The 55,910-nt window shown below is 62.2% G+C and carries 58 protein-coding genes, 1 tRNA gene and 1 pseudogene (2 of these 60 cut by a window edge); 36 read left to right on the top strand and 24 right to left on the bottom strand.

Features of this window, described 5'->3' with window-relative positions; all coding sequences use genetic code 11:
- The 8 genes in view from LZ518_RS06070 to LZ518_RS06035 are tightly spaced (at most 13 nt apart) and all read left to right on the top strand, a layout consistent with a single transcriptional unit that may run on beyond the window.
- Positions 1-2,128: the 3' portion of a nitrate/nitrite transporter gene (locus tag LZ518_RS06070; RefSeq protein WP_249915118.1), read on the top strand. The gene continues 608 nt to the left of window position 1, outside the view; 2,128 of the gene's 2,736 nt are visible here — the last part of the coding sequence; its start codon lies beyond the left edge, outside the window; it ends in the stop codon at positions 2,126-2,128.
- Positions 2,129-2,141: 13 nt separating this feature from the next.
- Positions 2,142-5,939, top strand: coding sequence for a nitrate reductase subunit alpha (locus LZ518_RS06065; protein ID WP_283938163.1), 3,798 nt, complete (start codon positions 2,142-2,144; stop codon positions 5,937-5,939).
- The gene (gene narH, locus LZ518_RS06060; RefSeq protein ID WP_249915117.1) at positions 5,939-7,465 is read left to right on the top strand and encodes a nitrate reductase subunit beta; all 1,527 of its coding nucleotides are present in this window, start codon (positions 5,939-5,941) and stop codon (positions 7,463-7,465) included. Before LZ518_RS06065 ends, narH begins: the two co-directional genes overlap by 1 nt.
- Positions 7,462-8,160 (top strand): nitrate reductase molybdenum cofactor assembly chaperone, encoded by a 699-nt coding sequence (narJ, locus tag LZ518_RS06055; protein WP_249915116.1) that lies wholly within the window; start codon positions 7,462-7,464, stop codon positions 8,158-8,160. The genes narH and narJ overlap by 4 nt, the downstream gene beginning before the upstream one ends.
- Positions 8,157-8,948, top strand: coding sequence for a respiratory nitrate reductase subunit gamma (gene narI / locus LZ518_RS06050; RefSeq protein ID WP_249915115.1), 792 nt, complete (start codon positions 8,157-8,159; stop codon positions 8,946-8,948). The genes narJ and narI overlap by 4 nt, the downstream gene beginning before the upstream one ends.
- Complete coding sequence (locus LZ518_RS06045; protein ID WP_249915114.1) at positions 8,945-9,856, top strand: peptidyl-prolyl cis-trans isomerase; 912 nt, start codon at positions 8,945-8,947, stop codon at positions 9,854-9,856. Before narI ends, LZ518_RS06045 begins: the two co-directional genes overlap by 4 nt.
- Positions 9,856-10,203 (top strand): hypothetical protein, encoded by a 348-nt coding sequence (locus LZ518_RS06040; protein ID WP_249915113.1) that lies wholly within the window; start codon positions 9,856-9,858, stop codon positions 10,201-10,203. The genes LZ518_RS06045 and LZ518_RS06040 overlap by 1 nt, the downstream gene beginning before the upstream one ends.
- Positions 10,184-10,393, top strand: a complete 210-nt coding sequence (locus LZ518_RS06035; protein WP_249915112.1) for a hypothetical protein — start codon at positions 10,184-10,186, stop codon at positions 10,391-10,393. Before LZ518_RS06040 ends, LZ518_RS06035 begins: the two co-directional genes overlap by 20 nt.
- Here LZ518_RS06035 and LZ518_RS06030 read toward each other — a convergent pair.
- Positions 10,378-10,848: a hypothetical protein gene (locus LZ518_RS06030; RefSeq protein WP_249915111.1), complete on the bottom strand. Its 471-nt coding sequence runs from the start codon at positions 10,846-10,848 to the stop codon at positions 10,378-10,380. The genes LZ518_RS06035 and LZ518_RS06030 overlap by 16 nt on opposite strands.
- 132 nt (positions 10,849-10,980) lie before the next feature.
- On the opposite strand from LZ518_RS06030, the gene LZ518_RS06025 reads away from it, so the two are divergent.
- Entirely contained in the window at positions 10,981-11,694 is a 714-nt protein-coding gene (locus tag LZ518_RS06025) for a Crp/Fnr family transcriptional regulator (RefSeq protein WP_249915110.1), read from the top strand.
- 14 nt (positions 11,695-11,708) lie between these two features.
- Here the strand turns inward: LZ518_RS06025 and LZ518_RS06020 are convergent, their stop codons facing one another.
- Positions 11,709-12,938, bottom strand: coding sequence for an alginate export family protein (locus LZ518_RS06020; protein ID WP_249915109.1), 1,230 nt, complete (start codon positions 12,936-12,938; stop codon positions 11,709-11,711).
- Positions 12,939-13,077: 139 nt separating this feature from the next.
- Here LZ518_RS06020 and LZ518_RS06015 point away from each other — a divergent pair, with 139 nt between their 5' ends.
- A complete protein-coding gene (locus LZ518_RS06015) occupies positions 13,078-13,818 on the top strand; it encodes a sulfite exporter TauE/SafE family protein (RefSeq protein ID WP_249915108.1) in 741 nt (246 codons plus the stop codon).
- Entirely contained in the window at positions 13,815-14,408 is a 594-nt protein-coding gene (gene mobA / locus LZ518_RS06010; RefSeq protein ID WP_249915107.1) for a molybdenum cofactor guanylyltransferase, read from the top strand. The genes LZ518_RS06015 and mobA overlap by 4 nt, the downstream gene beginning before the upstream one ends.
- Here the strand turns inward: mobA and LZ518_RS06005 are convergent.
- From LZ518_RS06005 to LZ518_RS05985, 5 genes are read right to left on the bottom strand one after another with little or no spacing between them, the layout of a single operon-like run.
- A complete protein-coding gene (locus LZ518_RS06005; RefSeq protein ID WP_249915106.1) occupies positions 14,405-15,592 on the bottom strand; it encodes a molybdopterin molybdotransferase MoeA in 1,188 nt (395 codons plus the stop codon). The two genes, mobA and LZ518_RS06005, sit on opposite strands and share 4 nt — an antisense overlap.
- Positions 15,589-16,065 (bottom strand): cyclic pyranopterin monophosphate synthase MoaC, encoded by a 477-nt coding sequence (gene moaC / locus LZ518_RS06000; protein WP_249915105.1) that lies wholly within the window; start codon positions 16,063-16,065, stop codon positions 15,589-15,591. The genes LZ518_RS06005 and moaC overlap by 4 nt, the downstream gene beginning before the upstream one ends.
- Entirely contained in the window at positions 16,062-16,598 is a 537-nt protein-coding gene (moaB, locus tag LZ518_RS05995; protein ID WP_249915104.1) for a molybdenum cofactor biosynthesis protein B, read from the bottom strand. The genes moaC and moaB overlap by 4 nt, the downstream gene beginning before the upstream one ends.
- The gene (locus LZ518_RS05990; RefSeq protein ID WP_249915103.1) at positions 16,599-17,060 is read right to left on the bottom strand and encodes a molybdenum cofactor biosynthesis protein MoaE; all 462 of its coding nucleotides are present in this window, start codon (positions 17,058-17,060) and stop codon (positions 16,599-16,601) included. It lies immediately after the preceding gene.
- Position 17,061: 1 nt separating this feature from the next.
- Positions 17,062-17,304 (bottom strand): MoaD/ThiS family protein, encoded by a 243-nt coding sequence (locus LZ518_RS05985; protein ID WP_249915102.1) that lies wholly within the window; start codon positions 17,302-17,304, stop codon positions 17,062-17,064.
- Between the two features lie 96 nt (positions 17,305-17,400).
- Here LZ518_RS05985 and hemN point away from each other — a divergent pair, with 96 nt between their 5' ends.
- A complete protein-coding gene (hemN, locus tag LZ518_RS05980; protein ID WP_249915101.1) occupies positions 17,401-18,726 on the top strand; it encodes an oxygen-independent coproporphyrinogen III oxidase in 1,326 nt (441 codons plus the stop codon).
- A gap of 160 nt (positions 18,727-18,886) precedes the next feature.
- Here hemN and LZ518_RS05975 read toward each other — a convergent pair whose 3' ends face one another.
- Positions 18,887-19,402, bottom strand: a complete 516-nt coding sequence (locus tag LZ518_RS05975) for a DUF1993 domain-containing protein (protein ID WP_249915100.1) — start codon at positions 19,400-19,402, stop codon at positions 18,887-18,889.
- A 474-nt stretch (positions 19,403-19,876) separates the two neighbouring features.
- On the bottom strand, positions 19,877-21,667 hold the full coding sequence (locus LZ518_RS05970) for a M3 family metallopeptidase (RefSeq protein ID WP_249915099.1): 1,791 nt from the start codon (positions 21,665-21,667) through the stop codon (positions 19,877-19,879).
- A 610-nt stretch (positions 21,668-22,277) separates the two neighbouring features.
- On the opposite strand from LZ518_RS05970, the gene LZ518_RS05965 reads away from it, so the two are divergent.
- Positions 22,278-22,667, top strand: coding sequence for a hypothetical protein (locus LZ518_RS05965; protein WP_249915098.1), 390 nt, complete (start codon positions 22,278-22,280; stop codon positions 22,665-22,667).
- 145 nt (positions 22,668-22,812) lie between these two features.
- Here the strand turns inward: LZ518_RS05965 and LZ518_RS05960 are convergent, their stop codons facing one another.
- Complete coding sequence (locus LZ518_RS05960; RefSeq protein WP_249915097.1) at positions 22,813-24,828, bottom strand: M28 family peptidase; 2,016 nt, start codon at positions 24,826-24,828, stop codon at positions 22,813-22,815.
- A gap of 192 nt (positions 24,829-25,020) precedes the next feature.
- On the opposite strand from LZ518_RS05960, the gene LZ518_RS05955 reads away from it, so the two are divergent.
- From LZ518_RS05955 to LZ518_RS05940, 4 genes are all read left to right on the top strand, one after another.
- Entirely contained in the window at positions 25,021-25,227 is a 207-nt protein-coding gene (locus LZ518_RS05955; protein ID WP_249915096.1) for a hypothetical protein, read from the top strand.
- 55 nt (positions 25,228-25,282) lie between these two features.
- Positions 25,283-25,735: a hypothetical protein gene (locus LZ518_RS05950; RefSeq protein ID WP_249915095.1), complete on the top strand. Its 453-nt coding sequence runs from the start codon at positions 25,283-25,285 to the stop codon at positions 25,733-25,735.
- Between the two features lie 51 nt (positions 25,736-25,786).
- Positions 25,787-25,996: a hypothetical protein gene (locus tag LZ518_RS05945; protein WP_249915094.1), complete on the top strand. Its 210-nt coding sequence runs from the start codon at positions 25,787-25,789 to the stop codon at positions 25,994-25,996.
- A gap of 107 nt (positions 25,997-26,103) precedes the next feature.
- Positions 26,104-26,688 (top strand): hypothetical protein, encoded by a 585-nt coding sequence (locus tag LZ518_RS05940; RefSeq protein ID WP_249915093.1) that lies wholly within the window; start codon positions 26,104-26,106, stop codon positions 26,686-26,688.
- Between the two features lie 329 nt (positions 26,689-27,017).
- On the opposite strand, the gene LZ518_RS05935 is transcribed toward LZ518_RS05940, so the two are convergent.
- Positions 27,018-27,707 (bottom strand): hypothetical protein, encoded by a 690-nt coding sequence (locus LZ518_RS05935; RefSeq protein WP_249915092.1) that lies wholly within the window; start codon positions 27,705-27,707, stop codon positions 27,018-27,020.
- A gap of 458 nt (positions 27,708-28,165) precedes the next feature.
- Between LZ518_RS05935 and LZ518_RS05930 the strand changes: the two genes are divergently transcribed.
- Positions 28,166-28,621 (top strand): hypothetical protein, encoded by a 456-nt coding sequence (locus LZ518_RS05930; protein ID WP_249915091.1) that lies wholly within the window; start codon positions 28,166-28,168, stop codon positions 28,619-28,621.
- A gap of 33 nt (positions 28,622-28,654) precedes the next feature.
- Here LZ518_RS05930 and LZ518_RS05925 read toward each other — a convergent pair whose 3' ends face one another.
- A complete protein-coding gene (locus LZ518_RS05925) occupies positions 28,655-29,236 on the bottom strand; it encodes a hypothetical protein (protein ID WP_249915090.1) in 582 nt (193 codons plus the stop codon).
- 503 nt (positions 29,237-29,739) lie between these two features.
- Here LZ518_RS05925 and LZ518_RS13600 point away from each other — a divergent pair.
- Positions 29,740-30,867, top strand: a pseudogene (locus LZ518_RS13600) (recombinase family protein); the annotation flags it as partial.
- Between the two features lie 519 nt (positions 30,868-31,386).
- Here LZ518_RS13600 and LZ518_RS05910 read toward each other — a convergent pair.
- Positions 31,387-31,463 (bottom strand) — tRNA-Arg (locus tag LZ518_RS05910).
- Positions 31,464-31,593: 130 nt separating this feature from the next.
- Between LZ518_RS05910 and phaR the strand changes: the two genes are divergently transcribed.
- The 6 genes from phaR to LZ518_RS05880 all read left to right on the top strand — a co-directional run bounded on the left by phaR (position 31,594) and on the right by LZ518_RS05880 (position 37,400).
- On the top strand, positions 31,594-32,139 hold the full coding sequence (phaR, locus tag LZ518_RS05905; protein WP_249915088.1) for a polyhydroxyalkanoate synthesis repressor PhaR: 546 nt from the start codon (positions 31,594-31,596) through the stop codon (positions 32,137-32,139).
- The gene (locus LZ518_RS05900; RefSeq protein ID WP_249915087.1) at positions 32,136-32,549 is read left to right on the top strand and encodes a hypothetical protein; all 414 of its coding nucleotides are present in this window, start codon (positions 32,136-32,138) and stop codon (positions 32,547-32,549) included. The genes phaR and LZ518_RS05900 overlap by 4 nt, the downstream gene beginning before the upstream one ends.
- Positions 32,550-32,852: 303 nt before the next feature.
- Positions 32,853-33,410 (top strand): hypothetical protein, encoded by a 558-nt coding sequence (locus LZ518_RS05895; RefSeq protein WP_249915086.1) that lies wholly within the window; start codon positions 32,853-32,855, stop codon positions 33,408-33,410.
- An 87-nt stretch (positions 33,411-33,497) separates the two neighbouring features.
- Positions 33,498-34,853 (top strand): bifunctional UDP-N-acetylglucosamine diphosphorylase/glucosamine-1-phosphate N-acetyltransferase GlmU, encoded by a 1,356-nt coding sequence (gene glmU / locus LZ518_RS05890; RefSeq protein ID WP_249915085.1) that lies wholly within the window; start codon positions 33,498-33,500, stop codon positions 34,851-34,853.
- A 1-nt stretch (position 34,854) separates the two neighbouring features.
- Positions 34,855-36,678, top strand: a complete 1,824-nt coding sequence (gene glmS / locus LZ518_RS05885; RefSeq protein WP_249915084.1) for a glutamine--fructose-6-phosphate transaminase (isomerizing) — start codon at positions 34,855-34,857, stop codon at positions 36,676-36,678.
- Entirely contained in the window at positions 36,675-37,400 is a 726-nt protein-coding gene (locus LZ518_RS05880; RefSeq protein WP_249915083.1) for an aspartate/glutamate racemase family protein, read from the top strand. Before glmS ends, LZ518_RS05880 begins: the two co-directional genes overlap by 4 nt.
- On the opposite strand, the gene LZ518_RS05875 is transcribed toward LZ518_RS05880, so the two are convergent.
- A complete protein-coding gene (locus LZ518_RS05875) occupies positions 37,397-38,320 on the bottom strand; it encodes a LysR family transcriptional regulator (protein WP_249915082.1) in 924 nt (307 codons plus the stop codon). The genes LZ518_RS05880 and LZ518_RS05875 overlap by 4 nt on opposite strands.
- 138 nt (positions 38,321-38,458) lie before the next feature.
- Between LZ518_RS05875 and LZ518_RS05870 the strand changes: the two genes are divergently transcribed.
- From LZ518_RS05870 to alr, 4 genes are all read left to right on the top strand, one after another.
- Complete coding sequence (locus LZ518_RS05870; protein WP_249915081.1) at positions 38,459-38,770, top strand: UrcA family protein; 312 nt, start codon at positions 38,459-38,461, stop codon at positions 38,768-38,770.
- 61 nt (positions 38,771-38,831) lie between these two features.
- Positions 38,832-39,173, top strand: coding sequence for a tRNA-binding protein (locus LZ518_RS05865; RefSeq protein WP_249915080.1), 342 nt, complete (start codon positions 38,832-38,834; stop codon positions 39,171-39,173).
- 51 nt (positions 39,174-39,224) lie between these two features.
- Positions 39,225-39,938 carry a haloacid dehalogenase type II gene (locus LZ518_RS05860; protein WP_249915079.1) on the top strand — a complete coding sequence of 238 codons (714 nt, stop codon included), beginning with the start codon at positions 39,225-39,227 and terminating at the stop codon, positions 39,936-39,938.
- A 9-nt stretch (positions 39,939-39,947) separates the two neighbouring features.
- Positions 39,948-40,976, top strand: a complete 1,029-nt coding sequence (alr, locus tag LZ518_RS05855) for an alanine racemase (RefSeq protein WP_431358213.1) — start codon at positions 39,948-39,950, stop codon at positions 40,974-40,976.
- Here alr and nth read toward each other — a convergent pair.
- From nth to LZ518_RS05820, 7 genes are all read right to left on the bottom strand, one after another.
- Positions 40,945-41,616, bottom strand: coding sequence for an endonuclease III (gene nth / locus LZ518_RS05850; RefSeq protein ID WP_249915078.1), 672 nt, complete (start codon positions 41,614-41,616; stop codon positions 40,945-40,947). The two genes, alr and nth, sit on opposite strands and share 32 nt — an antisense overlap.
- On the bottom strand, positions 41,613-42,698 hold the full coding sequence (locus tag LZ518_RS05845; protein ID WP_249915077.1) for a pyridoxal phosphate-dependent aminotransferase: 1,086 nt from the start codon (positions 42,696-42,698) through the stop codon (positions 41,613-41,615). Before LZ518_RS05845 ends, nth begins: the two co-directional genes overlap by 4 nt.
- On the bottom strand, positions 42,695-44,023 hold the full coding sequence (locus tag LZ518_RS05840) for an APC family permease (RefSeq protein ID WP_249915076.1): 1,329 nt from the start codon (positions 44,021-44,023) through the stop codon (positions 42,695-42,697). The genes LZ518_RS05845 and LZ518_RS05840 overlap by 4 nt, the downstream gene beginning before the upstream one ends.
- A complete protein-coding gene (gene dapB / locus LZ518_RS05835) occupies positions 44,020-44,733 on the bottom strand; it encodes a 4-hydroxy-tetrahydrodipicolinate reductase (RefSeq protein ID WP_249915075.1) in 714 nt (237 codons plus the stop codon). The genes LZ518_RS05840 and dapB overlap by 4 nt, the downstream gene beginning before the upstream one ends.
- A gap of 21 nt (positions 44,734-44,754) precedes the next feature.
- Complete coding sequence (locus LZ518_RS05830) at positions 44,755-45,504, bottom strand: DUF72 domain-containing protein (RefSeq protein ID WP_249915074.1); 750 nt, start codon at positions 45,502-45,504, stop codon at positions 44,755-44,757.
- 32 nt (positions 45,505-45,536) lie between these two features.
- Positions 45,537-46,031, bottom strand: a complete 495-nt coding sequence (locus LZ518_RS05825) for a YybH family protein (protein ID WP_249915073.1) — start codon at positions 46,029-46,031, stop codon at positions 45,537-45,539.
- Positions 46,032-46,107: 76 nt separating this feature from the next.
- Positions 46,108-46,506: an acyl-CoA thioesterase gene (locus LZ518_RS05820; protein ID WP_249915072.1), complete on the bottom strand. Its 399-nt coding sequence runs from the start codon at positions 46,504-46,506 to the stop codon at positions 46,108-46,110.
- 100 nt (positions 46,507-46,606) lie between these two features.
- Here LZ518_RS05820 and LZ518_RS05815 point away from each other — a divergent pair, with 100 nt between their 5' ends.
- Both LZ518_RS05815 and LZ518_RS05810 read left to right on the top strand, forming a co-directional pair.
- The gene (locus tag LZ518_RS05815) at positions 46,607-46,852 is read left to right on the top strand and encodes a hypothetical protein (RefSeq protein ID WP_249915071.1); all 246 of its coding nucleotides are present in this window, start codon (positions 46,607-46,609) and stop codon (positions 46,850-46,852) included.
- Positions 46,849-47,547 carry an NAD-dependent deacylase gene (locus LZ518_RS05810; RefSeq protein WP_249915070.1) on the top strand — a complete coding sequence of 233 codons (699 nt, stop codon included), beginning with the start codon at positions 46,849-46,851 and terminating at the stop codon, positions 47,545-47,547. The genes LZ518_RS05815 and LZ518_RS05810 overlap by 4 nt, the downstream gene beginning before the upstream one ends.
- Here the strand turns inward: LZ518_RS05810 and era are convergent.
- The 3 genes from era to lepB are packed head-to-tail and all read right to left on the bottom strand — an operon-like array spanning position 47,544 to position 49,941.
- Positions 47,544-48,437, bottom strand: coding sequence for a GTPase Era (gene era, locus LZ518_RS05805; protein ID WP_249915069.1), 894 nt, complete (start codon positions 48,435-48,437; stop codon positions 47,544-47,546). The genes LZ518_RS05810 and era overlap by 4 nt on opposite strands.
- Positions 48,434-49,096, bottom strand: coding sequence for a ribonuclease III (gene rnc / locus LZ518_RS05800; protein ID WP_249915068.1), 663 nt, complete (start codon positions 49,094-49,096; stop codon positions 48,434-48,436). Before rnc ends, era begins: the two co-directional genes overlap by 4 nt.
- Complete coding sequence (lepB, locus tag LZ518_RS05795; protein WP_249915067.1) at positions 49,093-49,941, bottom strand: signal peptidase I; 849 nt, start codon at positions 49,939-49,941, stop codon at positions 49,093-49,095. The genes rnc and lepB overlap by 4 nt, the downstream gene beginning before the upstream one ends.
- A gap of 193 nt (positions 49,942-50,134) precedes the next feature.
- Here lepB and pgi point away from each other — a divergent pair, with 193 nt between their 5' ends.
- From pgi to LZ518_RS05770, 5 genes are all read left to right on the top strand, one after another.
- The gene (pgi, locus tag LZ518_RS05790) at positions 50,135-51,646 is read left to right on the top strand and encodes a glucose-6-phosphate isomerase (RefSeq protein WP_249915066.1); all 1,512 of its coding nucleotides are present in this window, start codon (positions 50,135-50,137) and stop codon (positions 51,644-51,646) included.
- Positions 51,643-52,473, top strand: a complete 831-nt coding sequence (locus LZ518_RS05785; protein WP_249915065.1) for a retropepsin-like aspartic protease — start codon at positions 51,643-51,645, stop codon at positions 52,471-52,473. The genes pgi and LZ518_RS05785 overlap by 4 nt, the downstream gene beginning before the upstream one ends.
- On the top strand, positions 52,470-53,810 hold the full coding sequence (gene gorA, locus LZ518_RS05780) for a glutathione-disulfide reductase (protein ID WP_249915064.1): 1,341 nt from the start codon (positions 52,470-52,472) through the stop codon (positions 53,808-53,810). Before LZ518_RS05785 ends, gorA begins: the two co-directional genes overlap by 4 nt.
- A gap of 99 nt (positions 53,811-53,909) precedes the next feature.
- Complete coding sequence (locus tag LZ518_RS05775) at positions 53,910-55,505, top strand: phytoene desaturase family protein (protein ID WP_249915063.1); 1,596 nt, start codon at positions 53,910-53,912, stop codon at positions 55,503-55,505.
- Positions 55,502-55,910, top strand: the start of a protein-coding gene (locus LZ518_RS05770) for a CaiB/BaiF CoA transferase family protein (protein ID WP_249915062.1). 800 nt of this gene lie beyond the right edge of the window; only the first 409 of its 1,209 coding nucleotides appear in the window; it begins with the start codon at positions 55,502-55,504; its stop codon lies beyond the right edge, outside the window. Before LZ518_RS05775 ends, LZ518_RS05770 begins: the two co-directional genes overlap by 4 nt.

Here is a 55,910-nt window from a genome sequence, read left to right as displayed (position 1 = left end):
ATCCGTGCCGATGGCGAGCCAGCTGTCAGTGCTCAAGAACATCCAGGTGTGGCGCTTCGCGCTCTATTATTTCTTCGTGTTCGGCGCCTTCGTCGCGCTGGCGCTCTGGCTGCCGCGCTACCTCATGGGCGTCTATCACCTCGACGTGAAGACCGCGGGCATGCTCGCCGCCTTCTATTCGGTGCCCGCCAGCCTGTTCCGGATTTACGGCGGGACGCTGTCGGATCGCTACGGCGCCCGGGCGGTAATGTATGTCACCTTCGCCGTGTCGGTGCTGTGTACCTTCATGCTGTCCTATCCGCCGACCACCTACATCATCGAGGGAGTGACGGGACCCATCACCTTCCGCACCGAAATGGGGCTGATCCCCTTCCTGGCGGTCATTTTCGTCCTCGGCTTCTTCATGAGCCTCGGCAAGGCTGCAGTGTTCAAGCATATCCCCGTCTACTACCCCAACCATGTCGGCGCCGTCGGCGGGCTGGTCGGCATGGTTGGCGGATTGGGCGGCTTCATCCTGCCGCTGGCATTCGGTGCGCTCAATGACCTGACCGGCGTCTGGACCAGCTGCTTTGTCCTGCTGTTCGTGCTGGTCTCGGTCGCGCTCGCCTGGATGCATTTCGCCGTCCGCCACATGGAGGCGACCGCGAGCCGCAAGGGCGTCGGCGAGATGATGCCGGAGCTGCCCGAAATGCAGGGGTTTGGCGAGCCGGGAGTCGTCGTGCCACCGCGCCGGGCAGGACCGATCGCCGACTGGCGTCCCGAAGACCCGGAATTCTGGCGCGGGGGCGGGCGGGCTTTCGCGCGCCGCAACCTGTGGGTTTCGACCTATTGCCTGCTGCTGTCCTTCGCGGTGTGGATGGTGTGGTCGGTCGTGGTCGCTCGGCTGCCTGCGATCGGCTTTGAGTTTACGACTGGTCAGCTCTTCTGGCTGGCTGCGCTGCCCGGTCTGTCGGGCGCGACCTTGCGCATCTTCTACGCCTTCCTTGTGCCTATCTTCGGCGGGCGTCTATGGACCACCCTGTCCACTGCCTCGCTGCTGATCCCGGCATTCGGCATCGGCTATGCGGTACAGAGCCCGGAAACGCCTTACCTCATCTTCCTCGTGTTGGCATTGCTGTGCGGGTTCGGCGGCGGCAATTTCGCCTCGTCGATGGCCAATATCAGCTATTTCTTCCCCAAGGCGGAGAAGGGAAATGCGCTGGCCATCAACGCCGGTCTCGGCAACCTCGGCGTCAGCGTCATGCAGTTTCTGGTGCCGGTGGTGGTGACCATGAGCCTGTTTGGCGCGCTTGGCGGCCAGGCACAGATCGCCAGCGATGGCACCCAATACTGGATGCAGAATGCGGGCTTCGTCTGGGTTCCGCTGATCTTGGTCGGCAGCGTCGCGGCCTGGTTCGGGATGAACGACATCCTTTCGGCCAAGGCTTCATTCGCGGAGCAGGCGGCGATCTTCGGCCGGATCCATACCTGGCTGATGTGCTGGCTCTACACCGGCACCTTTGGGACTTTCATCGGCATGTCGGCAGGTTTCCCGCTGCTCGCCAAGCTCGTGTTCCCCGACATCAATGCGCTGAAGTATGCCTTCATCGGGCCATTGCTGGGCGCCTTGTCGCGGGCCGGCACCGGCTGGGTCTCCGACCGTTTCGGCGGGGCGCGGGTCAGCCTTCTCGTCTTCCTGGTCCAGATCGTTGCTATACTAGGTATGATCTTCTTCCTCGACGCCAGGAGCTTCTGGGGCTTCTTCTCGATGGTGCTGCTACTGTTTGTGGCTAGCGGCGTCGGCAATGCCTCGACGTTTCAGATGGTGCCAGGCATCATGCGGCAGGAAGTGGACCGGGCCGAACCAGGCCTGCCGGACGAGGCGCGCCGCCAACAGGCGGAACGGGAGTCGGCGGCTGTCATCGGGTTCATCTCGGCGATCGCAGCCTATGGCGCCTTCTACATTCCCAAGGCCTATGGCTCGTCGATCGAGCTGACCGGCACGGCAAATGCGGCGCTGTGGGGCTTCCTGATTTTCTACGTCAGCTGCGCTGCGCTGACCTGGCTCGTCTACAGCGGGCCGCGCGGAATTTTGTACGATGTCGAGCGTCGGCTGGCGCCCGCCAAAGCAGCGGCACTACCGGCCTAGAAGGACCAAGCGGATGAGTCATTTCCTCGATCGCCTCAACTATTTCCGCAGGACTCGCGAGAAGTTCTCGGATGGGCACGGGATCACTACCGATGAGGCACGCGATTGGGAGGATGCTTATCGGAAGCGCTGGGCGGCGGACAAGATCGTCCGCTCGACCCACGGCGTGAACTGCACCGGTTCCTGCTCGTGGAAAATCTATGTGAAGGGCGGGATCGTCACCTGGGAAACGCAGCAGACCGATTACCCGCGCACGAGGCCGGACCTGCCTAACCATGAGCCACGCGGCTGCCCGCGCGGGGCCAGCTACAGCTGGTATCTCTATTCGGGCACCCGCATCAAATATCCGCTGGTCAGGTCGCGCCTGATCAAGCACTGGCGTGAGGCGCGCAAGACCATGCGCCCGGTCGCTGCCTGGAAAGCGATCGTCCAGGACGGTGACATGCGGCGCGACTGGGTTGCCAAGCGCGGCCGCGGCGGCTTCGTCCGCGTCGGCTGGGATGAGGTGACCGAGCTGATCGCGGCGGCCAACGCTTACACCATCAAGGAATATGGCCCGGACCGGATCGCCGGCTTTTCGCCGATCCCGGCCATGTCGATGATCTCCTATGCCGCCGGGAGCCGCTACCTGTCGCTCATCGGCGGCAATCTGCTTAGCTTCTACGACTGGTATTGCGACCTGCCGCCATCGTCGCCGCAGACCTGGGGCGAGCAGACCGACGTTCCGGAAAGCGCCGACTGGTACAATGCCGGGTTCCTGCTGGTGTGGGGGTCGAACATCCCGATGACCCGCGCGCCCGACGCGCATTTCTACTCCGAGGTTCGCTATCGCGGCGCCAAGAGCGTGGTCATCGCGCCCGACTTCAACGAGGCCGCCAAATTCTCGGACATGTGGCTACACCCCAAGCAGGGGACCGACGCTGCGTTGGCGATGGCGCTGGGCCACGTCGTGCTGCGAGAATTCTATGTCGATCGGCAGGTGGATTATTTTGCCGACTATACGCGCAAATATTCGGACTTCCCGCTGCTCGTGAAGCTGGTCGAACGGGACGGCAAGCTGATCCCCGACCGCCTGTTGCGCGCCGCCGATATCAAGGGGGCGCTGGGCGAGAAGAGCAACATCGATTGGAAGGCCGTCGCATTTGACGAGCTGAGCGGCAAGCTGGTCGGGCCCGCCGGTTCGGCGGGGCATCGATGGGACACACAAGGCAAGTGGAACCTCGAAGAAAAGGACGGGCGCGGCAAGGCCGTCAAGTTGCGCTCCACCCTGGCCGACGAGCATGACTCGATCGAGCCGGTCGCCTTCCCCTATTTCGGGTCCGAGGCGCCGCACGACTTCGTCGCCACCGATCACGATGAGGTGCTGCTGCGCAATGTCCCGGTGAAGCAGGTCAAGCTGGCCGACGGCAACAGCTGCCCGGTGGCGACCGTGTTCGACCTGTTCTGCGCCAACTATGGCGTCGATCGCGGGTTCGGCGGCAGCAACGTCGCCAAGAGCTATGACGACGACTTGCCCTTTACCCCGGCCTGGGGCGAGAAGGTAACTGGCGTGCCGCGTCAGGCGATCATCCAGGTGGCGCGGGAATTCGCCGCCAACGCCGAAATCACCGAGGGCCGGTCGATGGTCATCCTCGGGGCGGGGCTCAATCACTGGTACCACATGGACATGAGCTACCGCGGCATCATCGCACTGCTCGTGATGTGCGGTTGCATCGGCAAGTCGGGGGGCGGATGGTCGCATTATGTCGGTCAGGAAAAGCTGCGCCCCCAGACCGGCTGGCTGCCGCTGGCGTTTGCGCTCGACTGGACCCGCCCGCCGAGGCAGATGAACGGCACCAGCTTCTTTTACGCCCATACCGACCAATGGCGCTATGAATCGCTGAGGATGTCGGAAATCCTGTCGCCCCTCGCCCCCGACGGCGACTGGTCGGGCAGCATGATCGATTACAATGTCCGGGCGGAGCGAATGGGCTGGCTGCCATCGGCTCCGCAGCTGCAGACCAATCCGATCGAACTCGGCCGCAAGATTCATGAATCCGACGGCGACGCGACGGCGACAGTGGTCGAAGGACTGAAATCGGGCGAACTGAAGCCGGCGTGCCATGACCCCGACAATCCCATCAACTGGCCGCGCAACATGTTCTTCTGGCGGTCGAACGTGCTCGGCGCGAGCGGCAAGGGCCACGAATATTTCCTGAAGCACCTGGTCGGCTCGCTCCACGGCGTAATCGGGACCGACGAGGAAGCCGCCGGGCTCGACCGGCCGAAGGATGTGGTCTGGCACGACGAGGCACCGGTCGGAAAACTCGACCTGATGGTCAACATCGACTTCCGCATGTCGACCACCAGCATCTATTCCGACATCGTCCTGCCAACCGCGACCTGGTACGAAAAGCACGACCTCAACACGTCGGACATGCATCCCTTTATCCACCCGTTGTCGGCTGCGGTGGACCCGGCGTGGGAGACCAAGAGCGACTGGAACATCTTCCGCGCGATCGCCAAGAAATTCTCGGATGTCGCGCCGGAGGTGCTGGGCATCGAGCATGACGTCGTCATGACGCCGATCCAGCACGATACGCCGGCCGAGCTTGCCCAGCCCTATGAGCCGAAGGACTGGATGAAGGGCGAATGCGAGCCCATCCCCGGCAAGACCATGTCCACCATCTCGCTGGTCGAGCGAAACTACCCCGAAACCTATGCCCGCTTTACCTCGCTCGGGCCCTTGCTCGAGAAGCTCGGCAACGGCGGCAAGGGGATCGGCTGGGATACCAAGCACGAGGTCGAGCTGCTCGGGGATCTCAACGGCCGCGTGCTCGACGGGCCGACCGCCGGCCGGCCCAAGGTCGATAGCGATATCGACGCCTGCGAGACGATCCTGATGCTCGCGCCGGAGACCAACGGCGAAGTGGCGGTCAAGGCATGGGACGCATTGGCCAAGATTACCGGGCGCGACCACGGCCACCTTGCGCATGGCAAGGAAGAGGAGAAGATCCGCTTCCGCGACGTGGCTGCGCAGCCACGCAAGATCATCTCCTCACCGACCTGGTCGGGGCTGGAAAGTGAGCATGTGTGCTACAACGCCGGCTATACCAACGTCCATGAACTGATCCCGTGGCGGACGTTGACCGGGCGCCAGCAGCTTTACCAGGACCATCACTGGATGCGGGCCTTCGGCGAGGGTTTCGTCACCTGGCGGCCGCCGATCGACACCAAGACGGTGCGGCAGGTGCTCGGCAAGCTGCCCAACGGCAATCAGGAGATACTGCTCAACATCCTCACCCCCCACCAGAAGTGGGGCATCCATTCGACCTATACCGAGAACCTCATTATGCTTAGCCTCAATCGGGGCGGGCCGACGGTATGGATCAGCGAGGATGACGCGCGCGCCGCGGGCATCGTCGACAATGACTGGATCGAGGTGTTCAACATCAACGGCGCGCTGACCGCACGCGCCATTGTGTCGCAGCGCATCATGCCGGGTTCGGCGATCATGTACCACGCCCAGGAAAAACTGGTGAATACGGTCGGGTCGGAAATCACCGGCCAGCGCGGCGGCATCCATAACAGCGTCACCCGGATCAACATGAAGCCGACCCACATGATCGGCGGCTATGCGCAGCTCGCCTATGGCTTCAACTATTACGGGACGGTCGGCGCCAATCGCGACGAGTTCGTCATTGTCCGCAAGATGAGTGAGGTGAACTGGTTCGACAAGGCGGCCGACGACGCCGCCAATGTGGCGGGCGGCACTGCCGATTGGGGGACCGGGGTCAAAGACACTAAGGCCACCGGAAAGGAGGTGGCGTGATGAAAGTCCGCGCACAGATTGCGATGGTCCTGAACCTCGACAAGTGCATCGGCTGTCACACCTGTTCGATCACCTGCAAGAACGTCTGGACCAATCGCGAAGGCGTCGAATACGCCTGGTTCAACAACGTCGAGACCAAGCCCGGCATTGGCTATCCCAAGGACTGGGAAAACCAGGAGCGGTGGAAGGGCGGCTGGATACGCAAGAAGAACGGCAAAATCCAGCCGAGGCAGGGTGCAAAGTGGCGCATCCTGTCGAAGATCTTCGCCAATCCGCACCTCCCCGAGATCGACGATTTCTACGAGCCCTACACATTTGATTACGAATGGCTGCAGGCCGCTCCGGAATTGCAGGCGCAGCCAACCGCCAGGCCGCGCTCGCTCGTCACCGGCGAAGCGATGAACAAGATCGAATGGAGCGGCAACTGGGAGGACATGCTCGGCGGCGAGTTCGAGAAGCGCAGCCATGATCGGAATTTCGAGGGCGTTGAGAAGGAAATCTACGGCCAGTTCGAAAAGACGTTTATGATGTATCTGCCGAGGCTGTGCGAGCACTGCCTCAACCCGACCTGCCTCGCATCTTGCCCTTCGGGCGCCATCTACAAGCGGGCCGAAGACGGCATTGTCCTGATCGACCAGGAGAAATGCCGCGGCTGGCGGATGTGCGTGTCCGGCTGTCCCTACAAGAAGATCTATTACAACTGGTCCACCGGCAAATCTGAGAAATGCATTTTCTGCTACCCGCGGATCGAAGTCGGCCAGCCGACGGTCTGCTCGGAGACCTGTGTCGGCCGCATCCGCTACCTCGGTGTCGTCCTTTACGATGCCGACAGGATCGAGGAAGCAGCATCGGTCGAGGACCCCAAGGATCTCTATCCGGCCCAGCTCGGCGTTTTCCTCGATCCTAATGACGTCGCCGTGCAGGAGGCCGCGCGGGCCGAGGGCATCACCGACCAGTGGCTCGAGGCGGCGACCCGCTCGCCGGTCTACAAGATGGCGATGGAATGGAAGATCGCCTTTCCGCTTCACCCCGAATATCGCACGCTGCCGATGGTTTGGTATGTGCCGCCGCTGTCGCCGATCCAGTCGGCGGCCGAGGCCGGAAAGATTTCGGCCGTCGACGGCATGCCCGACGTTCGCAGCCTGCGCATCCCGTTGCGCTATCTCGCCAACCTGCTGACCGCGGGCGACGAGGAGCCGATCGCCGCTGCGCTGGAGCGGATGTTGGCGATGCGCTCCTACATGCGGGCGAAGAGCGTCGAGGGGCGTATCGACGAGAGCATTCCGGAACGGGTCGGACTGACCCAGGCCCGCATCGAGGAAATGTACAAGATCATGGCGCTGGCGGCCTATGAGGACCGCTACGTCATCCCCACCGCCCGCCGCGAGTTCGAGGAGGACGCCTATGTCCTTCGCGGCTCGTCGGGGTTCGGCTTCGGCGAGCCGACCCAGGGGTCGAACAAGGTCAATCTGTTCGGCGGCGCCAAACGCAGCCCAGGCAGACCGCAAATGAAGGTACCGACATGAAGATGACGCTGAGAACGCTGGCCGCCCTGCTTGGCTATCCGTCCGCGGAGCTTCAAGCCCATGCGGGAGAATTGCGCGAGACACTTCGCAGCGAAGGAATGCTGGCGGCCGCCAACCGGGATCGCCTGGAACCGTTGCTTCGGTCCCTTGAGTCCGACGACTTGCTCGACCTTCAGGCGGCTTACAGCGAACTGTTCGACCGCTCGCGGTCGCTGTCGCTTCACCTGTTCGAGCATGTTCATGGTGACAATCGCGAGCGCGGCCAGGCGATGATCGACCTTGGCCAACAATATCTGGCGAACGGTTTCTTTCTCGAGGCCAATGAGCTGCCGGACTTCGTGCCCGTCTTCCTCGAATATGCGTCGTGCCTGGCGCCATCCGAGGCGCGCGAAACGCTGGGCCAGCCTGCCCATGTATTCGCCGCGCTGGCGGAGCGCCTCGACAAGAGGCAGTCACGCTATGCCGCCATCTTCCATTGCCTGGTGGCGTTGACCGGAGTTCGCCCCGAGGCCGAGGCGCTGGCGGAAATTGACCAGAATACGCCGGCCGTGGATCCGGCGGAAATCGACGAGGAATGGGAGGAGGCGCCCGTCACCTTCAACAATAGCGGGGCTCACGAAATGGGCGGCCCGACTGGGGTCGTCGCCAAGATCAGGGCGTCCAATCGAAGCGTAAGCAGGGAGGCTGGGGCATGAACGAATTTATCAACCAGCTTGCATTCGGCTGGTACCCATATCTGGCCGTGACCGTGCTGGTCGTCGGCAGCATATTCCGTTTCGACGCCAACCAGTTCGGCTGGCGGTCGCAGTCCAGCCAGTTCCTGCGCAAGCGCCAGATGGTGATTGGCTCCAACCTGTTCCACATGGGAATATTGGTGTTGCTGATGGGCCATTTTGTCGGCCTGCTGACACCAATCAACGTGTTCGATGCTCTCGGCGTCAGCCATTCGTTCAAGCAGACGACGGCCCTGGTCGTCGGCGGCATCGCCGGCGTCGCGGCTTACGTCGGCTGCACGCTGTTGCTGCACCGCCGGCTATTCGACGGCCGCATCCGCAAAAGCTCGTCATTGGGCGACATATTGGTCCTCGTCTTGCTGTGGTTGCAGCTGACGCTCGGCATCCTCACCACATTCTGGACCATCAAGCACCTCGACGGCAGTGAGATGGTCAAGTTCATGAGCTGGGCGAACGGCATCCTCACGCTCGATCCGGCGGCCCCACAGCGGCTTTCCGAGGTGGCACTGGTTTACAAACTCCACATCATCCTCGGGCTGACGCTCTTCCTGATAACGCCCTTCACCCGGCTTGTGCACATCTGGAGCGCCCCGCTCGGCTTCCTGATCAGGCCAGGCTATCAGATCGTGCGCTCGCGGAGAGCCGGCCGGGAGGACCGCTCTCCGACGCATGGACCCGCCGGCGTGGCTCCGAGCTATGGCGGTGACACGGTAATGCGTACGGCATTGGACGAGGGCCGCGCCACATGAGCCGCCGCCTCGATGTACTCAATCTGGGAGATCCCACCCAGCGGCCGGTGCCGAAAATGATGAGCTCATGCGAGACGGGCGGCTGCAGCGGCGGCCCCGAACCGCTGATCCCGCCACCCCCGACTTTTGGCGATGTGCGCGTCAATGGCGTGGAAATTACGCCGGAAGCGATCGCCCAGGAAATCCAGCACCATCCGGCGCCCGACGCCGAGACCGCCTGGACAGAGGCTGCAAGGGCGCTCGCCATCAGAGAGCTACTCCTTCAGGAAGCTCGCAGGCAGGGCCTGGAGCCGGAGCCGGAATGCGATGAGGCTGGACGCCGTGAGGCGGAGGATGATGCACTGGTCCGCTCGCTGCTCGAACATGCGGTATCGGCGGCCGAGCCGGACGAGGAAGAGTGTCGTCGTTTCTACGACGCCTATCAGGACCGGTTTCGAACGCCCGACCTGTTCGAAGCCGCGCATATCTTGATCGAACCGGAATCGGACGACGAGGCGGGATGGGCCGCAGCCGAGCGACGGGCTCGCGCGATCGCGGATAAAGTCGGGGACGACATGAAGGCATTTGCGTCCGCTGCCCGCGCCCATTCCGGTTGCGCATCGGCCCAACAGCACGGCTCGCTCGGTCAGATCCGCCGCGGCGAGCTGGTAGAGTCGATCCAGCGGGGCCTCGAAGCCTTGGGCGACGGCGAAACGGGCCGCGAACCGGTCCGGTCGCGCTTCGGTTGGCATGTCCTGCGACTGCAACGGCGCATTCCCGGACGGACGATCCCCTTTGAAAATGCCCGCGACAAGATTGTGGACACGCTTGAGGCTCGAAGCTGGTCAGTACAATCGGCGCGCTATGTTGCCGGCCTTGCCGATCGCGGATCAGTTGAGGGTATCCTGCTTGAAGGACTAGGCGGCTGATGCCGATGCTCGGCGATCTCCTTGCAGCGGCAAGGGATGGGGCAGGAAACTTCCAGCCCTGGCTGAAGGTTGCCAATCCAGAGCTCGCGGCAGCGGTCGAAGCAGCGGCTGGCGTTGCGGCGATGACGCCGACTTCCTACGTGCGGGCGGCGGTCGCCGACTTCGCGCGCTTTGCCAGCGAGGAGAATTGGGCGACGCTCACCTCGACGCTCAAGCGCAGCGAGGATCCCGGCACAGCCTGCCTTGTCGCGATGGTCGACTGGCGCTTGACTGCCAAGGCCTGCACCCAGCATTCCCATCATCATCTTTCCGAAGGAGGAGCGGCCGATGAACGATCCGACGCGTGATCGGCCTGAAGAGGCCCCGCTCAACCCTGCACTGAAGAGCACCACCGAGAAGGTGTACGACACCAGCCATCCTTCGCCGCCGCCGATCGACACGGCATCGGCCCATGAAGGCGAAGGAGAGGGTTGGCCGATCGTCTGGCTGATCGTGACGGTGCTCGGAGTCGCCTTTGCGCTCTACCTGATGTCCTGATCCTCGACTTCGCCGTCGAGGTGGCGGACAAATTCGATCGTTTCCGCGGTCAGCCCGAGCGATTCCCAGCCAAGCCGGCGGCGTGAGCGCGGGCTGGACATGCCCTTGGCATCGAGGCTGACCATCAGCACCTCGCATCCCTTTTCCCGCGCCAGCTCGTTGAGCGCCCCCGACAGGACGTTACGGACCAGCGAAACATGGCTCAGTTCGAATGCAGCGATCGCCTCGACGCGAAGCGCGCTGCCGTGGCGCAGGCTGGCGACCGGCAGATAGGCGGCGACGCCATGCACGCGCCGGTCCTCCGCCAGCACCGCCAGCACGCCGCCCCCTTGCTTCGCCAGTTGGCGGCAGAAGGCCTCCCACCGCTCGGGCCCGACCCGTGCCGTGCGGCGGATGAGCGGATAGGCTTCCGACACGCGCTCAAGTTCCAGGTTACTGACCAAAAGTCTGGGCATGAGCCGCCGTTTGTCGGATAGCAGGAGTTTGAAGCCTATTTCCAAGCGGCTATGGCGCGTTGAGCCAGATCATTCTTGCCGCGTGGATTCGCGACCGGGGAACGTTGATTGCCGTACCAAGCCAAGGGGCCATTGACCGAATTGCCAAAGGGTCATCCGTGCGAGGATTGCCCCGTTCGGCCCATCACCATTTGCCGCCGGCTGGATGCAGTGACTCTCGCCAATTTGCGGGCCCTGGGAACCATGCAGCGGCTGGAACCGGGGCAGCCGATCTTCCATGAGGGGGACCCGGTCCGCCGGGTCTTCATGCTCGCCAGCGGTTCGCTGAAAATCTACACATTGCTGGCCGACGGCCGACGCCAGATCACCGGCTTCATGTTCCCCGGCGACTTCCTGGGGATCTCGATCGACGACGAATATGCCTTCACTGCCGAGGCGCTGGTGCGGAGCGAACTGTGGTGGTTCACGCGGGACGCGTTCGACCGGTTTGTGGAAGACAATCCCAAGGTCGAGCGAGAACTGTATCGGCTCGCTGCGCATGAACTGGCGGCAGCCCAGTCGCAGATGGTGCTGCTGGGGCGGAAGACCGCCGCTGAGCGGCTCGCCAGCTTCTTCCTGTCGCTAATTGCCAGGCAAGAACTTGTCGTCGGCGAGAAGCAGGCCGAGTTCGACCTGCCGATGAGCCGGCTCGATATCGCCGATTATCTTGGTTTGACCAAGGAGACGGTTAGCCGGATGCTGGCCGAATTGCGCAACCGCAAGTTTATCCGGTTGATGAGCCAGGACCGGGTCCAAATCATCGACCGGGCCGGTCTCCAGGAGATGGCGGCAGGTTTCGGCGAGTAGGGGTTGGGACGGGGTTAGAAGACCCACTCCGCCTGCAGCCAGATTTTGCGGGTGTCGATGCCGAAGTCTTTCGCACCATAATCGGCAAATTTGGCGAGGACGCCGACGCGGCCCAGCTTGAACCCCAGCGACGCGTCCCATTCGCTGCCATATTCGATATTGCCGACATCGCTGTCGAACTGATGGAAGGCGACGGTCGCATTGAGGCCGGGCAGCGCCTTCACCTTCTCGAACTTGCGGCTGAGCGAGACATAGGCGTCCTCCAGCCCGGTGGGGGGCGTGGTCAGGAACAGGTCGGCCCAGCCGTTGAACTTGTGCAGGGTGGCCATCGGCGTCTGCAGGCCGCGCCCCTGATCGCTGCCGAGCTTTTCCCATCCGCCAGCGAGCCCGAAACCGGCCAGGGTCGTGCCCGCATCAAACGACCAATAATCGGCGGCGTAGTCGAACGGATTTTCGGCATAGTCGGACTGGCGCGCATAGCTTGCCCGGAGCGAGACTTTCGTCTTGGCGGCGATCGGGACGATCGTGCTCAGCGTAAGGCCGTAGGTCTGGCTGCTATTGGCGAGGAAGAAGTCCTCGTCATAGTCGAGCAGGTAGGCGAACAGCTTGCCCTGAACCGGTCCGAGCTTGGACGACAGGCCGGCGAAGATGAAATGGCCGTCGAGGGCAGTGCGCGGCCCGCCATCGGTGCCGAAAATCGTCCGCTGCTTGATGGCATAAGTCAGGTCGGCTGCGACCGGGCCGACGCTGGCCTCGCCCCGGATCGCGTCGAACGTCTGTTCATTCTGGCGCCAGCCGACCGAGCCGACCCAGCGCTGGTCGTCGAGGTTGATCCGCTGCCGGCCAAGGGTAGCTATGGTCTTGTCGGCCTTGTACTGGAGCTGGAGCCGGTTGAGCTCGATGTTCATCGGGTCGGCAATCACCGAATGATCGGGACGCCACTGCTCCTCGCCCGGGAGCGCGAAGGGAAAGGCGTTATAGTTGTCGACGAGGGCGGCGGTGCCTTCCGCTTCGGCCAGCAGCGAGAAATGGCCATAGGCAGCCTCCGCGCCGGCCCTCAGTCGAAAGGTCAGCGCGTCGGCGTCCAGATTGGGCTGATCGACATTTTCAAAGCGGATGCGCGCGTCGAGCAGCGGCTTGACCTGCAGCCCGTCGTCGTTTCCCGTGTCGGCGGCCAGCGCGGTTCCCCCGCAGACCGTGAAAAGGAAAGCGCCAAGCACAGCTTTTGTCAGATCGAGAGCCACGATATTTGTCTTTCGTTGTATCGACATTGCCGCTTGGCGCCGCTCCCGTTTAGCCCGCGAATCCGTGGCGCGGATGATTTGCGTCAAATCTGCTCGCCGCTACTAAGTCCAAAGCCGCCACAAGGGGGAGCCCGGCGATATGGACCATTCGACCATCGTGATGATTGCCTTGTTGATGGCCCTGGCGGCGGCGTTGTACTCGACCGTCGGCCATGGCGGCGCATCGGCCTATCTGGCGATTATGGCGCTTTTCTCGGTTGCGCCGGACACGATGCGGCCGACGGCATTGGCTCTGAACCTGGTCGTCGCGGGCCTTGGCAGCTGGCGCTACTGGCGCGCGGGACAAACCAACCTGAAACTGCTGTTGATGTTCGCGGCGACCGCGGTCCCGGCGGCCTTCATCGGGGGCGGCATCAAGGTGCCGCCGGATATCTACCGGCCGCTGGTCGGCGCGCTGTTGTGGGCGGCGGCACTGCGCCTGTTCTGGCACCCGTCGTTGCTGGCCGGGCGCGAGCCGCGACCGGTTTCCGCGGCGGTCGCGTTGCCGGTCGGGGCCCTGATCGGCTTGCTGGCCGGGCTGACTGGAACCGGCGGCGGCATTTTCCTCAGCCCGCTGATCATCCTGTTCGGCTGGGAGGATGCGCGGAAGACTTCCGGGGTAGTCGCGGGCTTCATCCTGCTGAACTCCATTGCCGGGCTCGCAGGCAATGTCACCTCGATGCAGGCCCTGCCAGCGGAATTGCCAATCCTGGTCGCCGCAGTGGCGGTGGGCGGGATTGTCGGCACCTGGCTGGGGGCGGGGCGGCTGCCGAAGCCGAGGCTGCTCCAAGGGTTGGGGCTGGTGCTGGTCATCGCCGGCGCCAAGCTGATCTTTGCATGACGACGGGCTGCGATCTGGCGGTCGCGGTGCTCGCTGGCGGCATGGGAAGCCGGCTCGGCGGCGGCAAGCCGCTAATCGTGCTCGGCGGCAAGCCACTCGTCGAGCGGGCGTTCGAACGCGGGCGGAGCTGGTCGAATTGCATGGTCGTCTCGCTTCGATCCGCCGATCAGGCCGGACCGATTGCGCTGCCATGGATCGCCGATGCGCCCGGCATCGAGGGGCCGCTCGCCGGCCTGGCATCGGCGCTCGAATGGGCGAGCCAGCAGGGTGCGAATGACGTGTTGACCATTCCCTGCGACATGCCGTTCCTGCCCGAGGACCTGCCCCAGCGTCTCCGGTCCGGCATCGGCGAGCTGGGCGCCGCGATCGCTGCTAGCGGCGGCAGTCTGCACCCGGTGTGCGGGCTCTGGCGGACCGCCGCACTGGCCGAGATTCCGGACTACTGCGCGTTGGGAAAACGTTCGCTCCAGGGGTTTGCCCGGCACATTGGCTTTGCCGAGGTCGAATGGCCCGTGACCCCTCGCGATCCCTTCTTCAATATCAACAGCCCGGCCGACCTGGCCGCCGCCGAAGCACTGCTCGGCGCCTAGAAGTCGAGCGCGGCGACGATATCGCCGTCTACCGCCGCAATTGCGCCAGCGCGGCGGCGCAGCAGCAGGTCGGCATCGACCAGCATTTTCTGGGCGCTTGAATCCTGGCTCGACACCGGCTCGACCCCGTCCGGGAACTCCCGCGCCCGCACAAACGTCTCACGGTCGCCGCACGCGGGCAGCGGTGCGAGCAGGGTGGCCTTCCGCCAGCGGAGCGCCGACTGCGGGTCGAGGCCGGACAGGCCGGCAACCAACGGCGCCAGCAGCAGCCTGGCTGTCACCAGCGCCGAAGTCGGATTGCCCGGCAGGCCCATCACCAACTTGCCCTTGGCCCGGCCGAGCCAGACCGGCTTGCCGGGCTTGATCGCTACCTTGGAAAATAGGAGTTCGAGCCCCTGGCGTTCGAACATGGCTTTGGCGAAATCCTTTTCGCCGACCGACGCGCCGCCGGTCACCACGACCAGGTCGGCCTTGTCGAGGGCCTGGGCCGCGGCCCTCTCCATTGCCTTGAGATCGTCGGGCAGGCGAAGCCGGTCCCGGATCGAGGCACCCCATACCTCTGCAAGCGCGGCCACGCCGAAGGAGACGCTTTCAGGGATGGCGCCCGTCGTATCTGCCGCGCTTCCCGGTGTCGCCAATTCATCGCCGGTGCCGAGGATCAGTAGGTTCGGACGGCGCCACACTTTAACCTCGGCCAGGTCGGCGCCCGCGGCCGCAACCAGCTGGCGATAGCCGAGGCGCGCTCCGGACCCGACGAGCACAGCGCCCTTCCGAAAATCCGACCCCAGGCCGCGCACATGCTTCGCCGTGCCCAGGTTGTCGTCGATGACGGCGAAATCACCCTCGCGCCGTACGATCTCCTGGATGACTACCCGATCGGCGTGCGGGGGAACCGGAGCGCCGGTAAATATCCGGACGCAACTCCCCGGCGATACGCCGCCTGTAAAGCCTGAACCGGCAAAGGATTCGCCGATGACGCGAAGCTGCGCGGGCAAGCGCAGGAGGTCCTCCTCGCGGACCGCATAACCATCCATCGCGGACACGTCGGAAGGGGGTGAATCGACGCGGGCGACAACCGGCTCTGCCAGCACCCGGCGGTGAGCTTCGCCGATTGGAACAGATTCGCTGCCGAGCGGCTTTGCAATATCGCCAACGACGGCCGCTGCCTGGTCGAAATAGATCACGCCGCCGTCCAGCTTCCAGATCGGCCGCCCGATTTTTCGATGACGCGGATGCCATCAATCGCCATTGTTCGATCGACCGCCTTCAGCATGTCGAACAAGGTCAGGCAGGCGACTGACACCGCGGTCAGCGCCTCCATCTCGACGCCGGTCTGGCCGACCGTACGCACCTCCGAACTGACCCGGAAGCCGGGGAGGCTCTCGTCGAGCTCGATCGCCACGTCGACCTTGGTCAGTGCCAGCGGATGACAGAGCGGCACCAGCTCGGCGGTTTTCTTGGCGGCCATGACGCCGGCCAACTCGGCCGTCTGCACCACCGACCCCTTGGGCGTCTTCCCGGCTCGCACTAGGTCGAGCGTCGCTGCCGCACAACGCAGTTGTCCCTCGGCCCGAGCTGTGCGGGCGGTCGTGTCCTTGTCGCTGACGTCGACCATTCGCGCCCGCCCGCCATCGTCGAGATGGGTCAGGCGGCTCATGCGCACAGGCTCCGAAGGCGAGGGATCTGTCCTGCCAGCGAGCATGGGCGGTAACGGCTGTCCAGTTCGAGGGCGAGGACCCTGTCCCAGCCGTCGCGGCAGGCGCCGGTCGAGCCGGGCAGGCAGAAAATGAACGTGTCCTCGATCTGTCCGGCAAAAGCGCGCGACTGGAGGGTGGAAACGCCTACGGTTTCCAGGCTGGCGTGGTGGAAGACAACGGAAAATCCGTCCATCTCCCTCCGGAACAGCGGCTTCACCGCTTCGGGCGTCACGTCCCGCGGTGTGAAGCCCGTGCCGCCAGTCGAGATGATGAGGTCGACGCCGTCGTTCCTGACCCAATCCGTGACCTGCGAGCGGATCGCGTCGACGTCGTCGGCGACGATGGCCTTGGCGGCAAGCTCGTGGCCCGCTTCCTGCAGCCGGCTCGCCAACAGGCCGCCCGACGTGTCACTCTCCTCGGTCCGCGTGTCCGAAACCGTCAGCACCGCAATCCGCAACGGGTGGAAGGACAGATTTTCGTCGATTCCCGCCATTCATTCGCTCCAACGCGCCCGGTCGTCGTGATCGCTGCTGGTTGGCTCAATCCAGCGAGAGCCGTCAACCGCGTCCTCGCGCTTCCAGAAGACGGCGTCGGTCTTCAACCGGTCCATCGCATATTCGGCGGCCTCGAACGCCGCGCGCCGATGAAGCGCCGCCGTAGCCACGAGTACAATCGCCTCGCCCGGCGCGATGTCGCCGCAGCGATGAACGACGCGGATCGCCGAAATATTGAACCGTCTGCCGGCGTCCTCGGCGATCTCCATCAGGGATGCCTCGGTCATTCGGGGATGATGTTCGAGGAAGAGGTTGGAGACCTTGCCGCCGCTGGCGGACTTCGACCGCGCCACGCCGACAAAGGTGACGACCGCGCCCTCATCCTCAAGGCTCGACTCGAACGCCGTGAATTCTGCGCTTGAATCGAGGCGATCGGGCGCCAGTCGGGTCGTGCAGCGCAACTCAACCTCCAGACAGGGGCGGGAAAAATTCCACCAGTTTGGCATCGGCCAGCATCCGGTCTTCGCCGACGATCGCATCGGCAATGCAGGCGCGCGATCGTTCCAGAAGATCGCCGGCGGCATCGGGGAACATTTTGGCAAGCTTGTTGCGCAACTCGGCGACGGTGGCCGTTCCCGGAGGCAGGGCGAGGTCGATTTCCCCGCCCAGCTTCTCGCCCAACTGACCGTAGAACCTGATCTTCAAGAGCAGTCCTCCTCCAGTCACGGCTAGCGAGCGGCAATGCGGTGCCGATGATCCATATCAATGTGCCGTCAGCGCCCCTCGCGCAAGGCTCGCGGCATGTGGCCCTATTACCCTGAACTGCTGACGACGCCCGTGCCGCGCTATACCAGCTATCCGACAGCGGCGGAGTTTCACGACAGTGTTGGCGAGGAGCAGCAGCGAGCAGGGTTGCAGGAGGTCACAGCCGAGGAACCGCTCTCCCTCTATATCCATATCCCCTACTGCCGGGAAATCTGCTGGTATTGCGGCTGCAACACAGGGGCGGCCAACCGCGCCCAGCGGCTGGGCAACTATCTCCAGCGCTTATCCCAGGAAATCGACCTGGTCGCCGAGGGGTTGGAAGGTCGCGGTCGAGTTACCCGGATCGCCTTTGGCGGCGGCAGTCCCAACACCATCGCGCCCGAGCAATTCGACGAGCTCGTCGGCCGGCTTCGGTCCGCCTTCTCGGTCACGTCCAACGCGATCCTGTCGGTCGAGATCGACCCGCGCGGGTTCGATGCCGGCTTCGCCGCCGCGCTGGCTAGGGCGGGAGTGTCGCGGGCCAGCCTTGGCGTTCAGACCTTCGACCCGCGCGTCCAGGCGGCAATTGGGCGGATCCAGCCGCCCGAAACGATCGAGCATGCAGTCGGATTGTTGCGCAGCTCAGGCGTCACGTCGCTCAATTTCGACCTGATGTACGGGTTGCCGCTGCAGAATGAGGCGGCGCTTCACGGAAGCCTTGCCTTGAGTCAGCAATTGGGTGCCGATCGCCTTGCCGTGTTCGGCTACGCGCATGTGCCGCACCTGATCCCGCGTCAGCGGCGCATTGACGCGACGGCGTTGCCCGGCGCGCCGGATCGGTTTCAACAGGCCGGCCAGGCGCATGAATGGCTCACCGGGCAAGGCTGGATTCCGGTTGGGTTCGACCATTTCGCTGGGGAACATGATCCGCTGGCCGCGGCGGCACGGGAAAAGCGCGTACGGCGCAACTTCCAGGGCTTCACCGACGATCCATGCGATACGCTGATCGGCCTCGGGGCATCCGCAATCAGCCGCTTTGCAGCATGCCTGGTCCAGAACGAGCGGAACAGCGGCCGTTACGGCATGAAAGTGGGAATGGCGCAGCTGGCGGGGGTGAGGGGCATTGCCACGCCTCCCAGGGAAGTGATGCGCTCCCACTTCATCGAGCACCTGCTCTGTCACGGCCGGGCGCACCTACATTATCTTCCCGACCGAATGAGAGTCCGCAAGGTCCTCCAGCCGTTCAAAGAACGTGGCCTGATAAGCTGGGACCATTGGGAACTCCGCCTTGGACCCGAAGCACTGCCCTATGCGCGCAGCATCGCGGCCGCGCTGGACCCGTGGCGGGTAGCGTCAAGCGTCCGGTTTTCAAGCGCGGTGTGACCGCGCCGGGAAACTGCGTCCCAGGATAGCTGACGCGCGCTGCACTGGTCCCCGCGCCTCGCCCGCGTGCTTTTTATGCCAGTTTTCACTCACCCTCTTCCCCTCTGCCGTAGGAGAGGAGAGCGATTCACTCACTTTGGCTCACCTGGACGTGTCTGGATTACCCTTCCTGCGTTGGTGGCCCGAGGTGCTGAAGGAAGTCCGGCTTTCCCAGAGACACCCCGGCACTGCGGAGGATCGCGTAGGCGGTCGTGACGTGAAAGAAGAAATTGGGGAGCGCAAATCCCGCGAGGTACTGCCCACCCAAGAAGCGATAACCCATCCCGTTCGGGAATTTGATTACGACCTCTCGATCTTCACTGCCGTCCAACGAACGTGCGTCGAAACTCCGCAGATACTCGATTGTGCGGTCGCAGCGCTCCATCAGCTCCGAGAAGCTTTTCTCGGTGTCGGGCATCGACGGACCTTCCGTGCCTGTGAGCCGCGCGAGCGCATTCTTCGCTGAATCGGAGGCCATCTGATACTGAGCGGGGAAGGGCCTCATGTCAGGCGCAAGCCGCGCGTCCATGAGCGCGACCTCATTGTTCTCTTCGGCAGCCTTGTTGAGCCAACCACGCATGTTCGTCAGCGAATTGACGAACACCGGCACGGAGGCATCGTAAATTCCAAAGCTCATATCCTACACCTCTTCTTTTCGGGGCATCGCGTCACGGGAGGCTTTGAGACGCTTGCATCACAGCATTCCTTATGTCCGCGCGCGATCGAAAGCGAACATTAGCGATGGGCGGCATCAGCCAGGCTCGCCGCGCTGGGCCCCGCGCCTCGCCCGCGTGCTTTTGGTGTCGGTTTTGATGCACCTTAAGCCCCTCTGTTCTACGAGAGGCGGAGCACTGACACATTTTGATGCACCTAGCCCCATTCCAAGGCTGCCGAAGTGCTCATTGTTGACGACTGATCCTGGCCGAAAGCGGACCGTCCGCTTTCGGGTGGCTGAGGTGCCATTCCTGCCGTTCGTTCAGAATTACGGCGGACTACTAAATCCGACCCACAGCGGACGTGACCTGCTGGTAGCAAGCTCCGTCAAATGTCGAAATGTATCCGACTTGATGTACAGCCGGTGCCCAGGCTCCGGCATTCGCTTGGATCTGGCCTAATTATCCTTCGCCATCCGCGCCCGATATGCATCCATGTTAACCGGTCGCCCGAGGAAATCGGCGATAAGCTCGGCGGCCGGCTTCGATCCCCCGGGCGCCAGCACCAGCCGTCGATAGCGCTCAGCCGTCGTCCGGTCTCTCAAGCCATTCTTCTCGAAAAGAGTGAACAGGTCGTCCGAGATCACCCGCGACCAGTTGTAGGTGTAGACGGCCGGACCATATCCGCCCAGATGGCTCAAGCTGGCCTCGAAGTGGGTTTCCTCGGGAAACTGGATGAGGTCGAACTGGCTGTGAAAGGTTCGGAATGCCTTGCTGAGATCTTCAGGCGCCGGGCCGAGGTAGTAGCGAAGCGAAGCATTGGATAAGCCCATCAGCCGCATGTCCGCCATGCCCATGTTGAAGTAGCGGGCACGGTTCATCTGGTCCACTAGCTCCTTGGGGATTGGTTTACCGTCGGCGTCGACTGCAAAGCGCCTCAGCGTGTCGTAATCATAGACCCAGTTTTCGAGCATTTGTGACGGGGCCTCGACGAAATCCCATTCCGTCGCAACTCCGCTGATCCCCGCCCAACGCTGATTTTGGCCGCCAAAAATATAATGGAGAAGATGGCCATATTCGTGAAGGAACGTTTCGACGTCGCCATGTTCCATGAGGCCGGTCTTATGGCCGCCGGCGGGCAGGTTCATTACCAGCGCGGCTATTGGCAGGCGATCGCCAACCCCAATCCGGAGGGGCACTGCATTCGCGTGCTCATATTTTCCCGGACGCGGGTGAGAATCGAGGATGAAGCGGCCGATGACCGTGCCGTTCTCGACAATCTCGTACGGCTCGACGAGCTTGTCCCAGGTTGCATAGTTCCAGGGACGGATCTGGACCCCGAACATGTCTTCCGTAAGCTTCAATATGCCGTCGCGAACATTGTCGTAGGCGAAGTATTTGCGCGCCTCCTGCCGGTCGAAGCCGTATTGCGCCTTTTGCACGCGCTGGGTCGCAAAGCTGTTCTGCCAAAGCGCGATCCTCGTGATGGAAGGATCCAGCTCGCGCAGGGAGGCAAGCTTTCTGGCATAGTCACGTTCGGCGGCTGGCCGCGCTGCAGCAGCCATTTGACCGATGAGATCGATGACTTTGTCCGGCGTGTTGATCATCCGATCTTCCAGCGTTAGCGCGGCGTAGTTTGACCGTCCGACCAGCCTGGCTAGTTCGTCACGCTTGTTGATCAGATCACGCAGGACCTTGTGGTTCTGTGGGTAAGCGCGATTATTGTAAGCGATCGCCAGCCGCTTCCTCAGATCATCGCTCCTGGCGTAACTCTGGACGGGGAAGTAATCCGGATACTCGGTCGTGATTTTGACAAGGCCGTCCGCGCCGGGTTTGTGTGCATCGATATAATCTTGTGGCAGGCCATCCAGCTCTTCCGGCTTCGCCGTCACGCTCCGCTGGTCCTTGGGGATATTGGACTCAAACAGCGAAGAAAGCGCAGACGCCTCGTCGGAGATGACTTGCATCTTCGCCCGGCCGGCTTCGTCCAGCGCAACTCCCGCTCGCTCAAACGCCTCGATCTGACGCTTCAGGTACCAGGCAGTTGCAGCATCGGAAGGTGTCGGAATGGCCTTCAGGCGGTCAAAGACGGCGCGAGACAGCCCAAGTTTGTTGAATTCGCTATACATCGCGACTTCGCACTTTTGTGCAGTGTCGCGGCTCTCGGCGCTGATCGCAACTTCCCGCCAGAAGGTAGATTCGGCGAGCGCCGCTCCAATCAACTCGTAGATCTGGTCAAAGGATTGCAATGAGGAGTCGACAGTCGCCGGTCCGGCCTGCTTCTCGAGCGCCTCTCTGGCCGTCGCGATGGTCTTCGCGAAGAGGTCGCAACGCTGTCTGATCTCAGCCGCGCTTGGCGATCCCGAAAGTATCGGTGGCGGCGGCGTCGCAAATGCCGCCGAAGTAAAAAGACAGGAGCCTGCAAGCAGAAGAGAGCAACATGGTCGCATGACAATCCCCCAGTACTTTTGAGGGGGACTTTATCCAAGTTGAGTTAAACCGCCAAATCGCACTCGGCGCAGCTGGCGTTTCTGGTTCCGATTGGCCTCTACTGGCTGAAAGGGGACCGTCCGCTCTCGGGTTGGCCAGGCGCAATCCCTGACGTTCGTTCAGAGTGACCGGAAATGGCTGCTTTCGACCCATTGCGGTCATTCGCCCTCCATGAAACTAATGCGGTCGGGGGTGCGACATGGACATAGCGACGCATGCGATCACGTTGATCTCGATCATCATAGGGCTTGGCCTGACGGAGATGTTTGGGAAGCTCTACCGATTGGTCCGCAACCGCAGGCGCGTCCGCTGGGATTTCCTTCCCCTCGCCTGGGTCGTGACACTGTTCCTACTGGTGCTTAATTTCTGGTGGTTCTTGTTCCTGCGCTGGACGCGTCGTCGCAGACGGGAACCGTCGCCGACTTCGGCCTCATCCTCCTGCCGTCGATCCTGCTTTTCGTCGCCACTGCAAGCGTATTACCCGACTTTTCGAGGGAGGAAGACTGGGACATGCGCCGCGATTATGACGAGCAGCGCAGGGTCATCATTCTGACCTTTGCGCTTTATCAGGTGAGCACCTTCGTGACGGCTGTGGTCGTTAGTCGCATGGAATGGGATCTCCTCTCACTAGTGCGGGTCGGGATCTTCGCATTGCTCGTCTCAATGCTGCTGACAAACAGCAGGCGATGGGATTGGACAGCTGTCATTACTATCATGACCATCCTGGTCGTACGCCTGACTACGCAGGTCATTCGCTAAGCGGCAGCTTTCCATCCTTCCCGGTCATAGCAACTGACGCTGCTTGGAAGCCTGGGGTGATGGCTCATTCTGGCCGATCGCAGACCGTCCCCTAACAGCAAGTTCCACTCAAAGCGGACATTGGGAGATCGGAACAGACCGTCGGTTAGCTAATATTGGCTGCCAGCCTCTCAAGAAGGCCGACATTTTCCAAGGTCGCGAGAAATTCGGCGACGTCCTCCACCGGAACAGGGGCAATCGTCGCGGACAGGAAATCACGAATGTCCCGGACGTTGCGGGTCCCGTCGACCAGGTTCAGCGCCTCATAGGCAAAACTTGCAGTGTCGCGGGGACCTTCACGGTCGAGCAGGGCGGGCCGTTTCAGACCTTTCATTTCGAGCCGGTCATCCAGCCACGAGTAGCCAAAGCCGCTCATCGGCCCCTTCGGATCGGCATTTCGCCGGTAGATCAATGCCGCAGAACCCGCCGCCGATTCCGCTGAAGAAATGGTCTCTCCGGCCATCGCGGCGCTATTTGCCGGTTGAAGCCCAAATCGTGATAGGGACTGCGCTTCGGCAATATCGATATTTCGAGAGTAGCGCTCGACGAGAACGGCGTCCGCAGGCGCCATGGCAGCCATCTTGCGAACTTCGGCAGCGTGGCGATCCAGCCGTTCTGCATGCATTGCCCGATCTAGCGCGGGGACGTTGCCCTGGCCGAGATTGGCAAGATACCATCCGGCGCTCGCGCCGATAAAAATTGCGCGCTTGAGTTTCGTCGGATCAAGATTTTCCGGGATATCTCGCTGGGTGTGGATGTAGCGGTCCGGCCAGTCGGCCAGGTAAATGACCGGTATCCGCCAGCTTCCTTCGGCCCAAACCGTGTGATCGCTTCCCTCGGAAAAGCCGCCGACCTCGGCCTGGAGGGGCCGCTTGCTTCCTTCAGGATCGAGGAAAGGCCAGTTAGCTACCCCGGTGTCAGCATAGGACAGTGTCTCTGCATTGACCCACTTTGCGATCGAGAACGCAACGTCGTCGACGAAGCTCGGCAGACTGGGTGGTGAGCCTTGGACCCGGAGGATCGATTTCACTTTCTCCGTGTCGCCGCCGATCATGTCGAGGTGGATCGTTGCAAGCGTGCGGCTGGCAAATTCCGGCCGTCCGTTGAGAAGCGCGATGGTGCATTCCACTTCGCACGGCCAGATGAATCGAATCGTTCGCTCGGGCTTGGGCAGCTTCCCTTCCGAAATCAGACGGTTCAGCAGCCGGGCGATTTCCAGTTCACCGGCACAGCCGCTGGCATTGTCATTGGCTCCGGGCGACGGATGATCGAGGTGGCACGAAAAGACGATCTCGCGCGAGCGATCCCGGCCCGGAATGACGGCGGTGGGAATGAGATAGGATCCCGGTGAACTTTCCGCCTCGACACGGGCGCGCAGCCGAACCTGCTCGCCGCGCCGGAGGCGTTCCTGCCACTGGTGCGCGCGCGCCGGAGAGACCATGAACGCGAACGCCGGGTCCTTCCATGTGTCGAGGTGTCCCCAGCGGATCAGGCTCTCATCTTCGCCCCACCAACCCTGTTTCTGGTTTTGCGCCCATGAGACAATTCCGGCGGCGCCATATTTATGCACCGCCAATGCCGCTGCCGTCTCGGGTTGGGCGGAGATGAGGACCAGCTTTCCGCGGACGTCCTTACCCGCATAATCCGCCTCGGCGGTGCCGGTGCCGACGTCTACCAGGTCGGCATTTGCGCTTCCGTCGATGCTGTCCTGGGCCAAGGTAATCGGCTGGTCATTCCACGAGGCTACTCGTTCTGCATCGGCCCAGGCGTTGCCGTCGCGCCGCTGCTCCCAAAGCTCGGCGAAGCTGGCGTTCCAGGCGGGCCGTGCGCGCTGCGTTCCGTAGTAAGTCTTTCCGTCGGCCGGCAGCGCAATAATCTCAACTTCTTCCAGGCCGTAGCTGAGGAGCCGGTCCCGGATCAGCTCGGCGGCCATTTTGTAACCTTGAGAGCCTCGCATCCGATGATGGACCGAAAGCGACTGAACCGTCCGCTTGGCGGCGGTGCCCGAAGCCTCGGACGAAATCATTGCAGCGGTTGGTTTGTCGATCAGCGGCGGCTGTTGCTGGGCAGCGGCCGAATCCGCAGTCATCCAGCCGATCAGCAGAAGCAGTCTACGTGGCATGCAGCGACACCTCCATTTCGCCGTGATGTTAGGGCGACCAAGAGTGCTGTGCCAGTGCCCCGCTGGCTACCCATTCCGGCCATAAGGTGATGGGGTGCGCTTAGCGGCTTGGAATGGCCGTTAGCGGACCGTCCGCTTATGGCAGCTTTCGACCCATTGCGGTCATTAGATAACTGACGATACGGTTGCTCGATGGAAACGCCTTGGCAGAAGCATCCGAACATTCCGGCTGGCACGGTTGGCTGGCGGATGGGCAGCGGCGAGGAATACTACAATGAGTTCTACCGCTGGTTCTCTGGTCTCTCTAGCGCCGACCAGGCCGCTTATTCTCTAGCTAACCCGCCGCCATCGGGATGGCACAAACTATACGAGACCATCATTGAACACCCTTGGCGCTAATGGCCGCTTTCCACCCATTGCTGCCATGGGGCATACCTCGTAGCCAGCGTCCAAGATGATGGATTTTCTTTGGCACCTTCGGGGGGCCGTGCCGCTCGATGGAAGAGTTTCGAACGAGATGGCGCTGGACCGCGTGGAAAACCTGCTTGAGCGGCAAATGAAGCCCGTGGTCGTGCGCGACTCAAACCACGTTATCTTTGAAGCACCACTGTGGGAAGACCTGCTTTCGTCCGGTCATCACGCAATGGTGATCTACGACCAAGGTCGCATTTGGATAGACCAGGGGTTGAGTGGCCGCACACTCAAATACGAACTCCGAAGCCTACACGCTTTCGTGTTTTGCCTGCTCGGGGCGGTCATGTTCTTTGTCTTCGGTTTGCTCGACGGCGGGTTGATTGGAGGCTTGAAACTCTCCGCATTAGCGTTCGGGTGGGTGTACGGAATGAACCTACTCTTGGCGTTGGTTCGCGTGCCATCGAAAATACGAACGGTTGCGCGCCCATCCTAATGACCGCTTTCCACCCATTGCGGTCGTTAGGCGGCCTGATAATCTAGTGGAATGAACAGGCTCAAAGACGCCCTTTTTGGCCCCCATCATATCGTGATTGGCCTAATCGCAGTTTGGTTTGGGATGGCCCTAATGGCAGGGGAGGCACTTGGCTTTTGGCAGCCCGATTATCGCAAAACGCTAATCGCCATAGCACTAGCGTATTGGGCTTTCGTGCTGAATGAACTCGGACTTTTTGGCCGCCGTCATAACGGCAAATAACCACCCATTCCGGCCATAGGCTTTTAGTCCGCTACAGACATGAGACTGAGCGCCGGATTGCCCCGCCGCTTTTGCCATGCAACATCGACTCCACGGGGGAGGCTGCCATGGGGGCGTTCGAGTTCTTTTTCTCGTTCTACGGGCTTTTGCTTGGCTTTTCAGTTGCAGAGGTGACAGGCGGACTTGCCGGCGCGCTCAACATGCGTCGTCGCGTGAAGCTTGGCTGGCTCACACCACTTTTGTCTCTGTTCATCATGGTCGACATTATGGGCTTCTGGCTTTTCGCCTGGGCCAGTCGAGCTGGCATCACGATTAGTTGGGCGATGATGACTGGCGGCCTCGTCGTCGCTGTTACTTACTATCTGGCCGCGTCGCTCGTCTATCCGAAGGATTGGGACGAGTGGACAAGCCTGGACGAACATTATTGGGCACAAAAGCGGCTGGTGATTGCAGGTGTTGGCCTCGCCAACATCGCCGTTCTGGTGTTCACCCTCATCAGCTTTCCTCCACAGTCTGGCGATTGGGCTTTCGTCGCTTACCAAGGCGTATATTGGGTTCCGCTTCTGGGCTTGTTTATCAGCAGGAAGGCAAAGCTCGACATTGTTTTGCTGGGACTGCTTGTTGCCCAATATCTTGCCGCCGCGCTTAACATCGTTCAGAGCTCTCAGTGGGGGGCGTCGACCGGCATTTGATCCTTCAAACTATGTCTGATTTCCACCCATTCCGGCCATTAGAGCGGATGCCCGGTGCTACACTAATCGGAGAGTAAGCCAGAGGCAGGTTCCGATCACGGCAGCAGTGATAAGGAGGACAACTAACGTCGCAAAAGGCGATCCAAACCTCTCTTGTAGCGGATCGTAAATCCACTCAACCAAACACTGGAAAAATGCTTCCGCGCCCAATTTTATTATCTCCGGGCCATCTTCCTAGTGGTTGCCCCTCCGCCCACAGATTGGCTGACAATGTTTCTGGTATCAATGACCGCTTTGGGTGGAAAGACGACATTAGCGGGCACGACCTTCTACAAATAAGGTTCGCAGGCCGCCTCTCTAATCTGCGGAATGATAGGATTGGCAGTCTTCAGCAGGTTTGCATCCGGTACCAGGCCCAACTCGCGCGCCTGACGGCTCATCGTTGTGTTCCATGCCGGTAGCCTTTGGCTCATCCCGATAAGTCCATTGGCAGCGAGGAGAAGCTTGCGAGCATCGCCCCCGCTTAATGCCGTTGCTTCTTCATATTCGGCGATCGCCGTCCACATCTCGCCTTCTTCCGATGTCCGGCTGTCGAAGCCTCGCATGCCGGAATAGAGGCCTGCATAATTGAGCCTGTCCTTCAGGGGGATTCGCGATGCAATGTCACCTTCGATCAGGTCCCAGACCTCTGTGCGAATTGCGAAGCCGGGGGGCGCTACCAACGGGTGCTTCAACTTGATCGGCTTGTTGGTTTGAAGACTCTTGCCCCACTTCAGCAGTTCTTCGGCCCGTGCGATAATGCAGTCGTTTTGATCCAGTCGGTAGCGGAACGCTGCAAAGTCACGCGAGAGTTCGGCATCCAACGCCTGTCGGGTTTGCCGCACCTCGCTTTTCCAATGGAGGCTTTGCACGAACTCCTGGGCGCCGAGTGCGATGACGACGCCGAGCGTAACTATCGCCAGCTCCCATCCCACCGCGTTCCAGCCGTGCGGCGGTCTCAATTTCAATAGGCGAAACATAATGCCCCCTCGCAAAATGCTGCGGCATGATTGCAAGGGTTCGCTTTCGTCCGCAATGGATGGAAAACGGTCATTGGCTGCTTACGCCTGTGAACGCCTCTTCCAAGCCGCATAAGCCGCACGAACCGGCCAAGACAGAAAGCCGAAGGCGTGAACGGCCACCGTCATGATGGCCAGAAGAAGCACAAGTATCATTGGCCATAGGATGCAGAGGCTGAGCCACAACGGCTGTGTCGGGAGGGCTATGAGTCCCAGCCAATCCACGAAGCCAATCAACACCCAGAGATAGAAAACCAAGCCGACCCATTTAGGTAGCCGGTCGATTGTATCGCCGAAGACTTGGAATGGCATCCTCACGCTGCACATTTAGCTTGTGGGTGTGCTTATTCAAATGTCTGCAATGGGGTGGAAAGCGGTCATTAGCAAAGTCTTTCCGGGTTCCGCCGTAAGCGGCTTCGATGTCGGTCGAAGGGCAAAAATTTGACTACCCTGGCGAGGACGCAAAGCCAGAGGAAGTCTTGCGGCTAGCAGGCCAGTATCTTCTGGCGGCCAACGCGCTATTGCCGCTTCGCCAACGCGGCAATCCGCTATCGCTTGCACCCTTTCGACAGCTTGCCATCCACGCCATTGAACTGCATCTCAATGCCCTCTTACTCGCGAGGGGGTACCAATCGACGACGGTTCGCGGAATGCAGCATAATCTCGCTGCCCGTACCGACATTGCCATCGCGCTCGGTCTGGATTTGCGGAAGCGAACCGCACAACATCTTCGCAGTCTAAGCGAGACACGCGAGTATCTCGTCTCACGCTACGACCCCGGATTGTCGGTGACTTCCGAGATCAATCGGCTCTCCGCAACACTCAACGAAGTAGCGAGTAAGGTCTCTGCGGTGATCCGCCGACAGGCCGGTTGATTGCTAATGACCGCAATGGGTGGAAAGTGGCCATCAGCCTTTTATCGAAAACCCAAATTCAGCTGGCGCAATGTTCATTTGGCTAAGCACGTTTTTCACAAGTTTCCTAACGACAGGAACATTCGCGCTTGTGCATCCGTGCTGAAGCTCGAACACACCGAAGCGCTGCTCTTTATCCCAATAGGCGATGGTGAACTCGGCGGCGCCATCGCATATGTACTGGCATCCGGTCGGAAGAGAGCCTGCCATGTCGGCAGTTAGATGCTGCGGTCGCAGGCGGGCCAATTTGGATCGGACGTCCGCAGCAGTAGCATTTGTCAGCCGAAATTTCCTCAATGCTTGAGTTTCAACCTTCCTTTGCTCCCGAATTGGGTACCTCCGTGCTCGACTGACGAGGACAGTATTGTCAGGCCTAAGTTCGACGAGCAGATTCTCATCAATGCCCGTATCGTCGTGATACTGAGAAAGATCGATCTGCACTGTTTCCTGGCGCAGGCGTTCCGATGTTGGTGTGAGATATGTTCCTACGAGGCTGTTGCGCTGCTCAGGGTCTGGCTGATCGCAACTCGAACCAAGCAACGACAGCACGAGAAAAAATCTTACATGGGTCCTCATCACTACAACGATGCGCCCAGCTCTCAATGACCGCAATGGGTCGAAATCGGTCATAAGCCAGCAAAGTGAACCAACGGCCGCTTTAGGGACGCTGCGCAGCCCAGACGAACGGCCGAGAAGGGCGCAATTCGGTCGCTCATTCGGACTCAGCGCGACATGTCACGCCGCACTCGGGGCCTCGTGATGTCGGCTAGGGCGAAGTTACAACAAGACCCTGTTGCGCTCGCCGATTTTCATGTCACCTGAGTCAACCCTCACGATGGAGGGTTTCCGATGGCAAATCGCGGTTCGAAGCGGCAGGCAAGATGCGCCAGTCCTGCCAGGGATGCGGCCAATGACGATGCCTGCGCGGCTGTTCCCGGCAAAGCCGAGCTGCCCCGGTCTGGTTCACCGGCCAACGATAACCCATCAATCGAGCACCTGCCGACTTGCCTTGAGGTCACGGACGATGAAGTAAGGTTGCTTGACCGGTATCTGGGCCGACAGATTCTCGCCCTGTTTGGATGAGGAGTATCATGGGTTCATCTCTCCCCGCGTCCGTACCTGGGTTTCCGCAAGTCGCTCCGCGAGCAGCAGCCTATGTCCGCGTGTCCACTACTCGGCAGGCTGAGCACGAGACCAGCCTTGCAGACCAGATCGCGGCGATCACCGCCTATTGCGAGGGGCGGGGCATCTTGCTGGTCGACGTGTACCGCGAGCCTGGAGCATCGGCGACCGACGACAATCGGCCACAGTTCCAGTCGATGGTCGAGGCAGCGATTGCTCGCGACCGCCCCTATGATCTGGTGATCGTCCACAGCTTCAGCCGCTTCTTCCGGGATCAGTTCGAGTTCGAGCGCTACCGGCGCAAGCTCGCCAAGGCGAAGGTCGAGCTGGTCTCGATTACTCAGGACGTAGGGGAGGGGGCGACGGGCGATCTCGTCCGCTCGATCCTCAGCAAGTTCGACGAATATCAAAGCGCCGAGACTGCCAAGCACGTGAGGCGCTCCATGGTGTCGAACGCCAAGCAGGGCTTCTGGAACGGCTCGAGGCCTCCGCTCGGCTACAAGGTGCTGATCGCCGAACGGCGAGGGGACAAGGACAAGAAGGTTCTGGCGGTCGATGAGACCGAGGCACCGCTCGTTCGCCGCATCTTCTCGCTCTATCTTGAAGGGGACGGTGAGAGCGGACCGCTCGGGATCAAGAAGATCGCCTCGTGGCTGAACAGCCGGAGCTACCGCTACCGTGGCAAGCCGTTTCACGTCTCCAACGTCGATGCGGTGCTTCGCCGCACCACCTACGCCGGGACCCATTATTTCAATCGCACGGACTCACGCACCGGGGAGCGCCGTCCGCGCGAGCAATGGGTTCCAATGGAAGTCCCGCCGATCATCGACGAGCAAACTTTCCAGACCGTTCAGACACGAATGGCGGAGCGCAATCCCAGACAGACTCCGGCGCGCATCGTCTCGGGGCCAACATTGCTGACCGGCATCGCCAAATGCGGTTGCACCGGCTGCCAAGGCGCACTGACAATCCGAACCGGTAAGTCAGGGCGTTACCGCTATTATGCCTGCTCACGCCGTGCCACTCGAGGCGAGACAGCATGTCCAGGCCGTTCCATCAGGATGGAGAAGCTGGACGGCCTCGTGCTCGACGCCGTTGAACAACGCGTGTTGCACGCGGACCGCCTTCCGAAGCTGATGGAGGCTTTCCTGGAGAAAAGTGACATCTCTGATGCCAAGCGCCGTGATGAGCTTGCCTCGTTGCGGACCGAGAAGACCAACAGCATGGGAGCGCTCAACCGCCTCTATGAGCTAGTTGAGCAGGGGCTCGCTTCGCCTACCGATCGCGACTTTGCCGAGCGCTTGACCCATCACCGCGGGCGAATTGCGTCGCTCACCGGCGATATCGAGGCGCTGGAGCGTCAGCTGAAGCCAAACCAGCGGGCGGTGACGCCGGAGATTATTGGCCGGTTCGGTTCGCTGCTTCGCGAGGGGCTTCGCGGCGACAACCCGACACTGCGCCAGGCCTACGTCAGGCTGCTGATCGATCAGGTCCTTGTTGAGGACGAGCAGATTCGCATTCGCGGATCCCGCAAGGCGCTGGAGCGGGCCGTCGTCGCGACCGCGGCGGGCACTCGCAAAGGAGTGCCCAGTTTTGCACGGGAATGGCGCACCCGACAGGATTCGAACCTGTGGCCTCTGCCTTCGGAGGGCAGCGCTCTATCCAGCTGAGCTACGGGTGCGTGGGCGTCCGCTTAGCTTGGCCCGTCCCCAGCCGCAAGCGCCGAGCTACCGGTGTTTTCGCACACGCGGGAGAATGTTGCGGTGCAGGAAAGGCAGGACTAGGCTTGGTCAAAGCCTAGGGGAGATTGCATGGCTAAGTCCGCCGACCAAAGTTCGACCAAGCGGGTGACGATCAAGAAATACGCCAACCGGCGGCTCTACGACACCGAGAGCAGCAGTTACATCACGCTCGACCGGCTGGCGGCGATGATCCGCGAGGGCCGCGACTTCGAAGTGGTCGATGCCAAGACCGGCGAGGACATCACTCACCAGGTGCTGACCCAAATTATCGTTGACGAGGAATCGCGCGGTTCGACCATGCTTCCGGTCAATTTTCTCCGCCAGCTGATCGGTCTCTACGGCGGCCAGATGCAAGGCGCCGTGCCACAATATCTGGAAGCGGCGATGGAAGCGTTCCAGAAGAACCAGCAGGCCATGGCGGGTGCTTTCGGGCCCAATATGTTCGCCGACCTGGCCAAGCGGAACATGGCAATGTTCGAGGAAGCCGCCCAGGCAATGGCCGGCAAGAAGGCCAAGCCGGCGGCAGGCGAGGGTGAGCAATCCGCCGATGAGATTGCGAAGCTCAAGGCCGAGCTCGCGGCGTTGCAGGCAAAGGTCGACAAGCTCGGCAAATGAGGCTCGTCGCAGCACTAATATTGGTCGCGGCGCCCGCCGCGGCCCAGCAGACGCCATTGACCTTCGAAGCCGGCAAGGCGTTGCCGCTGGCGAATGGCCAATGGTCGTATGTCGCAACCGCGGCCGAATCGATTGCCACGTTCGGGACGCAGCTTCAGCTGCGCTGCGATCGGTCAAGCCGAACTGTCGTCATCAGCCGACTCAACAGCACTCCGGCGTCGTTGACAATCGTTGCGGATTCAACGAGCCGAACTCTTCCGCTGAACGGTCAAGTGCCGGCCAATGATCCCCTGCTCGACGCAATCGCGTTCAGCCGAGGGAGGTTCATCGTAGCGGGAGGGACCGGACCGACGATCGCGGTACCAAGCTGGCCCGAACCGGCGCGAAGCATTGAAGATTGTCGAAACTGACCACAATTACAAGTCTTGTTTATCATCTCCGACCACAACATTCTGTGGTTGCAATCCAGCAGCGAAAGGAGGTGATCCGATGTCTCATGGTTCAGCAGGGAGGTCGGTCCAGTTCGCTTGGAAGGTGATGGCCTAACCAGCCATTTATGTCCTTCCGGGCTTGAACGTCCGGTCGCTGACCATGTTGAAGGGAGCTGTCGTGTGGTGCGGCAGCTCCCTTTTACTTGCGCAAATCTTCGCTTATTTCGGAACCGTTTCGGGCAACAGCCGCTATTGGCGGTAGGATCGAAAAGGGAGGCAGTAATGGCCAAGGCATCGACGAGCCGCACCAAAAGCGGCGGTAGCAACAAAGCGACCTTCGACAAAATCGCCAAGGCGGCGATGAGCCGTGAAATGTTGGCAGCGGGCTTGACCGCAGCGGCGGCAGCGATTGCCGCCAGCCCCAAGGCGCGCAAGGCGATCCGCGATGCGGGCCTCGATGCCGCCGACAGCGCCAGCCAGGCTGCCACGCAGATGATGTCTAATGCGTCCAAGCTCGGCTCGCTCATCGCCGAAGCGGTGGCCGATGCCGCGCAGCGCGTCTTGTCAGGCAAATGGGCCGATGAGGCCACTTCGACTGCTTCGTCAAAGCCGGTCGCGACCAAGTCAGCGCCGCGCAAGACCGGTGCGACGCGCAAGGCGCCTGCTGCCAGGGCAAGGGCCGCATCGAAGACCAAGACGGCGGCCAGGAAACCCGCCGCGAAGAAACCTGCGGCCAAGAAGCCGGCGGCGCGCAAGGCGAGCACTCCCGCCAAGCGGCGCTCAAGCGCCGGTGCACGCAAGCGGGCCCCGGCCAAGCCCAAGGCTCCGGCGGCTAGCTGAACCAGCTAATGTTTGAGCGATGGGCTCCGGTTTGGCCGGGGCCCTTCGTCTATGGAAAAGCCGTAGAGTCCGTGCGATGCGCAGCAAATGACTCAAGCGAAATTCTCGGTCGTGATCCTCGCCGCGGGGCAGGGCACGCGGATGCGTTCCGACACGCACAAGGTTCTCCACCCGATCGCTGGCAAGCCGATGCTGCTGCACTTGCTATCGACGCTTGAGGCGATGGGCGCCGAGCGGCGGATAGTGGTGGTCGGCAAGGGCCGCGAGCAGCTTGAGAAAGCGCTTGAGGGGCACGGCGTGGTGACAGCCTTGCAGTCCGAGCAGAAGGGTACCGGCCACGCGGTGCAGATGGCCGAGAAGGCGCTGGAAGGTTTCGACGGAGCCTTGCTCATCCTCTACGGCGACACGCCGTTCGTTACTCGCGACACGCTGGCCGAAATGCTCGATCGGCTTGCGGCGAAAGACGATCCGGGCGTGGTCGTGCTGGCCAGCTCGCCTGCCGACGGCAAGACCTATGGCCGTGTCATCCTGGGCGACGGCGATCATATCTCGAAGATGGTCGAATATAAGGACGCCAACGAGGCCGAGCGCGCGGTCAAACTGTGCAACTCGGGCATGATGGCGGTCCAATCGAAGGATCTCTTCCGCTGGTTGTCAAAGGTCGGAAACGCCAATGCGGCCAAGGAATATTACCTCCCCGACATCGTCATGATCGCCAAGGATGAAGGCCGCGCGCCGGTGGCGATTGAGGGCGAGCCGTTCGAGACGGCGGGGGTCAACAGCCGCGCCGAACTAGCCGCGCTGGAGGAGGATTGGCAGACCCGCCGGCGGTGGCAAGCGCTGGAGCAGGGCGCGACCCTGATAGATCCCGAGAGCGTCTGGTTTTCGGCCGACACTGAGCTTGGGCGCGACTGCACGATCGAGCCGCATGTCGTGTTCGGCCCGGGCGTGAAGATTGCCAATGGCGCGACCATCAAGGCATTCTCGCACATCGAGGGCGCGATCATTTCGACCGGTTGCGTGGTCGGTCCGTTCGCTCGGCTGAGGCCCGGCGCCGTGCTGGGTGAAGGCTCCAAGGTCGGCAATTTCGTCGAGGTGAAGCAGGCCAATCTTGGCAAGGGCGCCAAGGCCAACCACCTAAGCTACATCGGCGACGCAAATGTCGGCGAGAATGCCAACATTGGAGCCGGAACGATCACCTGCAATTACGACGGATTCGGCAAATATCAGACTGATATCGGGCCGGGCGCGTTTATTGGCTCCAACAGCGCGCTGGTCGCACCGGTAAGCATCGGTGCGGGGGCCATTGTCGGCGCGGGTTCGGTCGTTACCAAGAATGTCGCGGCGGACGAGCTGGCAATCGCCCGCGGCGAGCAACGTGGGTTTGCCGGCTGGGCCGCCCGCTTCCGCAAGTCGCAGCAGGCGAAGAAGGACAAGAAGTAGGATGTGCGGAATTGTCGGGATCGTCGGCCGCGGAGCGGTGGCGCAACGCCTGTTCGATGGGCTGAAGCGCCTCGAATATCGCGGCTATGACTCGGCGGGCATTTGCACAGTGCAGGGCGGGAAGTTCGACCGCCGTCGCGCCGAGGGCAAACTCGACAATCTCGCTCGGGAACTTGGCGCCGAACCGCTGCACGGCGATGTCGGCATCGCACATACGCGCTGGGCAACACATGGCGCTCCGACCGTAGACAATGCCCACCCGCATATCGCTGGTCCGGTTGCCCTGGTCCACAACGGTATCATCGAGAATTTCAAGCCGTTGCGCGATGAGCTGATCGCCGCCGGGCGCACTTTCCTCAGTGAAACCGACAGCGAAGTGGTGGCGCATCTCGTGGCGCGCGAGATTGAAGACGGCAAGTCGCCGACCGAAGCTGTCGCGACCGTGCTGCCGCGCCTTCACGGCGCTTTCGCCATCGCCTTCCTGTTTAAGGATAACCCGGACCAGATCATCGGCGCACGCATGGGCGCCCCGCTGACGGTCGGCTATGGCGAGGGTGAAAACTATCTCGGCTCCGACGCGCTGGCGCTCGCCCCGCTCACTCAAAAGATCGCATATCTCGAGGAGGGCGATTGGGCCGTCGTGGAGCGCGACAGCATCCAGATCTACGATCGCGCAAACCAACCGGTGACCCGCGAAATCGTCGAGTCCGGCGCGACTGCCGCGCACATCGAGAAGGGCAATTACCGCCACTATATGCAGAAGGAGATTTTCGAGCAGCCGGTCGTCGTCGGCGATACGCTCCGTTCCTATCTCCGACCGTTCGAAGGCAAGGTGGCGCTGCCCGATTTCGACTTCGACCTGTCGACGGTCAACCGCGTCACCATCGTCGCGTGCGGAACCAGCTATTACGCTGGCCTTGTCGCCAAATATTGGTTCGAGCAATTCGCCCGCGTGCCGGTCGACATCGATGTGGCGAGTGAGTTCCGCTACCGCCAGCCGGTGCTGGAGCCGGGCGGGCTAGCGCTGTTCATTTCGCAGAGCGGGGAGACCGCCGACACGCTGGCGGCACTGCGTCACGCGCGCGAGGAAGGGCAGACGATCGCGGTAGTGGTCAATGTCCCGACCAGCTCGATGGCCCGAGAGGCGGACCTGCTGCTCCCTACCCATGCCGGGCCGGAAATCGGCGTTGCCTCGACCAAGGCCTTCACCTGCCAGCTGGCAGTGCTGGCCGCGCTTGCCGCCAACCTTGCCCGGGCCAAGGGCCGGCTCAGCGAGGCCGAGGAGCAAGAGATCGTCGCTCATCTCCAGGAAGCGCCGGAGGCGATGAACCAGGCGCTTGGCCATGACGACGATATCGCGGAGCATGCGCACCTGGTCGCTCCGGCACGCGACGTCCTCTATCTCGGCCGCGGTCCGGACTATCCGATGGCGCTTGAAGGCGCGCTCAAGCTCAAGGAAATCAGCTATATCCACGCCGAAGGCTATGCCGCCGGCGAGATGAAACATGGTCCGATTGCGCTGATCGACGACCTGGTGCCGGTGATCGTGCTGGCACCGTCAGGCCCGCTGTTCGAAAAGACCGTCAGCAATATGCAGGAAGTCCGGGCGCGCGGCGGCAAGATCATCCTGATCAGCGACGCCAAGGGGCTGGCCGAGGCCGGCGAAGGCTGCGTCGCGACGATCGAAATGCCGGAAGTGCATCCACTTATCGCGCCGCTGGTCTATGCAGTGCCAGTGCAGCTCCTTGCCTATCATGTCGCGGTCGCAAAAGGCACCGACGTCGACCAGCCGCGCAACCTGGCCAAGTCGGTCACGGTCGAATGAAGCATATCGGCATCCTGGCGCACAGCTTCGAAGGCGCAGCGCTGTGCTTCCGCACTGCCTGCCTGGAGGGCGTGAAGCGGTTGGGACCGCATATGCACCCCGAAATCACCATGACGTGTAATGCGATGGCGCTAGTGCTCGACGCTTGGGATCGCGGCGATAACAAGACGCTACGCGGCTTCTTCATGGAGGACGCCAAAAAGCTCGCTGCGGCCGGCTGCGACTTCTTCGTAATTCCGGACAATACGGCGCACATCGCCATGGAGAGCGAAGGCGATCCATTCCCGATCGCCGGTCTCAATATCGGCGAGGTTGTCGCCGATCAGGCACAGCGCGCGGGTCGCAAGAAAGTGGGAATCCTCGGCACTCGGTTCACGATGGGAGGTCCTGTTTATCCGGGCGCATTCGGGCGCCGCGGAATCGATTGGGCGGTGCCTGACGAGGCCGACCGCAAACTGGTCGATGACATCATCTTCGACGAACTGTGCCTCGGAGTCTTCTCCGACCATGCTCGAAATACCTATGTGGGCATCATCGAAAAACTGAAGGCTGACGGTTGCGATGCAGTGGCGTTGGTCTGCACCGAAATCCCGTTGCTGGTCAGTCAGGAGGATTCGCCGCTACCGATCCTGGATTCCACCCGACTATTGGCTGCCGTTGCGATCGAAGTTGCGCTTGGCGAGAGGCCAATGCCGGAATGGCGGGGCGGCCCGATCGGCTAGGCAGCAGCGTCAGCTGCGCGTTCGTCCAGCATTCTAATGTGCCTGGAAATTTTATCGTAGAGGAAGTCGATCACAACGCGCACGCGCGGCGCGCGGCGGACCCGCTCATGCGTTACAAGCCACATTACGCGCCCGTGCCCGCCCTTCGGCGGCACGCATTGGACGAGCTCCGGGTCGGCGTCGGCAATGACACGCGGCAGTACCGCAATGCCGAGGCCGGACCGGATTGCCGACATCATCCCGATAGCGGATGCGTGGTGCATGATGACCCGGTCATCCAGGCCAAGGTCGTGGAGCCAGGCTGAATAGGCGCGCCACAGCTTGGGTCCTCCACCGCCAATAAAGGCGTGCTTCCTGAGTTGCGCCCGGGTGTGCGGCACGCCGTGCTCGGCGGCGTAGCCGCGGCTGCAATAAAGCGTCCAATCGTCGTCGCACAGACGGCGCCCGACGACGCCCGGACCGATATCGCCATAGGCGCTGCGAAGGGCGATATCCGCTTCGCCTTCGCCCAACTCTCGGAAGTCCTGGCTGTCATCGAGCTCAATCATGATGTCCGGATGCCGCTCATGCAGCTCCCGCAACATCGGTCCGAGCAAGTGGACCGCGAAAATCTCCTGAGTGGTGATGCGGACGATGCCGCTCGCATCGCGGTTCTGCGCAGCGGCCGCGTCGGCGAATCCGGAGGCGGCAGTCTGGACCTGGCGGGCGCGCTCAACCAACTCGTCACCAGCGGCCGTGAGAGCGTATCCGGCCTGGCGCTTTTCGAACAGGGTAAGGCCCAGAACCTCTTCGAGGGCGGCGATCCGCCGGGCAACCGTAGTCTGGCTGACCCTGAGTGCCCGGCCGGCCGCTAGCGTGCTTCCGCCGTCGGCGACGGCAAGGAAATATCGAAGGTCGTTCCAATCGAGCATCGCGGCCATGGTAGCGTGCTTGCTCCTTCGGGCATTCTGCGATTTTGCAGAATGATATCACAACATCGTTGCTTTTGGAAACTGATTTGGCGGCATAAATGGTTGGTCACGCCGGGTGATCCGGCCCCATCAAAAAGGGGAAGTGACATGACCAAGATTTTTTTCGCAGCGCTACTGGCTTTCACCACCACGCCGGCGCTGGCCGAACAGCCTGCTCCTGCAAGCAGCATCGTGCGGGTCGCGGACCTCGATCTTTCGACGAGCAAGGGCCAGCAGGCGCTTGACCATCGCCTGACACAGGCCGTGAAGGAAGTATGCGGTACCGCCTCGCCGTCCGACCTGGCCGGCCAGAATCGGGTTCGCGATTGCCGCGTCGACACACTGGCCAGCCTTTCGGCCGAGCGCGAGCAGCGAATTGCCTCAGCTTCCGGCAGCCCGATCGAGATTGCTGCCCGTTAGTTGACTGCCCATCGCATTTCCGGGCCAATGGACGCACCAGTCCGTTGGCCCGGAGTCACATGTGACCGAAGTGATTAATTTTGACGAGTTCCTAAAAGTTGACGTCCGCGTCGGGACGATCGTCGAGGCTCTACCTTTCCCCGAGGCGCGCAAGCCAGCCTACAAGCTTCGCATCGATTTCGGCGAGGAGATCGGCATCAAGCGCTCCTCCGCGCAGATCACCATCCATTATGAGGCCGGGAACCTCGTCGGCCGCCAGGTTGCGGCCGTCGTCAACTTCCCTCCGCGCCAGATCGGGCCATTCATGTCGGAAGTGCTGACCCTCGGATTTGGCGATTCAAACGGCGATATCGTCCTGATCCATCCCGAACGCGCGGTCCCCAACGGATCGCGAATGTTTTGATGTGGAAATGGACTCTTGCCGCCATCTACGGCGGCACCTAGTTCCGCCCAAATGAAACTCTCGCAGTTCACCACCCTCAGCTTCGACTGTTACGGCACACTGATCGATTGGGAAGCCGGGCTGTCGGACGCGCTCGCGCCGCTTCGAGAGCAATCCGCTGTCTCCGGCGACGCCATCCTCGAACGCTTTGGCCGAATCGAACATGAGCTTCAGGAGGAATCTCCCGGCCTGCGCTACGCAGAGCTGTTGGCGAGGGCGCACGAACGGCTATCGGCCGAACTCGGCATTGCTTCCGATCCGGGAGGCGCACTCGCCTTTGGTCAGTCGGTTGGGGATTGGCCCGCCTTTGCGGATAGCGCCGAAGCATTGGCCTATCTGAAGGGGCATTTTCGCCTGGTGATCCTGTCCAACGTCGACCGTCAGAGCTTCGCCGGCAGCAACCGGCGGCTCGGCGTGCAATTCGACCACATCTTCACCGCGGAGGAGATTGGCTCCTACAAGCCCGATCCGCGAAATTTCCAATATCTGCTCGATCGGATGGGCGAGATCGGGGTCGAGCGCGGCCAGCTGCTCCATGTCGCACAGAGCCTGTTTCACGACCATGTCCCGGCTAACAGCTTTGGAATTGCCTCGGCCTGGATCGATCGCCGGGCGGGCAAAGGAGGCGGCGGTGCGACGGTAATGCCCGATCCGCTGCCCCGATATGATTTCCGCTACACCTCGCTCGGCGAACTGGCCGAAGCGCACCGAGCCGAGATCGGCTAGGACCTGGCCGTGCACCACGCGCTTCGCCTCCGCCTCGACTCCCGCGCCCTGACGCATAATTGGCTGTGGCTTCAGCGCACCGCTGGCGTGCCGGCCGGGGCGGCGGTCAAGGCTGACGGCTATGGCCTCGGCGCGGTAGAAGTGACGCGCTTGCTGGGCGACGCAGGTTGCCGCGATTTCTTTGTCTCGACCTGGGCAGAGGCCGACGCGCTTGGGCCCCTTCCCAACGGCTGTGAGCTTGTTGTGCTGCACGGCATCGGTCCTCAAGATCTGGAGGCGGCGCTGGCAAGCCATGCACGCCCTGTCCTCAATAGCCGCGAACAGGTCACGCGATGGAAGGAAGCCGCGCCTGGCCGCGCGTGCGACGTCATGGTCGACACCGGTATGAACCGGCTCGGCCTGCGCACCGAAGAGCTTGATCAACTCGACGGCCTCGAAATCCATACGCTGCACAGCCATCTCGCCTGTGCCGATGAAGACAGTGCAATGAACGCGGTCCAGCTCGGGCGGTTCGCGGCCGTGGCGACGACGGTGCCTGCCAGGCGCTATGCACTGGCCAACAGCGCAGGCATCTGCCTCGGCCGTGATTATAGTTTCGGGCTCGTTCGTCCCGGCCTCGCTCTCTATGGCGGAGTGCCGCGCGAAGAAGCGGAAGGCCATATAGCGCAAGTCGCTTATCCCGAAGCCGAGGTCGTTCAGCGCCGGACGATCAAGGCCGGTGAAACTTGCGGCTATGGCGCGACCTGGACTGCGGCCGCTGACACCGAAGCGGCGATTATCAACATCGGCTATGCGGACGGCTATCTGCGCTGCTTCGCCGGCAAGGGATCGGCCAGCATCGACGGCAAGCTGCTGCCGCTGATCGGCCGGGTGTCGATGGACCTGGTTGCGCTCGATGCCAGCGCGTTACCGGATTTGGCCGAGGGCGATTGGGTGACGCTCGACTATGACCTGCCCGCTGCCGCGGATGCGTCGGGCCTTTCGCAATATGAACTGCTGACCGGGCTTAGCGAGCGGCTGGAGCGGCGCTGGACTTAGATTTCGGCGCCGGCGTCTTCGGCTTAAAGGCGCACAGGTCCGCGACCGGGCAGCGCCAGCACTCAGGCGTCCGCGCCTTGCAGATGTAGCGACCGTGCAAGATCAGCCAGTGGTGGGCGTGGGTTAGGAACGGTTCGGGCGTTACCTTTTCCAGCTTCAGCTCCACCGCGAGCGGATCCTTGCCAAGCGCCAGGCCGGTGCGGTTCGACACTCGAAAGATATGCGTATCGACGGCAATCGTCGGCTGGCCGAAGGCGACGTTGAGCACGACATTGGCAGTCTTCCGGCCAACCCCAGGCAACTTTTCCAGCATCGCGCGCTCTCGCGGCACTTCGCCGCCATATTCGTCGACCAGGATGCGCGCGGCGGCCATCACATTCTTGGCCTTCATGTTGAACAGACCGATCGTCTTGATGTGCTGCTTCAGGCCTTCTTCGCCGAGTTCGAGCATTGCTTCCGGCGTTTTCACATCCGCGAACAGTTTGCGGGTCGCCTTGTTGACCCCGACGTCGGTTGCCTGCGCCGAAAGCGCGACCGCAACCAGCAAGGTGTAGGGGTTCACATATTCCAGCTCGGTCTCCGGCGTCGGATTTGACTCCGCCAGGCGGCGATAGAATTCGAAGATGTCGGCTTGCTTCATGCGAATTCGTCCAGCGCCAGTTCAAGCCGCTTGAGGCCTTCGTTCACAATGCCGGTCTCGCCGCCCAGGCTGACGCGGAAATGATCGGGCATGTCGAACCATCGCCCGGGAACGATCGACGTATCATATTTCTCTCGGAGCAGCGCATCGAGCGGCTCGGTATCGCCGCCTAGCCAACGTGGAAAGGCGGTTACGCCATGTTCGGCGGCCATGCATAAGAGGTCACGGCGCGTCGCGATGAATTCGTTGAAAAGGGCACGATTGCGCGCCAGCCGTTCGAACGTTCCGGCGGAAACCTCGCCCAGATGATCGAACGCGAAACTGGACAGGGTTTCCGACTGGTGCGGCTGGTTGACCCCGAACAGGTCGTTCAAGCGCCACATCCGTTCGGCAAGCCCGGCCTCGGCCAAAATCCATCCGCAACGAAGGCCGCTGAGACCATAGACTTTGGTCAGGCTGTTCGTGATGACGAATTGGGGACCCAGCAGCGCCGAAGTCGCCCGCGGCGGAACGGCACTGTCCAGATAGACTTCATCGACCAACACATGCGCGCCGCAGCGCTCGGCAATCACGCCGATCGCGCGCATGTCTTGTTCGTTGGTCAGGGCGCCGCTCGGATTATGCGGATTGGTAAGCGCGATCAGCCTGGTGCGCTTCGACGCTTCGGCTTCGAGCTGGTCGATATCCAGGCGAAAGCCATTGTTCGCCTGCCGCTCGACCCAGCGTACGTCGGCGCCGAGAAAGCGCGCGGAAGCCAGCATCGGCTCATAGGCCGGCCGCTCGAAAAACACTTCGTCGCCTGGGGCAACCAGCGTCGCCATCGCCAGGAAATTGGCCATCGACGTGCCATTGGCGGTGACGACCATTTCCGGGGAGGCGCCATATCGTTCGGAAATCGCGCGGCGCAGCGGGGCGTAGCGAATATGGCTGGCTCCATCGAGATCGAGATCGGCGATGGTCAGCGGAAGACGGTCGAGGCGGAAGTGCGTCACGTCGCTTGACGACAGGCTGTAGCGCACCGGACGCTGATACTTGGCCCAATGCATATAGCCGGACTGCATGGCGCCGCGGCCAATGCTCATGGGGTGGGGCGCCCCTTGCGCTGCCAGTACAGGCAGGCGGGAATGCCGGCGGCAAGGATTGCAAAGCCGATCAGGCTATTGCGGGGATTGCTGGCCACGGTGGCAATGACGATCAGCATGCAGGCGAGCACGAAAAACCCGGTAATGAACGGATGTCCGGGCGCGCGGAAACCGCCTCCTTCCGGATCGCGGCGGCGAAACACGAACAGCGCAACGCCGGTCAGTCCGAAGAAGATGAAGTCGACCGACGTTACATAGCTCAATATCTGGCCGTAGGTGCCTGACAGGGCGATGGCGATGGACGCTGCGCCCTGCAGCAATATTGCCATGACCGGTACGCGGGTGGCCGCACTGACTTCGGCGATCTTGCGGAAGAACAGCTTGTCCTCGGCCATTGCAAAATAAACGCGCGGAGCCGTCAGCATTCCCTGGCTCAAAAACCCGAGCGCGGAAATGGCGATACCGAGCGCGATCAGCGTCGCGCCCTTGCTGCCCAACGCCAATCGCATGACGTCAGCGGCGGGCGCCGCGGAGTTGCCAAGCCCTGACGGCCCGAGCGCATAGACGCAGACGAACGCGACCGCCGTGTAGAGGATCACAACCCCGGCGACGCCCCACAGAAGGGCGCGCACAAGGTCGCGGCGCGGGTCGCGCATCTCGGCCGCGACAAAGCTTGCCGTCTGCCATCCGCCGTAGGAAAACATGACCGGAGTCATTGCGGCGCCGAATGCCGCGACCATGCCGGCCGAAGAAGTGCTGGGTGGCGGCGCGACGTAATCGGGGTTTGCCGGTGCGAACCACCAGCCGGCGAGTACCAGGAAGGCGATGGCGGCAATTTTCAGCATCATCAGGCCACTTTGCACGGTCCCTCCGGCTCGGACCCCGAGGCAGTTGATCGCCATCAGCAACAGCAGCACCGCGACCGCGACGACATTCTCCGGAAGCGCCAAGGCAGTCAGCTCGCCGAAATAGCGGGCGAAAGTGATCGCTACGGCCGCCATCCCGCCCGACTGAATCACAAGCAGCAGTGACCAACCGTAGAGAAAGGCGGGCTTTGGCCCAAATGCATCGCGCAGATAGGCATATTGGCCACCGACATAGGGTCGCCGGTCCGCCAGCTCGGCATAGACCAGCGCGCCGGCCATGGCGATCACGCCGCCGAGGAGCCAAACGCCGATAATCAGCCCCGGCGTATCGACGTGCCGCGCAACTTCGGCCGGATTGACGAAGATGCCCGATCCGATGATGCCCCCCATGACCAGCATGGTCGCGTCGAATGAGCCGAGGCGGCGAGCAAGGCCGTGGCTGGACGGTTCGCCGCTCATGCGGCGTCGATGACATCGCGCATTGAGTAAAGGCCGGCCGGCTTGCCCTTGAGGAACCGCGCCGCAACCAGCGCCCCACGCGCAAAGATCGACCGGTTTTCGGCGCGATGGGACAGGATCAGCCGTTCATCAGGTCCCAAGAACAGTACGTCGTGATCGCCGGCGACCGTTCCGCCGCGGATAGCCGAATAGCCGATTGCCCCGGTTTCTCGTTTCAGCCCGGTGCCGTCGCGGCCCCGTTCCTCCGGCAATATTCGTCCGCGCCCGATCTCGGCGGCCGCACCAAGATGCAGGGCCGTACCCGACGGAGCATCCGCCTTCTTCTTGTGGTGGGCTTCGACGATTTCGATGTCCCACTGATCCTCGCCTAGGATGCGAGCAGCGCGGGCGGTCAAGTCAGCCAGCAGCGCGACGCCCAGCGAGGTATTGGGTGCTTTCAGAATTGGGATGGCGGTTGCCGCTTCCGCGATCAGGTCGTCATGTTCCGCGATCAGCCCGGTAGTGCCGATCAGCAATGGCACGCCGGCGCTTACAGCCCGATCGAGACTGGCACGCAGCGCATCCGGTGCCGAAAAGTCGACCAGCACTTCGCCGGAATCATTGGCGAGCTCAAATGCCGGATCCTCCGCGATGGCTGCCCTGATCGCTTGCCCCATTCGGCCATCGGGCGCGAACAGGGCGATGCGGACGGGCTGTTGGTCGGTGCGCATGGCCGGTTGATGACCGAAGCGTCAGTCCTTCGCAATGCCCAGCCGTTGTTGGAGCGCCAGCGCTGCGGCCGGAGCGCGGACCTTGGCGCCGTTGATCATGAATGTGTAGCTGTCTTTCTTCCAGCCACTGATCATGTCGGCAAAGTGATCGAGCGAGTTGCTGTGATAGCCGGTCGGCACATCCTCGCTCATCCGCTGCAGCCGCGCGTAGCGAAAGTTGGCCGTATCGGCATCCAGCAGAGGAAATTCGTCGTCATCGCCAAAGACGACCGCAACATCATGATCGCGGCAAAGATCCAGGAAGGCCTCGTCGCGGAAGGATTCGTGGCGCGGCTCGATGACATGGCGAAGCGCCAGGCCATCGAGCTTCTCGGGAAGCAGTTTGAAGAAAGCGGCGATGTCCTCCCGGTCGAACTTCCGCCGCGCGGCCAGCATCCACAGGATCGGACCGAGCCGGTCGTTCAGTGCGCTTAGCCCCTGCGCCAGGAAATTGCCGATACCTTCGCCCGAGTCGGCCAACTTCGGCCGGGTTACCACATATCGCGAACCCTTGACGCTGAACTGGAAGCCGTCGGGCGCCGCCTTGGCCCAATTCTCCCAACTTTTCGAGCTCTGGCGACCGTAAAAGGTGGCGTTGATCTCGATGGCGGTCAGCTTGCTCGCGGCAAATCCGAGCTCCCCCTTCTGGGGCAGGTCATCGGGATAGAACGTCCCGCGCCAAGGCTCGAAGGTCCATCCTCCGATACCGATGCGGGTATTTATGTTGGTCATGCCGCCATCAACCATTCAGCGGCCGAAAAAGTCTATGGCGTTACGGCCGCAGGCACCGGAGGCGGGCCAGGCGTCGTCAGATCCTCTACGGCTTTCCAACTTCCATCCGCCTGCTTGCGATAGACGGTCAAATAGGTGCCGGATTCGGTCTTCGGCTGCTTGGTGCCCGGGTCGGTGTACGTCATCGTATAATGACCGCGGCTCGACGCCAGTTCGCCCGATTGAGCGATCATGATGCGGTCGCTGGCAAAGTCGACCTTTAGTGCCGGGTCGCTTGCAAATCCCGTAAGGAATGCTCCTCGGCTGGCGGCGTCGGTCATGACCGCGGCCCCTGGGCCGGCCAGCCCGGCATCGTCCTGATATTGAGACTTTACGGCCTCGACGTCATGCTTGTTATAGGCTTCCATCCAGGCCGTTTCCTTGGCGCGGATCGCTTGCTCGTCCGCGGCGGTATCGACCTTGACCGCCGGCTTGCAAGCCGAAGTCCCCAACGCGACCGCGACCAACATTAATGTTGCGACCTTCATGATTTGCCTCCCACCTGCTGCACGAGTCGGTGCGGCGGGGAAACAATCACCGTCCGCCATCAGATGCAATCGGGGATCAGTCCTGAGACAGGAATCGCGCGGCAATGTCGCGTGCAAGCCGAGCCGGGCGATGCGAAACTGCATCAAGGCAGCACCAAGTGCTTTTTACCTCGGCCAGCACCACCTCGCCGCGCTTGATTACCGTAGTGAAGAAGGCCCGCGCACCTTCGACTTTTTCGGCAATGACGTCGGCGACAACCAAATCCTCGAGGAAGGTCGGCCGGCGATAGTTTATCTCATGGCTGAGTGCGATCCAGAGGTGCCGCGCAACTGCTTCGGGCGGAGCGACTTTCTCCCAATAGCGAATGACCGCTTCCTGTACCCACTTGAGGTATACGCTGTTGTTGACATGACCCATGTGGTCGATGTCCTCGGCAAGGATGCCGATCGGGTGATGATAAGTGTCGCTCACCATTGGTATCACCCTGAGTGTCGCTGACAATAGTGTCAATACGGTTACCAGCTGACATTGTTCCAATTTGCGCTAGGTTGAGCCATTCGAGCAGGGATACGACATGGCCCGGCCAAATCTGAGCGACCCTGCGGAGCTGAAACAATATCGGCGGGAGCTTCGCGCTTATCTCCGGCCGTGGAGGGTGGCGGGCCTGCTGATGGTCATCGGCGCCTGCTATTGGCTGTTGTTCCGTGATCGGGAGTCGGTAGCGGGCTGGACGTTGATGGCAACCGGCTGGCTCATCCTGCTCACCAGCATCGTCCTTCGCACTCGCTACCATTTGCGCCGGATGCGCGAGCCGGCTTGAGAAACATCGTTGTCCTCACCGGGGCCGGGATCAGCGCGGAAAGCGGCCTGGCCACCTTCCGCGGGCCCGACGGGCTGTGGGAGGGCCATCGAGTCGAGGATGTGGCGACCCCGGAAGCCTTCGCTCGCGATCCCGGGCTGGTTCAGCAATTCTACGATGCGCGACGGGTCCGCCTTGGCGAGGTTGAGCCCAATGCGGCGCACGTCGCATTGGCCCGGCTCGATTCCGAATGGCCGGGCGAGCTCCTCATCATCACCCAAAATGTAGACGATCTGCACGAACGGGCAGGCGCCAAGCGCCTGCTGCACATGCACGGCGAATTGGCCAGCGGCTGGTGCCTGGCTTGCAGCTCGCGCTTTCCCTGGTCTGGTTCAATGGCCGATGGGGCCGGCAATCAATGCCCGCGATGCGGCCTGTTCGGCCAGGTACGTCCGGACATCGTCTGGTTCGGCGAGATGCCTTACGAGATGGATCGGATCGAAGAGGCACTGTCCCATTGCGACCTGTTCGCTTCGATCGGCACGTCCGGCGCCGTCTATCCAGCCGCCGGCTTCGTTCAAACCGCACGCTACTGCGGCGCCCACACGGTTGAGATCAACCTCGAGCCGAGCCAGGGAAGCTTATTCTTTGATGAGCGGCGTTATGGACCCGCCGGCGAAGAGGTGCCCAAGTGGGTCGATGAGCTATTGGCCTAATCGGCCCAATCCAGCCCGATATCCTCGTAAAGCCCGCGATCCTCGCCCCAGCGCGGGTTGACCTTTACGTGCAGGAACAGGTGGACTTTACGGCCGAGATGCTCGGAGATTTCAGCCCGGGCCGCCTGGCCGATTGCTTTCAGCCTGGCGCCGCCCTTGCCGACGACGATCGCCTTCTGGCTGTCGCGCTCGACCATTATCTGCTGGTGAATGACAGTCGAGCCGTCCTTACGGTCTTCCCATTTTTCGGTCGCCACGGCGCTGGCATAGGGCAGTTCCGCATGAAGCTGGTGATAAAGCTGTTCGCGCGTCAGCTCGGCCGCGACCATGCGGTCGGTCACGTCGGTCAACTGGTCCTCGGGAAAATGCCATGGCCCTTCCGGCATGTCGGCCGCGAGCTGGGCCTTTAGCTCGGGAACGCCATCGCCGGTCGTCGCCGAAATCATGAACACCGCTTCAGGCCTCAATCGTTCCGACAGGCGCGCTGCGAGCACGAGCAAATCGTCTTTCTTGGCGATATCGACCTTATTGAGCACCAGGATCTTCGGTTCGGCCCGCTCCTCGACGCCGTGAAGCATATCCTCGACACGAGCGCCAACCTTGGCGGCGGCGTCGATCACCAGCACCACCCGGTCTGCATCTTCGGCGCCTTCCCAGGCGGCCCTGACCATTGCCCGGTCGAGCCGGCGGTTGGGCGAGAAAATGCCAGGCGTGTCGACCAGAAGGATCTGCGCTTCACCTTCGATGGCGATACCCATCAGCCGGGCGCGGGTGGTCTGTGCCTTGGGGCTGACGATCGCGACCTTTTGGCCGACCAGCGCATTGACCAGGGTCGATTTGCCCGCATTTGGGGCGCCGAGCACAGCAACGAGGCCGCAGCGGGGCGTCACTGCAACTGGTCCAGCAGGGCTGCCGCGGCGGCGGTTTCCGCCTCCTGCTTGGAATCGCCCTCGGCCTCCGCCTCGCCATGCCGGCCGAGGCTGACCTTGACCCGGAACCTAGGTGCATGGTGCGGGCCGAACCGGGACAATAGCTCATAGGCCGGGACACCGAACTTCTTCTCGGCGCCAAGCTCCTGCAGCGCCGATTTGGGGTGCATCGGTGCCCGCGTCTGCCCATCGAGGAACGGGGCCCAATGCGATCGCACAAAGTCCTGGGCCCGCTCGATCCCGCCGTCCAGATAGATGGCGCCAAGTATCGCTTCGACGACATCGCCAACGACATTGTCGCTGAGGTTGGCGTGGTCGTCGCGCGCTTGTTTTCCGAGCTTGATGTGGCGCGGCAAATCCAGTGCGCGACCGACATCGGCGCAGGTCTCGCGCGCAACCAGCACGTTGTAGCGACGGCTCATCTTGCCTTCGGGTTCGGTTGGAAACCGCTCATAAAGCCAGCTGGCGACGACCAGGCCGAGCACCCGGTCGCCGAGGAATTCAAGCCGCTCATAGGTGTCGCGTCCATGGCTGCCATGGGTCAGGGCACGCTCGAACAGCTTGGGCTCGCGCGGCTCGCCGCCAATCGCCACCGCGATGAATGAGGGAAGGCCGCTCATGGATGATAATCGTAGCCAAGGCGGTCCGTGCGAAGCGCGCTGAACCAGCTGATCGGATTGATCCAGGATGCGCTGCCGTCGGTCGACCAGAAGGTCCGCTCGGCCCGGCCGACGATTCGGTCGACAGGCACGATGCCCATGCCGCCGGCGAGAACCGAATAACGGCTGTCGAGGCTGTCATCGCGATTGTCGCCCATCACGAACACACCGCCCTGCGGCACAGTCACCGGGCCGAAATTGTCGGCGACACTTTGATCGGTCTGATCGAGCACGACGTAGCTCGGCCCATCAGGAAGTGTCTCGCGGAACGCCGGATATACGCATCCTTGAACGCCGGTCGCAGCCTCGCGCGTCATGGCGATCGCGGGCGGAACCACCCGGCACGGGCTGTTGGGCGATAGCGGCATGACGAAGTCGTCGGCCTGCCGACGCGTCACCGGCTGGCCATTGAGGATCAACTGGCCGCCGGCGACGGCGATGGAGTCGCCCGGAAGGCCAATCACCCGTTTGACCACATCGGCGCCTTCCGGCCCTTCGAAGACGACGATGTCGCCGCGCTTGGGCAGCGATCCGAGGATGCGGCCCTTGAACGGCGGAAATTCGAACGGGAAGCTGGCACTCGAATAGCCGTAGGGCCATTTCGACACGAACAGATAGTCGCCGATCATCATTGTCGGCAGCATCGATCCGGACGGGATGCTGAATGGAGCGACGATCAGACTCCTCAGCAACCACGCCGCGGCGGCGATGATCAGTAATGATTTCAACAGGCTGCCAGGCGTCTCTTTCGTCTCTTGAGACGGCGGATCGGCGTAGTGGCGGCGACGAAACAGGGAAAATGCCATATCGGGTCGCTTTTGAGGGCTAGGCCGCCAAGGTCAAGCAGGGATGGCAAATGGCGGCTGCCCGACACAAGCTTGATCGCATCGGACCTCGATGCGTGAATCAAGGTCGCGGCCAAATGATGAGAGCCTGATTCACGGCCTGCGCGGAAGCGATGCTTCCACGCCGGACGATCAGGCACTAGGAGACATCGCCATGGCGATTCTGGACTGCAAGGCCGCGTGGAAAACCATTGGGGCCGCTCGGCCGCCGCGGCTGGCGGAACTGTTCGATGCGGATCCGCAGCGAGTCGGTGGTTTCAGCAAGGACATCGCATCAATCCATTTCGACTGGTCGAAGACTCACCTCGACGAGGAGGTGCTGGGGGCATTTGCGGTTCTTGCCTATGCGGTCGACTATTATGGCGCGCGCGACTGCCTGTTCGCCGGCGACATCGTCAATCTCACCGAGAACCGTCCGGCGACTCACGTTGCGGAGCGCGGCGAGGGCAAGCCTGATGACAATCATCTGGCCGCCGACCGCCATCAGCGGATGCGCAGCCTGGTCGATGCCATCGAAGGAGGGGCCTTCGGCGAGATCGAATCGATCCTTCATATCGGGATCGGGGGATCGGCACTCGGCCCCGACCTGGTAATTGACGCCCTTGGCCGGGAGGCCGACCGTTTCGAGGTTCGGGTCCTCAGCAACATAGACGGCGAAGCGTTCGAGGAAGCGACCTGGGGCCTTGATCCGGCCTCGACGCTGGTGATTGCCGTCAGCAAGACGTTCACCACCACGGAGACCCTGACCAACGTCGACGCCGCTCTCGAATGGCTGAGAGAGGCCGGCGTCAGCGACCCATACGGACAAGTCATCGCGGTCACCGCGTCGCCGGATAAGGCGATTGAATATGGAATCGACGAGACTCGCATACTCCCGTTCAGCGAAGGAGTTGGCGGCCGCTACTCGCTCTGGTCGTCGGTTGGCCTGTCGATTGCCCTGGCCCTTGGCTGGGGAGCGTTCGAGGAGCTGCTCGAAGGCGCCGCCGAAATGGATCGCCACGTCAAGCTGACCGACGGAACCGCCAACATGGCGCTGCTGGCTGCGTTCGCCGACCTGTTCTACACGCAGAACCGGGGCACTCAGAGCCGCGCGCTGTTCGCCTATGACGAGCGGCTGCGCCTGCTACCCGACTATCTCCAACAACTGGAAATGGAGTCCAACGGCAAGTCGGTGACCGCTGAAGGAGAGCCACTTGGCCGTCCTTCCGCGCCGGTAACCTGGGGAGGAGTGGGGACGGACGCGCAGCATGCGGTGTTCCAGCTGCTCCACCAGGGCACGACCGCCATTCCGGTCGAATTCGTCACGGTGATCGAACATGACGATGGGGTCGACCCCCGCCACCATCAGATGCTGCTGGGCAATTGTTTCGCCCAGGGCGCCGCCCTGATGGCCGGCCGCGACCATGAAGACCCCGCCCGAGCTTACCCCGGCGATCGGCCCTCGACGACGGTCGTGCTGCAACGCCTCGATGCGCGGTCGTTGGGGGCGCTAATCGGATTTTATGAGCATCGCACCTTTGCCAATGCGGTGCTGCTCGGAATCAACCCGTTCGACCAATTCGGCGTCGAGCTGGGCAAGGAAATGGCGCGCTCGCTCGACGATCCGGAGAAGCGGACGCAGCTGGATGCGTCCACTCGCAGCCTGATCGAGAGGGCGGGGCTATGAAGCATGCGCTTCTGGGCGCGTCGGTGCTGATGGCTTCATCAGCCAATGCAGAGCCTCTGATCATCGACAATGGCCGCCTGTTCATCCAGGCGCGGATCAATGGCGTTGCAACCGAGGCGCTGCTCGACAGTGGAGCGGAATCGTCGCTGTTCGATCCAAAGCTGGCGGCCGAGGCGCATTTCGGGGCCGGCGAAAAAGTCATGATGAAAGGCTCCGGCGGGGAGCAGGCCGTTGAGATCGTCTCAAACGTCAGGATAGAGGCGCTGGGCCGGACCATCCCGGCGGCGGAGGTAGTGGTCATGGACATGACCGACCTTTCCGCGAGGCTGATCAAGCGGCCGACCCGGGCGATCGTCGGACGCGAAGTGTTCGACGCTGGACCGATCCGCATCGATCTCGCCAGGTCGGATGTGGAGGCACTGGAGGCCGGCTCGGTTCCGCTCGGCGTCAAGCTGCCGCTGACCGAACATGGCGGCATTGAAGCCGTGCCGGTGAGGATCGGCAAGACCGAGGCGCAGGCAGTAGTCGATTTCGGCAACGGGACCGGCGTGATGATCGGCAAGGAACTGGCCGAGAAGATGAATCTCAAGGTGGTCGGCAAGATGAAGGGCGGGGGGATAGGCGGCGAGATCGAGCGCGATGTCGTCAGGCTTCCTTCGCTGACCCTGGCCGGCAAGACCTTCCGCAATGTCGAGGCGTCGGTCGATGCGACGTCAAGCCGCGCCGAGCTCAACATCGGAACTCCCATCCTCAAGCATTTCGTGGTGACCGCCGACTTCAAGGGCCGGTCAGCCTGGTTCGCACCGGTCAAGGGAGCCGGCCATTGAGCGATTATGACCTCTTCGTCATCGGCGCCGGATCGGGCGGGGTTCGCGCGTCGCGCATCGCCGCGGCCCATGGCGCGAAGGTGGCTGTCGCCGAGGAGCATAAGGTCGGCGGAACCTGCGTCATCCGCGGCTGCGTGCCGAAAAAGCTGCTCGTTTATGGCGCTCACTTTGCCGAGGATTTGAACGACGCCGCGATGTTCGGTTGGGACGTTCCCAAGACCAGTTTCAGCTGGCCGGTACTACGCGACAATGTACTGCGCGAAGTCGAGCGGTTGGAAGGGCTATACAAGCAGACTCTGACCAACCACCAGGTCGAGGTCTTCCACGAACGCGCGACGGTCACCGGCCCGAACGAAGTCACATTGGCATCGGGTAGAAGGATTTCCGCGGGCAAGATCCTGATTTCGACCGGCGCTCGGCCGCAAATGCCCGAGATCGAGGGCATCGAGCATGCGATCAGCTCGAACGAAGTATTCCACCTGCCGGAGCTGCCGAAGCGGATCGTCATTGCCGGCGGGGGCTATATCGCCAATGAATTCGCCGGTATCTTCCATCAATTCGGTGCCCACGTCGTGGTAGTCAACCGCTCGGACGTGATCCTGCGCGGTTACGACGAGCAAATGCGCGACCGGCTGCTGCAGATCTCGATGACCAAGGGAATCGAGTTTCGCTTCAACTCCAGTTTCAACAGGATCGAGAGGCGCGACGACGGGCGCCTTTCGATCGACATGGAGGGTTGCGACGATCTTGAGGCAGACGCGGTGCTATTCGCGATCGGCCGGATCCCCAACACGGAGGGTTTGGGATTGGAAGAGCTTGGAGTCGCGCTCGGTGAGCGGGGCGAGATCAAGGTCGATGCCGACAGCCGCAGCAGCGTGCCGTCGATCTTTGCCGTTGGCGACGTCACCGACCGCATCCAGCTGACCCCGGTCGCGATCCGCGAGGGGCATGCCTTTGCCGACAGCCAGTTCGGCGGAGAACCCTGGACGGTCGACCATGATTGCGTGCCACATGCGGTCTTCTCGCATCCGCCGATCGCAAGCGTCGGCATGACCGAGGGCGAAGCCCGCAACCGGCTTGGCCAGGTCAGGACCTACACCAGCGACTTCCGGCCGATGAAAAATGTGCTTGCCGGCCGCAATGAGCGCTCGCTCTACAAGCTGGTAGTCGATGGCGCGACCGATCGAGTGGTCGGCATCCACATGATCGGGCCGGACGCGCCCGAAATCCTCCAGGCGGCGGCAATCGCGGTCAAGACCGGCCTCAAAAAGGCTGATTTCGACGCGACGGTGGCTTTGCACCCGACAATGTCGGAGGAACTGGTACTAATGCGTTAGACGCTTGCATCGTCATTGCGAGGAGCGCAGCGACGAAGCAATCCATTGGGGCGGGGCTGGATTGCTTCGCTTCGCTCGCAATGACGGAGAGCAGTTGAGTTGCACGACATTTTGATCATTGGGGCCGGCCATAATGGCCTGACCTGCGCCCACTATCTGGCCAAGAAGGGCCTCAAGGTCGCGATCCTCGAGGCGTCCGACAAGGTCGGCGGCGCCGCGGTGACCGACGAGTTCCACCCCGGTTTCCGCAATTCCGCCGCCAGCTACACCGTGTCGCTGCTGCAGCCCAAGGTCATCAAGGACATGGAGCTGGAGCGGCACGGGCTGAAGGTCGTGCTGCGCAAGCGGGACAACTTCCTGCCGGGATATGACGGCAAGTTCCTGCTGACCGGGCGCGACGGGCTGACCAGGGCCGAAATCGCGCGGCACAACCCGGGAGATGGGCCGGCCTATGACCGCTACCATGAGGAATTGGACACGGTCGTCCCGCTGATCCGCAAATGGATACTGAAAGCACCGCCGGGACCAGGCAGAGGTGTCCGCGGCCTGCCGACCCTGGCCAGCCTGGGGCGCGACCTGGTCGGCCTCAAGACCGACGAAATCCGCATCGTTCACGAGTTCGCCACCAAGAGCGCCGGCGACATCCTCGATCGTTTTTTCGAGGGAGATCTGACCAAGGCGCTGTTCGCCTTCGACGGTATCGTCGGCAATTTCGCTTCTCCCTACACACCGGGCACGGCTTACGTCCTGTTGCACCATCTGTTTGGTGAAGCTGCTGGAGTGCCGGGCGCCTGGGGCCATGCGATCGGCGGGATGGGATCGATCACTCAGGCGATGGCCAGCGCCTGCCGGGAGGTGGGCGTCGATATCGTCCTGGGCTCGCCAGTGAGCGAGATCATTGTCGAGAAGGGCCGGGCTGCTGGCCTGGTGTCGGGCGGCAAGAGCTGGCGCGCACCGACCATCGTCGCTGGGGTCAATCCGAAGCTGCTGTTCGACCGGCTGGTGCCGAAAGGCGCGGTCAGCCGCCCGATCGAGGAGCATTTCAACCATTGGGGCTGCGAAAGTGCCACTTTCCGGATGAATGTTGCGTTGGACAAATTGCCGAGCTTCACAGTCAAACCGGGGCGCGGAGACCATCTTACCGCCGGCATCATCATGGCCCCGAGCATGGATTACATGCACCGGGCCTTTGCCGACGCCGCGCTCAACGGCTGGACGTCGAAACCGGTGATCGAAATGCTGATCCCGTCGACGCTCGATCCTAGCCTGGCGCCCAAGGGCAAGCATGTCGCCTCGCTTTTCTGCCAGCACTTTCGCTTCAAATTGCCCGATGGCCGGTCATGGGACGACGAGCGTGAGAAGGCCGCGGATGCGATCATTGCCACAGTCGACGGCCATGCGCCGGGCTTCGCCAAATCGGTCATCGCCCGCCAGATCCATTCGCCCCTGGACCTTGAGCGGCGGTTCGGGCTGATCGGTGGCGATATCTTCCATGGCAAAATGGGGCTGGACCAGCTGTTCAGTGCGCGGCCGATGATCGGCGCGGCCAACTACCGAATGCCGCTGGCCGGACTCTACCTGTGCGGGTCCGGTGCTCATCCGGGCGGCGGCGTAACCGGCGCCCCGGGGCATAATGCGGCGCATGCGATCCTTTCCGACCGGCGCAAGATCTTCAAGAAACGCCGCGCCGCATGACGAAACCGCTGGAGGGGGTCAGAGTCCTCGACCTCAGCCGGGTGCTGGCGGGGCCATGGGCGACCCAGTTGCTGGCCGATCTCGGAGCGGACGTCATCAAGGTCGAAAAGCCCGGCGCGGGTGATGACACCCGCCATTGGGGCCCGCCATGGCACGAGCATGGTGACGAGAAAGTTGCCGCCTATTTCCTAGCCGCCAATCGCGGCAAGAAGTCGGTGGCAATCGATTTCGCAACCGAAGAGGGCGCTGCGCTGGTGCGCAAAATGGCAGCCGACGCCGATGTGGTCATAGAGAATTTCAAAGTCGGTGGACTCAAGAAGTTCGGCCTTGACGCGGCAAGCCTTCGAGCCTCGCACCCGGGGCTAATCTATGCCTCGATCACCGGTTTCGGCCAGGACGGGCCTT

The sequence above is a fragment of the Sphingomonas brevis genome (assembly GCF_023516505.1).
In the GTDB taxonomy this organism is placed as follows: domain Bacteria; phylum Pseudomonadota; class Alphaproteobacteria; order Sphingomonadales; family Sphingomonadaceae; genus Sphingomicrobium; species Sphingomicrobium breve.
The sequence above is the reverse complement of the archived record's forward strand: the minus strand, read 5'-3'. Positions and strand labels throughout refer to the sequence as shown.

Coding starts and splice junctions, on each gene's coding strand:
- LZ518_RS05840 (WP_249915076.1), bottom strand. CDS start 44,023: ATGAGCGGCGAACCGTCCAGCCACGGCCTTGCTCGCCGCCTCGGCTCA.
- LZ518_RS05845 (WP_249915077.1), bottom strand. CDS start 42,698: ATGAGCATTGGCCGCGGCGCCATGCAGTCCGGCTATATGCATTGGGCC.
- LZ518_RS05860 (WP_249915079.1), top strand. CDS start 39,225: ATGAAACTCTCGCAGTTCACCACCCTCAGCTTCGACTGTTACGGCACA.
- LZ518_RS06040 (WP_249915113.1), top strand. CDS start 9,856: ATGCCGATGCTCGGCGATCTCCTTGCAGCGGCAAGGGATGGGGCAGGA.
- moaC (WP_249915105.1), bottom strand. CDS start 16,065: ATGAGCCGCCTGACCCATCTCGACGATGGCGGGCGGGCGCGAATGGTC.
- narI (WP_249915115.1), top strand. CDS start 8,157: ATGAACGAATTTATCAACCAGCTTGCATTCGGCTGGTACCCATATCTG.
- LZ518_RS05945 (WP_249915094.1), top strand. CDS start 25,787: ATGAACAGGCTCAAAGACGCCCTTTTTGGCCCCCATCATATCGTGATT.
- LZ518_RS05875 (WP_249915082.1), bottom strand. CDS start 38,320: ATGGCCGCGATGCTCGATTGGAACGACCTTCGATATTTCCTTGCCGTC.
- pgi (WP_249915066.1), top strand. CDS start 50,135: ATGGCGATTCTGGACTGCAAGGCCGCGTGGAAAACCATTGGGGCCGCT.
- LZ518_RS06045 (WP_249915114.1), top strand. CDS start 8,945: ATGAGCCGCCGCCTCGATGTACTCAATCTGGGAGATCCCACCCAGCGG.
- glmS (WP_249915084.1), top strand. CDS start 34,855: ATGTGCGGAATTGTCGGGATCGTCGGCCGCGGAGCGGTGGCGCAACGC.
- dapB (WP_249915075.1), bottom strand. CDS start 44,733: ATGCGCACCGACCAACAGCCCGTCCGCATCGCCCTGTTCGCGCCCGAT.
- LZ518_RS06065 (WP_283938163.1), top strand. CDS start 2,142: ATGAGTCATTTCCTCGATCGCCTCAACTATTTCCGCAGGACTCGCGAG.
- LZ518_RS05870 (WP_249915081.1), top strand. CDS start 38,459: ATGACCAAGATTTTTTTCGCAGCGCTACTGGCTTTCACCACCACGCCG.
- LZ518_RS05895 (WP_249915086.1), top strand. CDS start 32,853: ATGGCCAAGGCATCGACGAGCCGCACCAAAAGCGGCGGTAGCAACAAA.
- phaR (WP_249915088.1), top strand. CDS start 31,594: ATGGCTAAGTCCGCCGACCAAAGTTCGACCAAGCGGGTGACGATCAAG.
- moaB (WP_249915104.1), bottom strand. CDS start 16,598: ATGGCGGGAATCGACGAAAATCTGTCCTTCCACCCGTTGCGGATTGCG.
- mobA (WP_249915107.1), top strand. CDS start 13,815: ATGACGACGGGCTGCGATCTGGCGGTCGCGGTGCTCGCTGGCGGCATG.
- LZ518_RS05925 (WP_249915090.1), bottom strand. CDS start 29,236: ATGAGGACCCATGTAAGATTTTTTCTCGTGCTGTCGTTGCTTGGTTCG.
- LZ518_RS05825 (WP_249915073.1), bottom strand. CDS start 46,031: ATGAAGGTCGCAACATTAATGTTGGTCGCGGTCGCGTTGGGGACTTCG.
- LZ518_RS06035 (WP_249915112.1), top strand. CDS start 10,184: ATGAACGATCCGACGCGTGATCGGCCTGAAGAGGCCCCGCTCAACCCT.
- LZ518_RS05960 (WP_249915097.1), bottom strand. CDS start 24,828: ATGCCACGTAGACTGCTTCTGCTGATCGGCTGGATGACTGCGGATTCG.
- LZ518_RS05930 (WP_249915091.1), top strand. CDS start 28,166: ATGTCGGTCGAAGGGCAAAAATTTGACTACCCTGGCGAGGACGCAAAG.
- LZ518_RS05955 (WP_249915096.1), top strand. CDS start 25,021: ATGGAAACGCCTTGGCAGAAGCATCCGAACATTCCGGCTGGCACGGTT.
- narH (WP_249915117.1), top strand. CDS start 5,939: ATGAAAGTCCGCGCACAGATTGCGATGGTCCTGAACCTCGACAAGTGC.
- glmU (WP_249915085.1), top strand. CDS start 33,498: ATGACTCAAGCGAAATTCTCGGTCGTGATCCTCGCCGCGGGGCAGGGC.
- LZ518_RS05830 (WP_249915074.1), bottom strand. CDS start 45,504: ATGACCAACATAAATACCCGCATCGGTATCGGAGGATGGACCTTCGAG.
- LZ518_RS05880 (WP_249915083.1), top strand. CDS start 36,675: ATGAAGCATATCGGCATCCTGGCGCACAGCTTCGAAGGCGCAGCGCTG.
- LZ518_RS05785 (WP_249915065.1), top strand. CDS start 51,643: ATGAAGCATGCGCTTCTGGGCGCGTCGGTGCTGATGGCTTCATCAGCC.
- LZ518_RS05940 (WP_249915093.1), top strand. CDS start 26,104: ATGGGGGCGTTCGAGTTCTTTTTCTCGTTCTACGGGCTTTTGCTTGGC.
- hemN (WP_249915101.1), top strand. CDS start 17,401: ATGTGGCCCTATTACCCTGAACTGCTGACGACGCCCGTGCCGCGCTAT.
- LZ518_RS05950 (WP_249915095.1), top strand. CDS start 25,283: ATGATGGATTTTCTTTGGCACCTTCGGGGGGCCGTGCCGCTCGATGGA.
- narJ (WP_249915116.1), top strand. CDS start 7,462: ATGAAGATGACGCTGAGAACGCTGGCCGCCCTGCTTGGCTATCCGTCC.
- nth (WP_249915078.1), bottom strand. CDS start 41,616: ATGAAGCAAGCCGACATCTTCGAATTCTATCGCCGCCTGGCGGAGTCA.
- LZ518_RS05820 (WP_249915072.1), bottom strand. CDS start 46,506: ATGGTGAGCGACACTTATCATCACCCGATCGGCATCCTTGCCGAGGAC.
- LZ518_RS06030 (WP_249915111.1), bottom strand. CDS start 10,848: ATGCCCAGACTTTTGGTCAGTAACCTGGAACTTGAGCGCGTGTCGGAA.
- LZ518_RS05975 (WP_249915100.1), bottom strand. CDS start 19,402: ATGAGCTTTGGAATTTACGATGCCTCCGTGCCGGTGTTCGTCAATTCG.
- LZ518_RS05935 (WP_249915092.1), bottom strand. CDS start 27,707: ATGTTTCGCCTATTGAAATTGAGACCGCCGCACGGCTGGAACGCGGTG.
- lepB (WP_249915067.1), bottom strand. CDS start 49,941: ATGGCATTTTCCCTGTTTCGTCGCCGCCACTACGCCGATCCGCCGTCT.
- LZ518_RS05900 (WP_249915087.1), top strand. CDS start 32,136: ATGAGGCTCGTCGCAGCACTAATATTGGTCGCGGCGCCCGCCGCGGCC.
- LZ518_RS06015 (WP_249915108.1), top strand. CDS start 13,078: ATGGACCATTCGACCATCGTGATGATTGCCTTGTTGATGGCCCTGGCG.
- rnc (WP_249915068.1), bottom strand. CDS start 49,096: ATGAGCGGCCTTCCCTCATTCATCGCGGTGGCGATTGGCGGCGAGCCG.
- LZ518_RS05815 (WP_249915071.1), top strand. CDS start 46,607: ATGGCCCGGCCAAATCTGAGCGACCCTGCGGAGCTGAAACAATATCGG.